The organism is Micromonospora sp. NPDC050397 (assembly GCF_044901685.1).
Taxonomy (GTDB): Bacteria; Actinomycetota; Actinomycetes; order Mycobacteriales; family Micromonosporaceae; genus Micromonospora_G.
Genome location: NZ_JBJDPS010000015.1, coordinates 57,240 through 114,443, shown reverse-complemented (window position 1 = coordinate 114,443; position 57,204 = coordinate 57,240). Strand labels below are relative to the sequence as shown.

52 protein-coding genes (2 of these 52 running past the window's edge) are annotated in these 57,204 nt (G+C 71.3%); 27 read left to right on the top strand and 25 right to left on the bottom strand.

Going from position 1 to position 57,204, the window contains the following annotated elements; translation table 11 throughout:
• Positions 1-3,204, top strand: the 3' portion of a protein-coding gene (locus ACI2K4_RS30875) for an amino acid adenylation domain-containing protein (RefSeq protein WP_404516421.1). It extends 900 nt beyond the left edge of the window; 3,204 of the gene's 4,104 nt are visible here — the last part of the coding sequence; its start codon lies beyond the left edge, outside the window; the stop codon is at positions 3,202-3,204.
• Positions 3,205-3,232: 28 nt separating this feature from the next.
• Here ACI2K4_RS30875 and ACI2K4_RS30870 read toward each other — a convergent pair whose 3' ends face one another.
• Positions 3,233-4,438 (bottom strand): glycosyltransferase, encoded by a 1,206-nt coding sequence (locus ACI2K4_RS30870; RefSeq protein WP_404516419.1) that lies wholly within the window; start codon positions 4,436-4,438, stop codon positions 3,233-3,235.
• A gap of 205 nt (positions 4,439-4,643) precedes the next feature.
• On the opposite strand from ACI2K4_RS30870, the gene ACI2K4_RS30865 reads away from it, so the two are divergent.
• On the top strand, positions 4,644-5,513 hold the full coding sequence (locus tag ACI2K4_RS30865; RefSeq protein WP_404516417.1) for a TauD/TfdA dioxygenase family protein: 870 nt from the start codon (positions 4,644-4,646) through the stop codon (positions 5,511-5,513).
• Between the two features lie 6 nt (positions 5,514-5,519).
• Positions 5,520-6,842 carry a glycosyltransferase gene (locus ACI2K4_RS30860; RefSeq protein WP_404516416.1) on the top strand — a complete coding sequence of 441 codons (1,323 nt, stop codon included), beginning with the start codon at positions 5,520-5,522 and terminating at the stop codon, positions 6,840-6,842.
• Between the two features lie 29 nt (positions 6,843-6,871).
• Here ACI2K4_RS30860 and ACI2K4_RS30855 read toward each other — a convergent pair whose 3' ends face one another.
• Positions 6,872-7,219 (bottom strand): hypothetical protein, encoded by a 348-nt coding sequence (locus ACI2K4_RS30855; protein ID WP_404516437.1) that lies wholly within the window; start codon positions 7,217-7,219, stop codon positions 6,872-6,874.
• A 194-nt stretch (positions 7,220-7,413) separates the two neighbouring features.
• Here ACI2K4_RS30855 and ACI2K4_RS30850 point away from each other — a divergent pair, with 194 nt between their 5' ends.
• Both ACI2K4_RS30850 and ACI2K4_RS30845 read left to right on the top strand, forming a co-directional pair.
• The gene (locus tag ACI2K4_RS30850; RefSeq protein WP_404516414.1) at positions 7,414-8,292 is read left to right on the top strand and encodes a metallophosphoesterase family protein; all 879 of its coding nucleotides are present in this window, start codon (positions 7,414-7,416) and stop codon (positions 8,290-8,292) included.
• Entirely contained in the window at positions 8,289-8,948 is a 660-nt protein-coding gene (locus tag ACI2K4_RS30845; protein ID WP_404516412.1) for a 4'-phosphopantetheinyl transferase, read from the top strand. The genes ACI2K4_RS30850 and ACI2K4_RS30845 overlap by 4 nt, the downstream gene beginning before the upstream one ends.
• Before the next feature lie 287 nt (positions 8,949-9,235).
• Here the strand turns inward: ACI2K4_RS30845 and ACI2K4_RS30840 are convergent, their stop codons facing one another.
• Together ACI2K4_RS30840 and ACI2K4_RS30835 are read right to left on the bottom strand one after the other, a co-directional pair.
• Positions 9,236-9,583: an Lsr2 family protein gene (locus ACI2K4_RS30840; protein WP_404516411.1), complete on the bottom strand. Its 348-nt coding sequence runs from the start codon at positions 9,581-9,583 to the stop codon at positions 9,236-9,238.
• A gap of 211 nt (positions 9,584-9,794) precedes the next feature.
• On the bottom strand, positions 9,795-11,720 hold the full coding sequence (locus ACI2K4_RS30835; protein ID WP_404516410.1) for a ricin-type beta-trefoil lectin domain protein: 1,926 nt from the start codon (positions 11,718-11,720) through the stop codon (positions 9,795-9,797).
• Between the two features lie 366 nt (positions 11,721-12,086).
• Here ACI2K4_RS30835 and ACI2K4_RS30830 point away from each other — a divergent pair, with 366 nt between their 5' ends.
• The 10 genes from ACI2K4_RS30830 to ACI2K4_RS30785 all read left to right on the top strand — a co-directional run bounded on the left by ACI2K4_RS30830 (position 12,087) and on the right by ACI2K4_RS30785 (position 22,613).
• On the top strand, positions 12,087-13,091 hold the full coding sequence (locus ACI2K4_RS30830; protein WP_404516409.1) for a LacI family DNA-binding transcriptional regulator: 1,005 nt from the start codon (positions 12,087-12,089) through the stop codon (positions 13,089-13,091).
• A gap of 234 nt (positions 13,092-13,325) precedes the next feature.
• Entirely contained in the window at positions 13,326-14,999 is a 1,674-nt protein-coding gene (locus ACI2K4_RS30825) for an ABC transporter substrate-binding protein (protein WP_404516408.1), read from the top strand.
• Between the two features lie 111 nt (positions 15,000-15,110).
• The gene (locus ACI2K4_RS30820) at positions 15,111-16,217 is read left to right on the top strand and encodes an ABC transporter ATP-binding protein (RefSeq protein WP_404516407.1); all 1,107 of its coding nucleotides are present in this window, start codon (positions 15,111-15,113) and stop codon (positions 16,215-16,217) included.
• Positions 16,214-17,194: an ABC transporter permease gene (locus tag ACI2K4_RS30815; RefSeq protein ID WP_404516406.1), complete on the top strand. Its 981-nt coding sequence runs from the start codon at positions 16,214-16,216 to the stop codon at positions 17,192-17,194. The genes ACI2K4_RS30820 and ACI2K4_RS30815 overlap by 4 nt, the downstream gene beginning before the upstream one ends.
• 3 nt (positions 17,195-17,197) lie before the next feature.
• Entirely contained in the window at positions 17,198-18,262 is a 1,065-nt protein-coding gene (locus ACI2K4_RS30810; RefSeq protein WP_404516405.1) for an ABC transporter permease, read from the top strand.
• Positions 18,259-19,278: an ABC transporter ATP-binding protein gene (locus ACI2K4_RS30805; RefSeq protein ID WP_404516404.1), complete on the top strand. Its 1,020-nt coding sequence runs from the start codon at positions 18,259-18,261 to the stop codon at positions 19,276-19,278. Before ACI2K4_RS30810 ends, ACI2K4_RS30805 begins: the two co-directional genes overlap by 4 nt.
• Positions 19,279-19,366: 88 nt before the next feature.
• Positions 19,367-20,794, top strand: a complete 1,428-nt coding sequence (locus ACI2K4_RS30800) for a GH1 family beta-glucosidase (protein WP_404516403.1) — start codon at positions 19,367-19,369, stop codon at positions 20,792-20,794.
• Positions 20,795-21,096: 302 nt separating this feature from the next.
• Positions 21,097-21,438, top strand: coding sequence for an ArsR/SmtB family transcription factor (locus ACI2K4_RS30795; RefSeq protein WP_404516402.1), 342 nt, complete (start codon positions 21,097-21,099; stop codon positions 21,436-21,438).
• A 3-nt stretch (positions 21,439-21,441) separates the two neighbouring features.
• A complete protein-coding gene (locus ACI2K4_RS30790; protein WP_404516400.1) occupies positions 21,442-21,948 on the top strand; it encodes an SRPBCC family protein in 507 nt (168 codons plus the stop codon).
• Entirely contained in the window at positions 21,948-22,613 is a 666-nt protein-coding gene (locus ACI2K4_RS30785) for a dihydrofolate reductase family protein (RefSeq protein ID WP_404516399.1), read from the top strand. Before ACI2K4_RS30790 ends, ACI2K4_RS30785 begins: the two co-directional genes overlap by 1 nt.
• A 26-nt stretch (positions 22,614-22,639) precedes the next feature.
• On the opposite strand, the gene ACI2K4_RS30780 is transcribed toward ACI2K4_RS30785, so the two are convergent.
• Together ACI2K4_RS30780 and ACI2K4_RS30775 are read right to left on the bottom strand one after the other, a co-directional pair.
• The gene (locus ACI2K4_RS30780; RefSeq protein ID WP_404516398.1) at positions 22,640-22,846 is read right to left on the bottom strand and encodes an MTH938/NDUFAF3 family protein; all 207 of its coding nucleotides are present in this window, start codon (positions 22,844-22,846) and stop codon (positions 22,640-22,642) included.
• Positions 22,819-22,953 carry a VOC family protein gene (locus tag ACI2K4_RS30775; RefSeq protein ID WP_404516396.1) on the bottom strand — a complete coding sequence of 45 codons (135 nt, stop codon included), beginning with the start codon at positions 22,951-22,953 and terminating at the stop codon, positions 22,819-22,821. The genes ACI2K4_RS30780 and ACI2K4_RS30775 overlap by 28 nt, the downstream gene beginning before the upstream one ends.
• A 165-nt stretch (positions 22,954-23,118) precedes the next feature.
• Here ACI2K4_RS30775 and ACI2K4_RS30770 point away from each other — a divergent pair, with 165 nt between their 5' ends.
• Positions 23,119-23,727, top strand: a complete 609-nt coding sequence (locus tag ACI2K4_RS30770) for a TIGR03086 family metal-binding protein (protein WP_404516394.1) — start codon at positions 23,119-23,121, stop codon at positions 23,725-23,727.
• 481 nt (positions 23,728-24,208) lie between these two features.
• Here ACI2K4_RS30770 and ACI2K4_RS30765 read toward each other — a convergent pair whose 3' ends face one another.
• The 5 genes from ACI2K4_RS30765 to ACI2K4_RS30745 all read right to left on the bottom strand — a co-directional run bounded on the left by ACI2K4_RS30765 (position 24,209) and on the right by ACI2K4_RS30745 (position 26,777).
• On the bottom strand, positions 24,209-24,439 hold the full coding sequence (locus tag ACI2K4_RS30765) for a hypothetical protein (RefSeq protein WP_404516392.1): 231 nt from the start codon (positions 24,437-24,439) through the stop codon (positions 24,209-24,211).
• Complete coding sequence (locus tag ACI2K4_RS30760; protein WP_404516391.1) at positions 24,436-24,645, bottom strand: hypothetical protein; 210 nt, start codon at positions 24,643-24,645, stop codon at positions 24,436-24,438. Before ACI2K4_RS30760 ends, ACI2K4_RS30765 begins: the two co-directional genes overlap by 4 nt.
• A complete protein-coding gene (locus ACI2K4_RS30755; protein ID WP_404516390.1) occupies positions 24,642-24,935 on the bottom strand; it encodes a hypothetical protein in 294 nt (97 codons plus the stop codon). The genes ACI2K4_RS30760 and ACI2K4_RS30755 overlap by 4 nt, the downstream gene beginning before the upstream one ends.
• A gap of 139 nt (positions 24,936-25,074) precedes the next feature.
• Positions 25,075-25,293 (bottom strand): hypothetical protein, encoded by a 219-nt coding sequence (locus ACI2K4_RS30750; protein WP_404516389.1) that lies wholly within the window; start codon positions 25,291-25,293, stop codon positions 25,075-25,077.
• Positions 25,294-25,550: 257 nt separating this feature from the next.
• Complete coding sequence (locus tag ACI2K4_RS30745; RefSeq protein WP_404516388.1) at positions 25,551-26,777, bottom strand: helix-turn-helix domain-containing protein; 1,227 nt, start codon at positions 26,775-26,777, stop codon at positions 25,551-25,553.
• 284 nt (positions 26,778-27,061) lie between these two features.
• Between ACI2K4_RS30745 and ACI2K4_RS30740 the strand changes: the two genes are divergently transcribed.
• Positions 27,062-27,253: a hypothetical protein gene (locus tag ACI2K4_RS30740; RefSeq protein WP_404516387.1), complete on the top strand. Its 192-nt coding sequence runs from the start codon at positions 27,062-27,064 to the stop codon at positions 27,251-27,253.
• A gap of 52 nt (positions 27,254-27,305) precedes the next feature.
• Here the strand turns inward: ACI2K4_RS30740 and ACI2K4_RS30735 are convergent, their stop codons facing one another.
• From ACI2K4_RS30735 to ACI2K4_RS30720, 4 genes are all read right to left on the bottom strand, one after another.
• Entirely contained in the window at positions 27,306-28,664 is a 1,359-nt protein-coding gene (locus ACI2K4_RS30735; protein ID WP_404516385.1) for an FAD-binding oxidoreductase, read from the bottom strand.
• Positions 28,661-29,875 carry a phosphoglycerate dehydrogenase gene (gene serA, locus ACI2K4_RS30730; protein ID WP_404516384.1) on the bottom strand — a complete coding sequence of 405 codons (1,215 nt, stop codon included), beginning with the start codon at positions 29,873-29,875 and terminating at the stop codon, positions 28,661-28,663. Before serA ends, ACI2K4_RS30735 begins: the two co-directional genes overlap by 4 nt.
• A gap of 181 nt (positions 29,876-30,056) precedes the next feature.
• Positions 30,057-30,500, bottom strand: coding sequence for a GNAT family N-acetyltransferase (locus tag ACI2K4_RS30725; RefSeq protein WP_404516382.1), 444 nt, complete (start codon positions 30,498-30,500; stop codon positions 30,057-30,059).
• 85 nt (positions 30,501-30,585) lie between these two features.
• A complete protein-coding gene (locus tag ACI2K4_RS30720) occupies positions 30,586-31,752 on the bottom strand; it encodes an acyltransferase (RefSeq protein ID WP_404516381.1) in 1,167 nt (388 codons plus the stop codon).
• Positions 31,753-31,978: 226 nt separating this feature from the next.
• Between ACI2K4_RS30720 and ACI2K4_RS30715 the strand changes: the two genes are divergently transcribed.
• From ACI2K4_RS30715 to ACI2K4_RS30705, 3 genes are all read left to right on the top strand, one after another.
• Entirely contained in the window at positions 31,979-33,865 is a 1,887-nt protein-coding gene (locus ACI2K4_RS30715) for an NAD-binding protein (protein WP_404516380.1), read from the top strand.
• A 128-nt stretch (positions 33,866-33,993) separates the two neighbouring features.
• Complete coding sequence (locus tag ACI2K4_RS30710; protein ID WP_404516379.1) at positions 33,994-35,061, top strand: glycosyltransferase family 2 protein; 1,068 nt, start codon at positions 33,994-33,996, stop codon at positions 35,059-35,061.
• Positions 35,062-35,064: 3 nt separating this feature from the next.
• The gene (locus ACI2K4_RS30705) at positions 35,065-36,990 is read left to right on the top strand and encodes a glycosyltransferase (RefSeq protein WP_404516378.1); all 1,926 of its coding nucleotides are present in this window, start codon (positions 35,065-35,067) and stop codon (positions 36,988-36,990) included.
• A 98-nt stretch (positions 36,991-37,088) separates the two neighbouring features.
• Here ACI2K4_RS30705 and lysA read toward each other — a convergent pair whose 3' ends face one another.
• The 5 genes from lysA to ACI2K4_RS30680 all read right to left on the bottom strand — a co-directional run bounded on the left by lysA (position 37,089) and on the right by ACI2K4_RS30680 (position 42,845).
• Complete coding sequence (gene lysA, locus ACI2K4_RS30700; RefSeq protein WP_404516377.1) at positions 37,089-38,471, bottom strand: diaminopimelate decarboxylase; 1,383 nt, start codon at positions 38,469-38,471, stop codon at positions 37,089-37,091.
• Positions 38,468-38,851 (bottom strand): Lrp/AsnC ligand binding domain-containing protein, encoded by a 384-nt coding sequence (locus ACI2K4_RS30695; RefSeq protein ID WP_404516376.1) that lies wholly within the window; start codon positions 38,849-38,851, stop codon positions 38,468-38,470. Before ACI2K4_RS30695 ends, lysA begins: the two co-directional genes overlap by 4 nt.
• A 313-nt stretch (positions 38,852-39,164) precedes the next feature.
• On the bottom strand, positions 39,165-41,594 hold the full coding sequence (locus ACI2K4_RS30690; protein WP_404516375.1) for a bifunctional SulP family inorganic anion transporter/carbonic anhydrase: 2,430 nt from the start codon (positions 41,592-41,594) through the stop codon (positions 39,165-39,167).
• Between the two features lie 331 nt (positions 41,595-41,925).
• On the bottom strand, positions 41,926-42,351 hold the full coding sequence (locus tag ACI2K4_RS30685) for a hypothetical protein (RefSeq protein ID WP_404516373.1): 426 nt from the start codon (positions 42,349-42,351) through the stop codon (positions 41,926-41,928).
• Positions 42,348-42,845 (bottom strand): hypothetical protein, encoded by a 498-nt coding sequence (locus tag ACI2K4_RS30680; protein ID WP_404516372.1) that lies wholly within the window; start codon positions 42,843-42,845, stop codon positions 42,348-42,350. Before ACI2K4_RS30680 ends, ACI2K4_RS30685 begins: the two co-directional genes overlap by 4 nt.
• Positions 42,846-43,224: 379 nt before the next feature.
• Between ACI2K4_RS30680 and ACI2K4_RS30675 the strand changes: the two genes are divergently transcribed.
• Positions 43,225-45,069, top strand: a complete 1,845-nt coding sequence (locus tag ACI2K4_RS30675; protein ID WP_404516371.1) for a PAS domain S-box protein — start codon at positions 43,225-43,227, stop codon at positions 45,067-45,069.
• 135 nt (positions 45,070-45,204) lie between these two features.
• Entirely contained in the window at positions 45,205-45,903 is a 699-nt protein-coding gene (locus ACI2K4_RS30670; RefSeq protein ID WP_404516370.1) for a TNT domain-containing protein, read from the top strand.
• A gap of 69 nt (positions 45,904-45,972) precedes the next feature.
• Here the strand turns inward: ACI2K4_RS30670 and gndA are convergent, their stop codons facing one another.
• Complete coding sequence (gene gndA, locus ACI2K4_RS30665; RefSeq protein WP_404516369.1) at positions 45,973-47,439, bottom strand: NADP-dependent phosphogluconate dehydrogenase; 1,467 nt, start codon at positions 47,437-47,439, stop codon at positions 45,973-45,975.
• A gap of 108 nt (positions 47,440-47,547) precedes the next feature.
• Positions 47,548-48,480, bottom strand: a complete 933-nt coding sequence (locus ACI2K4_RS30660; RefSeq protein WP_404516435.1) for a TerC family protein — start codon at positions 48,478-48,480, stop codon at positions 47,548-47,550.
• Between the two features lie 178 nt (positions 48,481-48,658).
• Between ACI2K4_RS30660 and ACI2K4_RS30655 the strand changes: the two genes are divergently transcribed.
• The gene (locus ACI2K4_RS30655; RefSeq protein WP_404516368.1) at positions 48,659-49,315 is read left to right on the top strand and encodes a response regulator transcription factor; all 657 of its coding nucleotides are present in this window, start codon (positions 48,659-48,661) and stop codon (positions 49,313-49,315) included.
• A 12-nt stretch (positions 49,316-49,327) separates the two neighbouring features.
• Positions 49,328-50,710, top strand: coding sequence for an ATP-binding protein (locus tag ACI2K4_RS30650; protein ID WP_404516366.1), 1,383 nt, complete (start codon positions 49,328-49,330; stop codon positions 50,708-50,710).
• A 30-nt stretch (positions 50,711-50,740) separates the two neighbouring features.
• On the opposite strand, the gene ACI2K4_RS30645 is transcribed toward ACI2K4_RS30650, so the two are convergent.
• The 3 genes from ACI2K4_RS30645 to ACI2K4_RS30635 all read right to left on the bottom strand — a co-directional run bounded on the left by ACI2K4_RS30645 (position 50,741) and on the right by ACI2K4_RS30635 (position 53,039).
• The gene (locus ACI2K4_RS30645) at positions 50,741-51,697 is read right to left on the bottom strand and encodes a TAXI family TRAP transporter solute-binding subunit (protein WP_404516433.1); all 957 of its coding nucleotides are present in this window, start codon (positions 51,695-51,697) and stop codon (positions 50,741-50,743) included.
• A gap of 158 nt (positions 51,698-51,855) precedes the next feature.
• On the bottom strand, positions 51,856-52,539 hold the full coding sequence (locus ACI2K4_RS30640) for a hypothetical protein (RefSeq protein WP_404516365.1): 684 nt from the start codon (positions 52,537-52,539) through the stop codon (positions 51,856-51,858).
• Positions 52,540-52,691: 152 nt separating this feature from the next.
• Entirely contained in the window at positions 52,692-53,039 is a 348-nt protein-coding gene (locus ACI2K4_RS30635; protein WP_404516364.1) for an Lsr2 family protein, read from the bottom strand.
• Positions 53,040-53,489: 450 nt separating this feature from the next.
• On the opposite strand from ACI2K4_RS30635, the gene ACI2K4_RS30630 reads away from it, so the two are divergent.
• The 3 genes in view from ACI2K4_RS30630 to ACI2K4_RS30620 are tightly spaced (each overlapping or abutting the next) and all read left to right on the top strand, a layout consistent with a single transcriptional unit that may run on beyond the window.
• Entirely contained in the window at positions 53,490-54,848 is a 1,359-nt protein-coding gene (locus ACI2K4_RS30630) for a diaminobutyrate--2-oxoglutarate transaminase family protein (protein ID WP_404516363.1), read from the top strand.
• Complete coding sequence (locus ACI2K4_RS30625; protein ID WP_404516362.1) at positions 54,845-56,437, top strand: pyridoxal phosphate-dependent decarboxylase family protein; 1,593 nt, start codon at positions 54,845-54,847, stop codon at positions 56,435-56,437. Before ACI2K4_RS30630 ends, ACI2K4_RS30625 begins: the two co-directional genes overlap by 4 nt.
• Positions 56,434-57,204 carry the 5' portion of a lysine N(6)-hydroxylase/L-ornithine N(5)-oxygenase family protein gene (locus ACI2K4_RS30620; RefSeq protein WP_404516361.1) on the top strand. Its footprint extends 624 nt past the window's final position, so 771 of the gene's 1,395 nt are visible here — the first part of the coding sequence; the start codon lies at positions 56,434-56,436; its stop codon lies off the right edge, out of view. The genes ACI2K4_RS30625 and ACI2K4_RS30620 overlap by 4 nt, the downstream gene beginning before the upstream one ends.

Genomic DNA, 57,204 nt, shown 5'->3' with positions numbered 1-57,204 from the left:
GCCAGACGGACGCCGAGTATGACCGCGAACATTCTCCCGATCCGATTGTCACTCCGTCCGGACACGCGATTCCGCACGCTGGTCGAACTGGCCGGCGCGGAGATCAGTCGGGTGCTGCGGCGACAACGCTTCCGGATGTCCGACCTCCGGTCCGAACTGCGGACGACCGACGACCGGGCAAAACTGTCGGGCCCGGTCGTCAACATCATGCCGTTCGACTACCGACCCGTTTTCCTCGATTATCCGACGAGGTCGACGAGTCTCGGCGTGGGCCCGGTCGACGATGTCACGATCGACGTCTACGGGACCCCGGAAACCGGTGTACGGATAAGCTTCATCGTCAATCCGGAACGCTATGACCCGGAAACCGCACTCGCCCACCAGGAGCGTTTCGTGCGTGTGCTCGATGCCGTGCACACCGCCCCCGACGTGCGCGTCGCCCAGATCGACATGCTCGACCGCACGACCCGCGACGGCATTATGGAAATCTCCCGGGGCGCCCGCCGGAGGGCACCCGCCAGCACCGTCGCGGAACTGTTCGAGGAGCAGGTGGCGCGCACCCCTCGGGCTCCCGCGCTGATATCCGGCGCGGACCGGTTGACGTACGCGGAACTGAATACGCGGGCCAACCGGCTGGCGGCCGAACTCCTCACCCGGGGAGCCGGACCGGAGCAATTCGTGGCGCTGGCCCTGCCGAGGTCGGTCGACCTCGTGGTGGCGTTGCTGGCCGTACTCAAGACCGGTGCCGGCTATCTGCCGATCGAACCCGCCGATCCGCCGGACCGGAACGCGCTCATGCTCGCCGACGCCCGACCCGCACTCACGCTGACCGACCGGGCCGGCGTCGACGCACTGCCACCGGCGGCGTCGCCAATGCTGGTGCTGGACGAGCCGGCGACGGCCCGGTCGATCGCCGCCCGCCCGGCGCACGGCCCCGACCACCGCCACCGTGAGGCCGCGCCCGGCTCCGACCACCCGGCGTACCTGCTCTACACCTCCGGCTCCACCGGGCGGCCCAAGGGCGTCCCGGTGCCGCACCGGGGCGTGGTCAACCACCTGCGGTGGATGTCGGACCGGTACGGGCTGAACGGCGACGACCGGGTGCTGGTCAAGACCCACGCCGGTTTCGACGTCTCGGTCTGGGAGTTCCTCTGGCCGCTGCTCGTCGGTGCGCGCGCGGTGCTCGCCCGCCCCGACGGGCACCGCGATCCCGGTTACCTGGTCGACCTGATCCGCGCCGAGCGGATCACCACCGTGGTCTTCGTACCGTCGATGCTGCACACCTTCCTGTGGGAGCCCGGCGTGGCCGAGTGCCGCAGCCTGCGCCGTACCCTCTGCATCGGTGAGGCACTGCCGGCGGAGCTGGCCCACCGGGCCGCCGAGGTGCTGCCCGGTGCGCTGGAGAACCTGTACGGACCGACCGAGGCGTCGGTGGCCGTCACCGCCTGGCGGGCCGGTTCCGGGGACGACCCGGCCGGGGTACCGATCGGTCGCCGACCGGCCTGGAACACCGGGGCGTACGTGCTCGACCACGTGCTGGCACCGGTCGGGCCGGGCGTGGTCGGCGAGCTCTACCTCTCCGGGGACCAGCTCGCCCGGGGTTACCTGCACCGGCCCGGACTGACCGCGACGCGGTTCGTCGCCGACCCGTACAGCGACCCGGGCGGCCGGATGTACCGCACCGGCGACCTGGTCCGGCGCCTGCCCGGCGGCGAGTTGCTCTTTGTCGGCCGGACCGACGACCAGATCAAGATCCGGGGCAACCGGGTCGAGCCGGGCGAGATCGAGTCGGCGTTGGCCGGACACCCGGAGGTGGGACGGGCGGTGGTGCTGGCCCGCCCGGACCAGCGGGGTGAGCGGCACCTGGTGGCGTACGTCGTCCCGGCCCGGCCGGCGGAGCCGCCGAAGTCGGCGGTGCTCCGCGCGCACCTCGCCACCCGGCTGCCCCGGCACATGGTGCCGGACGCCTTCCTGGTGCTCGACACCCTGCCGACCACCCCGAACGGCAAGCTCGACCGGCGGCGCCTGCCGGACGCCGAGGCCGGCGTCCCGGTGGTCGGGCGGGCGCCACGCACCCGGCACGAGGTGATCCTCTGTGGACTCTTCGCCGACCTGCTCGAACTGCCGCTGGTCGGGGTGGACGACAACTTCTTCGACCTGGGCGGCCACTCGTTGCGGGCGGCCCGGCTGGTGAGCCGGATCCGCACCGCGCTCGGGGTGGAACTGGACATCCGCGCGGTGTTCGAGACACCGACGGTGGCGGCGCTGGCCGAGCGGCTGAGCGACGCCGGTCGATCACCGGACGGCGTCGCGGCGGAGGATGCCGGGCACGGCGCGCTGGACGTCGTACTGCCGCTGCGCGTCGGCGGTGACCGGCCACCGCTGTTCTGCTTTCCCCCGGTCAACGGGCTGAGCTGGTGCTACTCCGGGCTGCTGCGGCACCTGGAGGCCGAGCAGCCGGTGTACGGCCTCCAGGCGCGCGGGCTGTCCGGTCCGGGACCGCTGGCCGGTTCGGTCGAGGAGATGGCCGCCGACTTCGCCGAGCAGATCGTCGAGCTGTGCCCGTCCGGGCCGTACCGGCTGCTCGGCTGGTCGCTCGGCGGCATCCTCGCGTACGCCACCGCCGCCCGCCTCCGCCGGCTCGGTCGACGGGTGGAACTGCTCGGCCTGCTGGACGCCTACCCCGCCGACCCGGAGCTGCACACCGAGGAGCACCGGCGGGTCCTGCTCAACGTGGTCCTGGCCGACTTCGGCTACGACCCGGGCCTGCTGGACGGCCAACCGCTCGACGACGAGCACGTGGTCGGCGTCATCCGCCGGGCGGGCGGGTCGCTGGCGGACTGGAGCGACGAGCGGGTCGCCGCCCTGCTCCGGGTCACCGCGAACAACCTCGCCTGCGCCCGGCGCTACCGACCGGACCGGTTCGACGGGGACCTGCTCTTCTTCACCGCCCGGCTCACCCAGGCCGAGCTGCGCCAGTCGGTCACGGATTGGCACCCGTACGTCGCCGGCCGGATCGACAACCGGGAGATCGACTGCCGGCACGAGCAGATGCTGCGTACCGGCCCGGTCGCCGACCTCGCTCCACTGCTCGCCGCCCGCCTCGGTGCACTCGACCGGTCGGCCCCCGGCGCCGAGGGTCCCGCCGGTGCCGAGGCCCGGGTGGTCCCGGCACCGGCCGACGTGGGCGGCGCGCTCCGCTAGCCCAGAATGGCCAGTTCGGTGCGCTCCGCTAGTGCCGGGTGGCCAGTTCGGCGAGGTCCGCGACCAACTGCTCGAAGCCGGGGCTGCCGAGGTGTCGTCGCTGCATGGCCCGCGACCGCCAGCGGAACCCCGGGTCCGCCAGGACCCGGGTGCACGCCTCGACCAGCGCCGACTCGGTCAGCTCGGCCACGTCCAACCGCACCCCCAGGCCGAGTTCGGCGATCCGGTCGGCGTTCGCCGGCTGGTCGGCGAAGACCGGCAGTGCCACCACCGGCACCCCGGCCGCCACCGCCTCGCGGGTCGCGCCGAAACCGGCGTGTGTCACGAAGAGGTCCACCGCGGTCAGCAACGTCCGCTGCGCCACGAACGGGGTCAGGTGGACGTTCGGCGGCGGCGGACCGACGACTTCGGCCAGCCCCGGCTGACCGCCCAGGCTCACCACCGCGTGGCACGGCAGCGCACCGAGCGCCGCCACCAGCGGCGGCAGCAGCTCGGCCATGCCGGGCAGGGTCAGCACCAGCGAGCCGAGGCTGGCCAGCACCACCGGCCGATCCGCCGGCAGCGCCGCGACGACCGGGTCGAGCGGTACGTCGTCGCGTGGCGCCGGCTCCCGGTAGTAGCGCCCGGTCGGCAGTCGCAACTCGGCCGGGTACCAGGCCCGGGGCAGCAGACCCGCGCGCAGGTACCGGTGCGGGTGCAGGGGTTGGCCGACCGGAGGCAGCCCGAGCGCCTCCCGCTGCGCGTCGAGGACGTCGCCCACCAGTGGCAGCTCGCGCATCGCGTACGGCGAGATGTCCAGGGTGACGTGCGGGATGCCGAGCGCCTCGGCGACCAGGTAGCCGCCGTACTCGGCCGGCTCGTGCACGATCACGTCGGGTTTCCAGTCGGCGGCTACCTCGAGCAGGTCCCGGGCGAAGCGCAGCGCGATCGGGCCGGCGTACGCCCGCGCGATCTGGTCCGCCGCGACCGGGTCGACGGCCCGCCGCCACGGCAGCATCAACCGCTGCGGCAGGCCGAACTCCTCGGCGAGCCGGGGGTCGTAGCGCAGCCGTTCCTGTCCCGCGACGTTCGGCAGCGGCAGCAGCGGCACGTCGTGCCGGGCCAGCTCGTCCGCCATCGAGGCGGCGGTGGCGACCGCGCTGGTGTGGCCCAGCGCCCGCGCCGCACGGGCCAGCGGCACCAGTGCGGGCACGAGGTGCGAGTAGATCGGCTGGCTGGTCAGCAGTATGCGCACGGGACGCGATGCTTCCCCGACACCCCGACCCCGTCAAGCTCGGTGTAAGGATGGGCCCCTTGTTAACGCTATGCGTTAACAAGGGGCCCATCCTTACACCCGAACGGTTGTCCATATTGGACTGATCTGGTCTCTGGCGGGTGGCGGGTGCCCGTGGAATGATTCACCGATCAGACGGTGAGGTGTTGTCAGGCCGGAGGCGGACATGTCGGTTTCAGCCGGGACCACGCTCGATGTCAGGCCGATCTCGGGCGCGCTCGGCGCGGAGATCCACGGCATCGACCTGACCAACCTGACCGACGAACTCTTCGCCGAGCTGCGCAGCCTGCTCCTACGCCACCTGGTCATCTTCGTGGTCGGGCAGACCGGGCTGACACCCGAGGCGCACGTGGACTTCGGGCGCCGGTTCGGCGAGGTGGAGCTGCATCCCTACCTGCCCCGGCTCGACGGCCACCCGGAGATCGTCGTGATCGACTCCGAGAACGGCGGCAAGGTCGACGTGTGGCACACCGACATGACCTTCCACCAGAGTCCGCCGCTCGCCTCGATCCTGCACCTGGTCAAGGCTCCGGGTGCGGGCGGCGACACGATGTGGACGAATCAGTACCTCGCCTACGAGCAGCTCTCCGCGCCGATGCGGCAACTCCTCGACGGCCTGACCGCGATCCACGTGATCCGGATCGGCAGCGAGTTCACCAGCCGGGCCGAACACCCGGTCGTCCGGGTGCATCCCGAGACCGGCCGCCGCTCGCTGTACGTCAACCGCCTCTTCACCTCGCACATCCCGCAGCTCAGCCGCAACGAGAGCGACGCGCTGCTGGAGTACCTGTTCGAGTTCTCCGAGGGGCCGCAGTTCACCTGCCGCTACCGCTGGCGGACCGGGGACGTGGCGGTCTGGGACAACCGGGTGACCCAGCACTACGCGGTGAACGACTACTTCGAGCCGCGCCGTGGCCAGCGGGTCACCATCCTGGGCGACCACCCCGAGGGCGAGCCGCCCCGGTGGGAGCACTACCGGGCCGCGCCGGGCCAGCGTTACTGGCCGGGCCGGGTGAACGCGGTCGAGAACTACTGATCGGCGTTGGCCCTCGTCCTGATGGTGGTGCACGGCACCGACGGTGACGTACTGCCGTTCGTGCGGGTGGCGGGCGCGCTGCGCGACCGGGGTCACCGGGTGACGGTGTTCAGCCACCAGTACTACGCCTCGGCCGTCCGGCGGGCCGGGTTGGACTTCGTGCCGGTCGACACCGTCGCCGAGTACGAGCACTACCTGCGCGACGCCGCCGGTCAGGTCGGGGCGACCGAGGCCCGGGACTTCCGGGACCACTTCGTCCGCAGCGGCCTGCTGACCCAACTCCGGTTCGAGTGCCGGGAGCTGCGTGACCGTTACCGCCCGGGCGAGACCGTGCTGGTCGGCTCGGCGATCTCCGGGCAGTCCGTGCTGATCGCCGCCGAGGCGCTCGACGCGCCCGTGGTCTGCCTGGCCCACGCGCCGTTCCAGCTCATGGCGCTGACCGGGGTGGCGCGCGCGTACCGGCTGGCGCTGGCCGACGAGATCAATTCCGTACGGGCCGAGTGGGCGTTGCCACCGGTGCGGGACTGGTCCGCCTGGATGGCGTCGGCCGACGCGTACGTCGGGCTCTGGCCGGACTGGTTCGACCGGGCGGGTCAACCGGCCCCGGCCGGGACCGAGCTGGCGGGTTTTGTGCTGGCCGACGAGGACGCGGAGCCCGACCTGCCGGAGCGGGCGAGGGCCCTGCTCGCCGGGGCGACCGCGCCGGTGCTGGTGACCGGTGGGACCGGGCGGCTGCTGCGACGGCGCTTCTACCACAGCGCGGTCGCGGCGATCGAGTCGTTGGGTCGCCCCGGACTGCTGGTGGTACGCCACCGTGACCTGGTACCCGACCCGCTGCCGCCGGACGTGCACTGGTTCGACCGGTTGCCGTTCCGGGCGGTGGTGCCCCGGGTGTCGGCGGTGGTGCACCACGGCGGGATCGGCACCCTCGGACGGGCCCTGGCCGGCGGCACCCCGCAGGTGATCCTGGCCGACGGGCTGGACCGTCCGGACAACGCGAGCCGGCTGGCCCGCCACGGGGTCGCGCGGTGGTTGCCACCGGAACGCTGGACCGCCACCGACATCGCCGACAGCCTCCGTCGGCCGTCCCCGACCCTCGCGGACCCGGCCGCCGGCCCGCCGCCGAGCAAACCACGCTCCCCGGAACCGGTCGACGGTTCGCCGACGGAGCGACAGCCAGCCCCAAAATCGGTCGACGGTTCGCCGACGGAGGGGCAGTCAACCCCGGAACCGGCCGACGGGGCGCCGCCGGAAGGACCGCGGCGGGCGGCGTGGCTGGTCGAGCGGGCGTACGCACGCCGGTCGTCGCCACGGGAGGCGTCCACCTGACCGACCCGCGCCAGCCCCTGCCCGCTGGGTCAGCGGCGCGCGGCCGGACCGGGAGCCGGCATCACGTACAGGTCGAGCAGCGGGGGGAGCGGGGCGATGCCGGGACCGCCCTCGCGTACCCATGCGGCGATGTCGTCCACCGCCCCGTCGTCGAGGACGAAGCCGAACCAGACCGGGCGGGCGCCGGCCGCCCGGCCCGCTCCGGAGGGGTGGACCACCAGCACGTTCGACCGTTCGCACGCGTCGAGACAGTCGTCGGTGATCCGTACCCGGTGCTCCGCGCCGATCGCGGCCCGGAGCCGGTCGACCTGGCCCTCGTGGTCGACGTCGGGGTGTTTGCGGGTCGAGCCGCAGCAGCAGCCCCGGCAGACGGTCAGGGCGCAGCCGGCCGGTGTCGACCAGCGGCGGCGGTTCGACCGTTCGGACGTCCCCTCGGATGGATGGCGCACCCGATCATCCTGACACCGCTGGGACCGGACGCCCACCCAGGTCCGCGTCGGCGTCCGGGGCCGGGCCGGTCCGAAGACCGACACGGCCGCCGAAAGAGGATCTTTGGCGAGACCGGTACGGGATGCGAGGCTGGTTCGGTGAACCGTGGAGCATCGTGGTGACCGGCCAACTACTCGCCGTCAGTGACCTGCACGTCGGCCACCCGGACAACCGGGCCATCGCGGCCGACCTGCGGCCGGGGTCCGACGACGACTGGCTGCTCGTGGCCGGGGACGTGGGTGAGATGTCGACCGACATCGAATCCACCCTGACCCTGTTGGCCAGCCGCTTTGCCAAGGTCATCTGGGCGCCCGGAAACCACGAGCTGTGGACACCGCCCAGCGATCCGCTCCAGCTCCGTGGCGAGGAGCGCTACCAGCACCTGGTACGGATGTGCCGCTCGATCGGCGTGCTCACCCCGGAGGACGAGTACCCGGTCTGGCATGGTGCCGGCGGCCCGGTCACCGTCGCCCCGCTCTTCCTGCTCTACGACTACTCGTTCCGGCTGCCGGGACTGAAGGACAAGGCGGCGTCACTCGCGTACGCGTACGAGACCGGTGTGGTCTGCACCGACGAGTTCCTGCTGCACCCCGACCCGTACCCGAGCCGGGAGGAGTGGTGCTGGGACCGGGTGGAGCGGACCGAGCGTCGGCTGGCCGCCTGCGACCCGGATCTCCCCACCGTCCTGGTCAACCATTACCCGCTGGTCCGTGAGCCGACCGACGTGCTGCGCTACCCCGAGTTCGCCCAGTGGTGCGGCACGGACCGGACGGCCGACTGGCACCTGCGGTTCCGGGCGGCGGTGGCGGTCTACGGCCACCTGCACATCCCCCGGACGACCTGGCACGACGGCGTACGGTTCGAGGAGGTCTCGCTCGGCTACCCCCGGGAGTGGCGGCAGCGCCCCACGCCCCCACGGGTGCCGCGCCCGGTCCTGGCCGAAGTGGGAGCGGCCCGGTGATCGAGCGGCTGCTGACATCGAGGGTGGTCGCGGTGGAGGCGTTCGACGACAACCTGCCGGCGCCGCTCTTCCCGGAGGAGGAGGCGCTGGTGGCCAACGCCGTCGGCAAGCGTCGGCGGGAGTTCGCCACCGCGCGTCGCTGTGCCCGGGAGGCACTGGCCGGGCTCGGTCTGCCCCCGGTGGCGGTGCCGTCCGGGCCGAAGCGGGAGCCGGTCTGGCCGATTCGGGTACGCGGGAGCATCACCCACTGCGACGGCTACCGGGCCGCGGCGGTGGCCTGGAGCGCCGACCTGCTGACCGTCGGGATCGACGCGGAACCGGACCAACCGTTGCCGGCCGGGGTGCTCGACGCCGTCGCGCTGCCCGAGGAGGTACGCGCGCTCGCCGAGCTGGCGGCGGCGGACGGCTCGGTCAACTGGGACCGGCTGCTCTTCTGCGCCAAGGAGGCGGTCTACAAGGCATGGTTCCCGCTCACCCGCCGCTGGTTGGACTTTCACGAGGCGAGGGTGGAGATCCAGCCGACCGCCGCGACCTTCACCGCCACGCTGTTGGTGCCGGGGCCACGGGTTGACGGTGGGCCACTGACCGGGTTCACCGGGCGCTGGCTCGCCGAACGGGGTCTACTGGTCACCGCGATCGGGTTGCCCGCGACCTGACTTCGCTCAATTCTCGTCAAAATCGGGCCAATGGCAGGTGAAAGTCCCACCTTGGCCTCTGCGAGTTACACCGCGTATGCGCGTTACGGTGTCTCCCGCCGGGCCGCGTTTCATCTGCGGCCGACCCGGCGGGGTGCTTCCGGGGTGCATATTGCATGGTGGACATCCGAGCCCGGCTCACCAGGAAGGGGTGGCCGGGCCCGACTCCGAAGGGCGACCGATATCCGGCGCAGGGGCCGGCCGGACACCTCGCCGGGCGCTATCGATTGGCCCCCTGAGCTGGCCGCTCAGTGGTTGTTGTAGGCCTCGACCACCGAAGCCGGAATCCGACCGCGCTCGGAAACGTCGTAGCCGTTCTTGGAGGCCCATTCCCGGATGGCCTTGTTCTGGTCCCGGTCGCTGCGGGTGGGAGCGGCGTTGCCGCTGCGACGGGCTGGCCGCCGGCTTTCCACGCCACCACGCCCGACGCGGGTGCCCGCGTTGATGTACGGGTCGAGCACCTTGCGGAGCTTGCCCGCGTTCTCTTCGGACAGATCAATGGTGTAGCTGACGCCGTCGAGCCCGAACTCGACAGTGCGGTCGGCTTCGCCGCCGTCGAGGTCGTCGGTCAGGACGGTGATTACCTTTTTAGCCATGGTTGATCACTCCACGTGAACAATGGGGTTCGTGGTGATGAGTTTGACTCATCAATCACTGATTTTGCAACGTTCGACCATTGTCCGCATGGCGTGGCGGCGCCCGCCGCCCGAAAACACGGCCCACCGGCATAAGCGCCGCCGCCGGCAGCCCTCCCGGTTAGGTGGGTGCCGACGGCGGCCGGTACGGTAGGGAACGCCGTTGCCCTTGTTAAGCCGGGGCGGTCCATTTCTGGTTTGCCGCGCCCGTGCAGGTCCAGATCTGCAGCGGCGTGCCGTCGGCGGTCGCGTTACCCGTCACATCCAGGCACTTGTTCGCCTGCGGATTCACCAGGTCACGGCTGGTCGTGTAGGTCCATGTCTGGGCTGCCGAACCGTTGCAGGTGTAGAGCTGGACGCGGGCCCCGTTCAGGGTGGACCCACCGCTGACGTCGAGGCATTTGCCGAGTGCGCGTACGGTGCCGTCGGTGGCCCGGGTCCACCGCTGGGCGGTTGTTCCGTTGCAGCCGTACAACTGCACCGGGGTGCCGTCGGCGGAGTTGGCCCCGGCGATGTCGACGCATTTTCCGGCCAGCCCGGTGATCTGCCCGGTGGGTCCGGTCGCCGGAGGTTGGGTCGGACCGGTGCCCTGGGTCCCGGCCCAGGTGAAAGTGGCCGAGGTCCGGGCCGGCAGGGCATAGGTGAAGGACTGGTTGCCCCAGTTCACCTTGACGTTCTGGGTGCCGCCGGTGGTGTTGTACGCGATCAGCGCCTTGGAGCCGTCCGGGTTCTTCCAGGCCACGTTCGGCACCGACCCGTTCGCCGACGAGTCGATCCGGTACGCCCCCGGCTTCACGAACTTGGTCAGGTGCCCCATCGTGTAGTACTCGACGGTGTAGTCGACCTGGCCGTGTCGACCGTCCCCGTTGTGCACGGTGACCAGGCCGGTGCAGGTGCCACAGCCGCCGTTGTGCGGGCCCATGTTCTGGTCGAGCGCCAGGCTCCACTTGATCCAGCTCTTGTCCCAGTTGCGGGTGTAGTTGACCAGGTTGACCATGTCCTCCGAGTGCTGGTCGGTGACCCAGGTGCCGCCGGAGTGCTCGGTCATGTACGCGTTCACGTTCGGGTACTGGTTGTGGACGGCGGTCTGCTTGCTGACGTCGCCGCCGTATCCGTGCCAGGCGATGCCGCCGAAGAGCGGGTCGTTGCGGATCGCCGGATCGTTGACCAGCGGAGCCGCCCAGACGTCGTACTCGTTCCAGTTCCAGTCGTGGACCAGGACCTTGGTGTTGTTGATTCCGGCGGCGCGGAATGCGGGATAGAGGTGGTTCTTGGTGAACTCCTGCAACCCCGAGGCGTTCCACTGCATCGACGGGTAGCTCGAGCAGCAGGTGGGCTCATTCTGTGCGGTCACGTAGTCGACGTTGACGCCCTGCGCCGCGTACCCCTGCACGTACCGGGCGAAGTACTGCGCGTAGGTGGGGTAGTGCTGCCATTGCAGCCAGCCCTGGAGGTAGTTGTTGTTGTCCTTCATCCACGGCGGCGCGGTCCACGGCGAGGCCATCACCTTCAACGCCGGGTTGAGGCTCTTGGCCTGTTTGGTCAGCGCGATGACACTGCTGTCGCGGGAGAGCGAGAAGTCGTTCAGGTCGCAACAGGTGTCGTCGTAGGTGTAGCTGAACCGGGCCAGGTCGGAGGCGCCCATGGGGTTGCGGGTGAAGCTCAGGCCGATCCCGTTCACCGGGTCGTAGAGTGCGCGCATCACGCTGTCCCGGGTGGCGGTGCTGAGCGCCCCGCTGCCGTGGATGAGCCAGGCGGCGGTGTCGGTGAACGACGCGCCGCCCCCCTCGAACTGCTGGTAGGTCGTGTTCTCGTTGACGGTGAGGGTCTGGTTGCCGGCTCCGCTGCTCGCGGCGAAGGCGATCGGGGTCTGCGGTTGCAGTCCACGGGTGACGTTGCGACCACGGGCGTCCGAGGTCGTGGTCAACCAGACGTTGACCTGCTCGCCGGCCGCGTGCGCGGCGGGTGCCGCGCGGAGCACTGCCAGGCTGGTCGCGGCCAGGCAGGCCGCCAGGAGTCCGGCCCACAATGCGCGTCGGCGGGCCGCTCCGGTCGGTAGGTGGGGGGCGACGAGCGGTGGAGTCGCTGTCGATGGCACAGATTCTTCCCTTCCGCGAGGAGTTTTCTGGCGGGAGGTTCGCGCCCCGCGCCCGGTCGACGGGGGCGGTCACCGCCCGGTCGGCGCCCGGCGGGCCGCGGCCGGGGCGGAGCTGCTGTGCTGGTCGGCCGGGGTGCGATGCCCGTGAGCGTCCGCGTTGTCCCCGTCGAGCGGGGGTGCCGCATCGACGGTTATGAAGAGGTAGCACGTCCTCGAAGCTAACTGCAAGGTTTGTTTAGAAATTCGAGTTGTTACGCGACCGTGATTGACGTGGCCCGCGTCACTCCGGTTGACTCGGCCCGGAACCGCTTCCGCAACCGGTTCCGAAAATCTCGTTAACAGTCCTGACACGAAAGGGTGCTTGACGTGCCGATCACCATCGCCGATGTCGCGGCCCGGGCCGGGGTCAGTAAGACCACCGTCTCGCGGGTGCTCAACGGCAAGGGTGAACTCGACGTGCAGACGGCGGCGCGGGTCCGCCGGGTGATCGACGAGTTGGGCTACGTGCCGAGCGCCCGGGCGGTCGGGTTGGCCCGGGGACGTACCCGGGTGGTCGGGATGCTGGTCCCGTCGCTCACCTGGCCCTGGATGGGGGAGGTTCTCCAGGGTGCGGTGGACGTGGTGGAGACCGAGGGTTACGGCCTGCTGTTGTTCACCTGCAACCGGGGTGAGGAGTCGATGCGGCAGTTCGCCTCGCAGGTGTCGGCAAAATCGTTCGACGGGCTACTGGTGATCGAGCCCGAGGGGACCCTCGACTACATCACCGACCTGCACGCGCGCGGCCTGCCGGTGGTGCTCATCGACGACCGGGGACACCAGCCGCTGTTTCCGTCGGTGGCCACCACGAACCGTAGCGGCGGGGCCGCCGCCGCCCGGCACCTGCTGGAACTCGGCCGGCGTCGACCCCTGGTCATCACCGGGATCGAACCCTTCGGCTGCACCCAGGAGCGACTGGCCGGGTTCGGCGACGTCTACGCCGAGGCGGGCTCGCCGCTGGATCCCCGGATGATCGTGGAGGGGGATTTCACCTTCGACCGCGGCCGAGCCGTGGTCAAGCAGATGATGGCCGACGGCGTCGAGTTCGACGCGGTCTTCGCCCACAACGATCTGTCGGCGGCCGGTGCCCTGCTGGCCATCCGGGAGGCGGGCCGGCGGGTGCCGGAGGACGTCGCCCTGGTCGGCTTCGACGACATCCCGTACGCCTCGCACACCGATCCGCCGCTGACCACGGTGCACCAGCCGATGCGTCAGATGGGCGAGGCCGCGGCCCGGATGCTGTTGGCGCACTTCGACGGCACCCCGCTGCCCGACGCACCACACGTGCTCCCCACCACGCTGATCGTCCGAGCCTCGACCATGGTTCCCGCCTGACCCCGACCGCGATCCCGACCGGTCCCACCCCGACCGGTCGGTTCGTCTCCGCCAACCACCCACACTGGCCGCCCCACCACCGACCAGAGCACCCGTAGCGTTGCCCAGCCGATGGTGAGAGCGCTTTCACCCGTACCGCCGAGAGAGCGCTCTACCGGATCGGACGGGTCCTGTCCCACCTGCTTCCGACAACCCCGAAGACCACCCTCACCACCACGAAACAGGGAGGAATACATGCACGTCAGACGGACTCTAGCGCTGGCCCTCGCCAGCGTGACGGCACTCGGTGCGCTCGCCGCCTGCGGCGACAGCCCGAACGCCAACCGGGACGGGAACAACGCCCCGTCCGTACTGAACATCGGCATGCCGAACGGTCCGCAGACCGAGAACCACAACCCGTTCCTCAGCTCCGCCTCCGCCGCGTCGCTCGGCTACCGGTGGCAGATCTACGAGCCCCTGATCATGGACAACCTGATCCGCCCCTCGGACGCCGGCAAGCCGTGGCTGGCCACCAAGGCGGAGTGGACCAACGGCTACAAGACCCTCGCGCTCACCATCCGCGACGGCGTCAAGTGGTCCGACGGCAAGCCGTTCAGCGCCGAGGACGTCGTCTTCACCTTCGACCTGATCAAGAAGACCGATGCGCTGAACGTGAACGCGCTCCCGCTGCTGGACATCACGAGCAGCGGCAGCACGGTCACGATCAACTTTGGCGCGGCCCAGTTCGTGAACCAGCACAAGATCCTCACCACCATCCCGATGGTGCCCAAGCACATCTGGTCCACCATCTCGGACCCGTCGACCGACATCAACAAGAACCCGGTCGGCACCGGCCCGTACACGCTCAAGTCGTTCACCCCGCAGACCACGACGCTGACCGTGCGGGACAGCTACTGGCAGGACCTGCCCAAGGTCAAGGAACTGCGCTACACGTCGTACAACGACAACAACGCGCAGACCACGGCCCTGGCCAACGGCGAGTCGGAGTGGAGCTTCGTCTTCATCCCCAACTACAAGACCGTCTACGTCGACAAGAACCCGCAGTTCAACAAGGTCTGGCCGGCGTCCGTACTCGGCATCCACGGCCTGTACATCAACACCACCAAGAAGCCGTTCGACAACCCGGCGCTGCGCCGGGCGATGAACATGGTGATCAACCGGAACGACATCTTCGTCCAGGCCGAGGCCGCCTACTTCCACCCCGAAGTGACCTCGGTGACCGGCATCCCGCTGCCGGCCGGTGAGTCGTTCATCGCGCCCGAGTACAAGGGCCAGATGCACAAGGTCGACGTGGAGGGCGCCAAGGCGCTGCTCGCCCAGTCGGGCTTCAAGCTCGAGGGCAACGTGCTCAAGGACCCGACCGGCAAGCCGGTCACGCTCAACCTGAGCGACCCGGCCGGCTGGTCCGACTACATCACCAGCCTGGAGATCGTGAAGGACAACCTGTCCCAGATCGGTATCGCCGCCACGGTGGAGAAGGCCAACCAGGATGCCTGGTTCACCTCGGTCGAGGAGGGCAACTTCGAGGCCAGCTTCCGCTGGACCAACGGTGGCGCCACCCCGTACGACATCTACCAGACCATCATGGACGGTCGGCTGCTCAAGCCGATCGGCACCGCGTCGCCGCAGGGCAACTTCGGTCGGTTCAACAACCCCGAGGCGACCGCCGCGCTCGAGGCGTACGCCAACGCCCCCGACGACGCCGCCCGTACCACCGCCATGAACACGCTCCAGAAGATCTTCGTCGAGCAGATGCCGATGATCCCCGTCGGCGCGGACAACGCCGGTGGCGCGTACGTCACGAAGAACTGGGTGGGCTGGCCGGACGACCAGAACCCGTACGCCCCGGCCCAGCCGACCCAGCCGAACGCGGTCGACGTCGTGCTCCACCTCAAGCCCGCTTCCTGATCCGATCGCGTCGCCTCCCGGGTGTGCCGCACCGGCCACCCGGGGGGCGACGCCGCCGCGCGGGACGGCATCGACGCGCGGGGATCAGCTCTCTTCGACAGGAGCTCCGGCATGACCTTGAGCGAGACCTCCGCCCCTGCCCTGACCGAGGTGGTGCTGGAGGCGGACGGCCTGACCAAACATTTCCCGGTCCGACGGCGGGCCCGGGACCTTCTCTCCCGCGAGCGGCGGGTGGTGCACGCGGTCGACGACGTGAGCCTGGTGCTGCGCCGGGGCCGGGTCACCGCGCTCGTCGGCGAGTCCGGCTCGGGCAAGTCCACGGTGGCGCGCCTGCTGGCCCAGCTCTACCAACGCACCTCCGGCGACATCCGGCTGCACGGCGAGTCGGTCACCGTACGCGGTGGCCGGCGGTTCCGGGCGTACGCCCGCCGGGTGCAGCTCACCTTCCAGGACCCGTTCGCCTCGCTGAACCCGGTCCATACCGTCCGTTACCACCTCACCCGGTCGCTGCGCATCCACGGCCACGGCGGCAACTCCCCGGCCGAACTGGAACAGGCCCTGCACGGCCTGCTCGGCCGGGTGTCGCTCACCCCGCCGGAGCGCTACATCGACAAGTTCCCGCACGAACTCTCCGGCGGCCAGCGTCAGCGGGTGGCGATCGCCCGCGCGCTCGGCGCCGACCCCGAGGTGCTGCTCGCCGACGAACCGGTCTCGATGCTCGACGTGTCGATCCGGCTCGGCGTGCTGAACCTGCTGCGCGACCTCAAGGAGCGGCTGAACCTGGCCATCCTCTACATCACCCACGACATCGCCTCGGCCCGCTACTTCGCCGACGACACCCTGGTCATGTACGCCGGACGGATGGTCGAGGGCGGGGACAGCGAGACCGTCACCCAGCGCCCGGCACACCCGTACACCCGGCTGTTGATCGCCTCGGCGCCGGACCCGGACCGGATCCAGGGCTCGCCCACCGAGGCCGCCGAGGCCACCCCGGACGATCGGGGCGGCGGCGAGCCGCCCAGCCTGATCGACCCACCGGCCGGCTGCCGGTTCCACCCGCGCTGCCCGAGCGCGATGCCGCGCTGCGCCACCGCGCTGCCGCCCCGGCTGGCGGTGCTGGGGGAGCCGGGCCACTGGGCGTCCTGCTGGCTCTACGACCCGGAGAACACCGAGACACCGGGCTCGGCCGCCCGCGAGGTACGGACGGTGGCGCCGTGAAGTTCCTGCTGCAACGGATCGCGTTCTACCTGTTCACCGCGTGGGCCGCGATCACCATCAACTTCTTCATCCCCCGGATGATCCCGGGCGACCCGGTGCAGTCGTTGATCTCCCGTTACCAGGGCCAGATCAGCACCCAGGCCATGCAGTCGCTCTACGTCCTGTTCGGCCTCGACAAGGACAAGAGCGTCTGGCAGGAGTACGTCGAGTACTGGGGCCAGCTCTTCCGCGGCGACCTGGGCCTGTCGTTCACGTTCTTCCCGGCGCCGGTCTCCCAGGTGCTCTCCGACAGCCTGCCCTGGACCCTGGCCCTGGTCGGCATCACCACCGTGATCAGCTTCTTCGTCGGCACCGCGCTCGGGGTGGTGGCCGGCTGGCGGCGCGGCTCCTGGATCGACGGGCTGCTCCCCGCGACCACGTTCCTCTCCTCCATCCCGTACTTCTGGCTCGGCCTCATCTCGATCGCCCTGCTGGCCGGACCGGGCAGCTTCTTCCCCTCCTCCGGCGGTTACGAACCGGGCCTGGTGCCGGCGTTCGACCACTACTTCATCGGCAGCGCGGTCCAGCACAGCATCCTGCCGGCGTTCACCATCCTGATCTCGTCGGTCTCCGGCTGGATCCTGAGCATGCGCAACATGATGGTCACCGTCGCGGCCGAGGACTACATCACCGTGGCGCACGCGAAGGGCCTCTCCGAGCGGCGGGTCGCGGTCAGCTACGCCGCCCGCAACGCGCTGCTGCCCAACGTCTCCGGGTTCGCGCTGTCGCTCGGGTTCATCGTCGGCGGCACCCTGCTGGTGGAGATCGTCTTCTCCTATCCCGGCCTCGGGTTCCAGCTCTTCCAGGCGGTCGGGTCCAAGGACTACCCGCTGATGCAGGGCATCTTCCTCGTCATCACGCTCTCGGTGCTGCTGGCGAACCTGCTGGCGGACCTGGCGTACCTGGCCCTGGACCCCCGCACCCGCAAGGAGGGCTGAGCGGTGACCATTCCCACCAGCAGCATCGACGCCGTCACCCCCGCCGGGCCGGTGACCGAGGCCGCGCCGCCGGCCGCCGCGCGTCGCCGCCGGTTCCGGTTCGTGGCCAACCCCAAGGCGGCGACCGGGCTGGTCATCCTGGGCTTCTTCCTGCTGATCGCGGTGATCGGTCCGTGGATCGCCCCGTACGACCCGTCGGCGCGCGGCGCCGACCTGGTCGCGCCGCCGTCGGGCGAGCACTGGTTCGGCACCACCCACCTCGGCCAGGACATCTTCAGTCAGGTGCTGGTCGGCACCCGGGGCGTCATCTTCGTCGGTTTCCTGGCCGGAGCGGTCGCGACCGTACTGTCGGTCCTGATCGGGGTCACCGCCGGATATCTCGGCGGGGCCGCCGACGAGGGGCTCTCCGCGCTGTCGAACGTCTTCCTGGTGATCCCGGCGCTGCCGCTGGTCATCATCCTCGCCTCGACCATCGAGTCGGCCGGCGACCTGGTCGTCGCCCTGGTCATCGGGTTCACCTCGTGGGCCTGGGGAGCGCGGGTGCTGCGCGCGCAGACCCTGTCGCTGCGCCGGCGGGACTACGTGGAGGCGGCCCGGGCCAGCGGCGAGAGCACCTGGCGGATCGTCCTGTTCGAGATCCTGCCGAACCTGACCGCGATCATCGCCTCGAACTTCGTCGGCACCGTGATCTTCGCCGTGATGTCCGAGATCACCCTGGCCTTCATCGGCATCTCGACCATCTCCGAGTGGAACTGGGGCACCATCCTGTTCTGGGCGCAGAGCCAGCAGGCCCTGGCCCAGGGCGCGTGGTGGTGGTTCGTCCCGGCCGGACTCGCGATCGCCATCCTCGGCACCGCGCTGTCGCTGGTCAACTTCGGGATCGACGAGTTTGTCAGCCCGCGCCTGCGCAGCAGCGGCAAGGCGAAGACGCGTACCGCCGACGGCCGGGTGGTCCGGATGCGGGTCGGCTTCACGCCGGTGCTCGCCGCACCGTCGTCGACCCCACCGCCGGTGCCCGAGGGTGCCGCCGTGCTCAGCAACGCCGAGGGAAAGGCGGCCGGGCGATGACCCGACCCGTGCTGGAGATCAGGAACCTGAACGTCGACTACGGCCTCGGCGACCAGGCCGTACGCGCGGTCCGGGAGGTCAACCTCACCCTGCACCGGGGCGAGGTGCTCGGCCTCGCGGGGGAGAGCGGCAGTGGCAAGTCCACCCTGGCGTACGGGGTCACCCGGCTGCTGCCACCCCCGGGCGTGATCAGCGGCGGCTCGGTGCTCTACCACCCGCCGAGCGGCGAGCCGATCGACATCATGACGCTCAGCCCGGCGCAACTGCGCGCCTTCCGCTGGGCCGAGACCTCGATCGTGTTCCAGGGGGCGATGAACTCGCTCAACCCGGTGCACAAGGTCTCCACCCAGCTCATGGACGTGATCCAGGCGCACGAGCCGACGATGAGCCCGGCCGCCCGGCTGGCCCGCGCCCGCGAGCTGCTCAAGCTCGTCGGCATCGCGGCCGACCGGCTGGACAGCTACCCGCACCAGCTCTCCGGCGGCATGCGCCAGCGGGTCATGATCGGCATGGCGCTCGCCCTGGAACCGCAGATCGTCATCATGGACGAGCCCACCACGGCGTTGGACGTGGTGATGCAGCGGCAGATCCTCGGCCAGCTCGTGGAGCTGCGCGAACGGCTCGGCTTCTCGGTCCTGTTCATCACCCACGACCTGTCGCTGCTGGTCGAGTTCTCCGACCGGATCGCGATCATGTACGGCGGACGGATCGTCGAGGAGGCACCGGCCGCCGCGCTGTACCGCGACTCGCTGCACCCGTACAGCGGGGGGTTGTTGAACTCCTTCCCGGCGCTGCGCGGCCCCCGGCGTGAGCTGAGCGGTATCCCCGGCTCGCCGCCGGACCTGCGCGGCATGCCCAGCGGCTGTTCGTTCCACCCGCGTTGCCCCAAGGCGTTCGAGCCCTGTGCCACCGAGATCCCGCCGCTCGGCGTACCGAAGGAGGGCACGGCGGTGGACCGGAGCGTGGCCTGCTGGCTGCACCCGGTCCGCGAGTCCGTCACCATCCGCCAGCGATGACCGGCCACCGGGCGGGCGCGCGCGGCCCACCACGACCCCACCCGTCCCAGCAGCCCGACCCCAGTTCCCACACCCGATCAGGAGAGACATGGACACGACCGCCCCGACACTCGATCCTGCCCGCGTGGCCAGCGGTCAACCCGATCCGATCGACACCCTGCCCGCCGACTTCCGTTGGGGCGTCGCGACCTCGTCGTACCAGATCGAGGGTGCCGTCGCCGAGGACGGACGCACCCCATCGATCTGGGACACCTTCTGCCGGGTGCCCGGCGCGGTGCACAACGGTGAGCACGGGGACGTCGCCTGCGACCACTACCACCGGATGCCCTCCGACGTCGGGCTCATGCGCGACCTCGACGTGGACACGTACCGTTTCTCGGTGGCGTGGCCCCGGGTGCAGCCCGGTGGCCGTGGTCCGGCCAACCCCGCCGGTCTCGCCTTCTACGACCGGTTGGTGGACGAACTGCTCGCCCAGGGCATCGACCCCTGGGTCACGCTCTACCACTGGGACCTGCCGCAGGAGCTGGAGGACGCGGGCGGCTGGCCGGCCCGGGACACCGCCTACCGGTTCGCCGACTACTCCATGCTCGTCTTCGACCAGCTCAGCGACCGGGTACGCACCTGGACCACGCTGAACGAGCCGTGGTGCTCGGCGATGCTCGGCTACGCGTACGGGCGGCACGCCCCGGGCCGGCGTGACTTCGAGGCGGGCATGCACGCCGTGCACCACCTGCTGCTCGGGCACGGGCTGGCCACCCAACGGATGCGGGCCGCCGCGAGCGGGCCGGTGGACCTCGGCATCACGTTGAACATGAGCACCTCCGTCGCGGCCAGCGAGAGCGAGCCGGACCTGAACGCCGCGCGCCGGGCGGACGGGCTCGGGGTGCGGATCTACCTCGACCCGCTGGTGCACGGTCAGTACCCGCGCGACGTGGTCGCGGACCTCGCCGCGCGGGGGATCGAGCTGCCGGTGCGCGACGGCGACCTGGAGATCATCTCGACGCCGATCGACGTGCTCGGGGTCAACTACTACTTCAGCACCCAGCACTCCGGCGTGGACGAGCAGGGCCGCACCGAGGACGCCGAGGGGCTGCCGGTCGACCGGGAGGTGCCGTTCGGCCGCCCGCGTACGGCGATGGACTGGGAGATCGTGCCCGAGGGCTTCACCGAGCTGCTGGTACGACTCAGCCGGGACTACCCGGGCCTGCCCATGGTGATCACCGAGAACGGCTCGGCCTTCGACGACAAGCCGGACGAGAACGGCTTTGTCGCCGACGACGACCGGATCGACTACTTCGCCTCGCACATCGGCGCGGTCGCCCTGGCCCGTCAGCAGGGCGCTGACATCCGTGGCTACTTCGCCTGGTCACTGCTGGACAACTTCGAGTGGGCGTACGGCTACGACAAGCGGTTCGGCATCATCCGGGTCGACTACGACACCCAGGTGCGTACGCCCAAACGCAGCGCCCTCTGGTACCGCGACACCATCCGCCGCACCCGCACCACCGACAAGTAACCCGCCCCGCCCACACCGCCCCGCCGCCCGTCCCACCCCGCCCGTCCTTGTTGATAATGATGTTGTCGCGGTGGTCCGGGTGTTCCCGGTGCGACAACCTCAGGATCGACGGGCGGGGACGCTCGCGCGGCGGGGGCGGTGTGGTGGGTGGGGGCTAGGGCCCGGGCCCTCGGTCCGGCATCGCGCGCGCTGGTTCAACAGCCGGACCGCCCCTGCTCGCCTGTCCGTGACCGTCATCCGAGACAACTCGCGCGACTTTCGGTCGGCTTGACGCATGCCCTTATGGGCATATGATGGTTGCCATGGCACGAGCAGCGACGACGTCCGACACGTTCAACGCGATTGCCGAGCCGCAGCGCCGGGACATCCTGGCGCTGCTGCGCGAGGGTGAGTGGCCGGTGACCGACCTGGCCGAGCGGCTGGGAATGAGTCAGCCGCGGGCGTCCAAGCACCTGCGGGTGCTCCGGGAGGTGGGGCTGGTGCGGGTTCGCGAGGCGGGCAAGCAGCGCCTCTACGGCCTGGACGCCCGGGGGCTGCGGCCGATCCACGAGTGGGTCGGCGGGTTCGAGCGGTTCTGGAACGAGAGTTTCGACCGGCTGGACACCTACGTGCAGGAGCTCAAGCAGACACAGCAGGAGGAGTGACCGATGGCAGAGGCAAGGCAGAAAGCGCGGGCGGAGCGGGCGACGGCCGACCGGGAGATCGTGATCTCCCGGGTCGTCGACGCCCCTCGGGAGTTGGTGTTCGAGGCGTTCACCGAGGTCCGGCACCTCTCCCGGTGGTGGGGGCCGGAGGGGTTCACCACCACCACGCGGTCCTTCGAGTTCCGCGAGGGCGGGGAGTGGGACTTCGTGCTGCACGGGCCGGACGGGACCGACTATCCCGAGTGGATCACCTGGACCGGGATCGTCCCACCCGAGCGGATCACGCTGCTGCACGGTGAGGCCCGCGACGACCCGAACGCCTTCGAGTCGGTCCTGACCTTCGCGCCGGACGGCGCGGCGACCCGGATCGTGATGCGCACCGTCTTCCCCACCAAGGAGCTGCGGGACGAGGCGGTCGAGAAGTACCACGCGATCGAGGGCGGCCAGCAGACCCTGGGCAACCTGGCGGCCTACGTCGCCGACCTCGCGGGAAAGGGGACGGAGGACTGATGGCCGGGAAGGTGTTCTTCAGCGTGTCGATGTCGCTGGACGGCTTCAGCGCGTCCGAGTCGATGGAGGGCATTCTCGCCACGCCCGAGCAGCGGGAGCGGGACCCGAGGCTGGGGCGTTGGATGGCACAGTGGATGGAGTTGCAGGCGTGGATCTTCCCGCTGCGGTTCTTCCGGGAGAACCTGAAGCTGGGCCAGGGCGGCGAGGAGGGCCGCGACAACGACATCGCCCGGGAGACGTTCGAGCGCACCGGCGCGAGCGTCATGGGCAAGCGCATGTTCGACCTCGGCGAGCCGACCTGGCCGGCGGAGGCGCCCTTCCACACCTCGGTCTTCGTCGTGACGCACACCGAGCGTGAGCCGTGGCAGCGACCCGGCGGCACCACGTTCCACTTCGTCAACGACGGCATCGAGCGCGCCCTCGACCAGGCCCGTGAGGCCGCCGGGGACCGGGACGTCCGCATTGCCGGCGGCAGCGCGACGATCCTGGAGTACCTCAACGCCGGCCTGGTCGACGAGTTCTCGATCGCGCTCGCACCCGTGCTGTTCGGCGCCGGCACCCGCCTGTTCGACGGTGTGGACGCGTCCAGGGTCGCGCTGGCGCCGGTCCGGTCGGAGGCGTCGTCGCGGGTGACGCACCTGACCTACGCCGTACGTCCACGGTAGCCGCGCCAATACCACGCCCCGGAGGCTCAGCAGGTCGAGTGCGGCAACGCCCCGACCCGAGTCGAGGCGGCCAGTTCGTTGTGGACGCGTACCGCCTCACGGGTCTCCAGAACATGTACGGCCATACCCCGGCTCTCCAACAGATCCAGCGTCTCGACCATTACCGAGAGTTGCCGTTGCATGCCAATGCCGAGCACCACGGCGGTTACCCCGTTGTCGACCAGTTCGGCCATCGCCGATCGGGCTTGTTCACCGTGCCGCCGAGGAGCGCCTCGTAGAACCCGGCGAGGGCGAGCACGTCCGGGCAGTCCAGCACCACACACTGTAGTTTGCCGATCATGACTCTCCTCCGGCGATCGCGGTGATTGTCGTACGTCTGTGTTTGGCTGTCGGTTCGGGTCCTGCCGGACCAACCTCCGTGCCGGCCCGACTCTGGAGCAGGCCCGATTTACGAGCAAGCCGATTTTCGAGCCGACCCGACCTACTGACGGAGAGAGTGGATTCGATGAGCGAGGATCTGACGACCGTTGCGCCCGAGCCGCTGGCACTGCTGTCGCGCGCGTTGGACCAGGCGGGCGAGGTCCTCGCGCGGGTGCGCGAGGAGCAGCATGATCTGCCGACGCCGTGCCGATCCTGGACGGTGGCGCGGCTCGGCGACCATCTCGTGTACGACCTGAGCCAGTTCGCCCTGACCGCCACCGGTGGCACACCGGACTGGTCCGCGCCGGTGCCACCGGTGGTCGGGGATCGGGCCGCCATCTTCCGCAAGGGCGCGGCCGACCTGCTCGAACTCTGGCGCGCCGCCGGTGACCTGACCGGGACGATCACGCTGCCCGGGCTGGGTGAGGTGCCGGCCCGATTCCCGGTCGACCAGCAGACCGCCGAGTTCGCCATGCACGCCTGGGACCTCGCCACCGCCACCGGCCAGTCGACCGACCTCGACCCGCAGGTCGGGCAGTCGTCCCTGGACTGGGTGCGGCGTACGTTGCAGCCACACTTCCGGGCCAAGGAGGTCGACGGTGGCGCGTTCGGACCCGAGGTCCCGATCGCCGACGACGCCCCGCTCTACGACCGTCTCGCCGCGTTCGCCGGCCGGAGTCCGGGTGACGCGTAACCGTACGGTCAGGTGTTGAATTCGTCGGCAACCCGGTCCAGCGGAACATCCTTAATCAGGACACCTGGGACCTCCGGGCCCGTCGTGCAGGGTGTCGCCGTATGGGAGATCGAACTGAGCCACAGGCGGAACGAACCTCGGGCACCCGACTCCGAGCAGTGCTCTACGTACCCGACGACGCGGATCGGAAGCGTTGGCTGCAACGAGGAACCGACTGGTGCGAGCTGCGCGGGTACGACTTGGCCTCGTTGGTGCTCGACGCCAGCGGATCGCGCTGGGCAGGCGTCTTTTCCGCCCTGAGGACGGGCAACGCGGACGTGGCGATCGTCGGCGAGCGGCGCCAGATCCCACCCGCCGTACCACGTATCGAGGTCATCTCAGAGGAACGCATCCGGCTCGCCGCGGCCGGGAGGAATCGGCGGCGTCCGCAGCTTGTTCGCCGGTAAGATCCGAGTGCCCGTTCGACGGGCACTCGGATCAGTCAGAGCAGGTGTACTCGCTCGGTACTGCCGTCGCGTCCGAGCAGGGTCAGGCTCCCGCCGCCGCGCTCGACCAGCTCCAGGACCAGGTTGTAGACGACGAGCGCCCGGTTGATCGTGTCCGTCTTCGTGTCCCGGGTCCGCGTACAGGCCAAAGTCATCGCGTCAACGGCGCGCGGTGTCAGGTTGGTCGTGACCTTTGTCAGCGACCGGACGAACTCCGGCTCGGTCACGGCGCTGCGGTCGCCCACGGCAACAGCAGCAGCCCCGGCGACACGGGCTCGCTGTGCTGGGCCCGGTACGTCAGCGCCCACGCCATCTGCCGGCACCCGTCCGGCCGGCATTGGAGACACCGGCGCCCGTCGGCGTGCCCCTCGATCGTGCGCACGGCGGCGGCCGCGAGCGCCGTCGGCGAGGTGGCCTCGTCGTTGCGGCTCACGGCTGGCCGTCCCGCTTGGCCACCGCGCGCTCGACGGCGCGGAGGGCGATGTACTCGGCGATGCACGACTCGTGGTCCGGCCGGTCGGGGCACGTCTCCTTGTGGCCGGACACCCACATCTCACGCTCGTTACCGCGCAGCCGGGTCTCGATCCGGTCGACATCGCCGAGGCGGATGGTCTTGGAGTTGGGGCTGGGCTCCCGGTCGTAGCCCTCGTACCACTCGCCGGGCTGGAGTTCCACGCCCAGACCGCGCAGCACCACGCCGCGCAGCACCACGTCCCTCGCCATCACCACTCACCCGGCTTGATCAGGCCCTGGACGCTGGCTAGCTCGGGACAACCGGTCGCCGTGCACTGCGGGCACGTCCCCCCGCCCTGATGCTGCGCCTTGATTCGTAGCGCCCGCTGCACGGTTTCCAGGGCGGCGCTCACGCCGGCCACCGCCCCCGGTTACCCCGGACCGGGCGGGCGCTGTGCCGTCGGCCGGTGCCGATCGTGGCCCGGCCGACCACGGCGGAGACCAGGTCCCGGCGGGTCGGGTTGGCGGGTGGCTCCGGCTTCGGCGCGGGTGCCGGCTCGGCGGACGGGACCGGGTCAAAGCCGTCCGGGCCGTCGGCGAACCACTTTCGGCGGGTGCTGTTCATCATCACCTCCGGGACGGAAAAGAGGCCGGTGGCGCGGCGACCGTCCCAGAGTGCCGCGCCCCGGGCACCAGCCCGCCTCGGGGGACGCGGGCCGGTGCGAGACGGCGCGACGACCCCCACACCCTCGGCGCAGGGCCGTCGCGCCTGCCTCTGATCGTGCTGGCAACGTCACTTTGGGTACAGGAACGCCCCGTAGTAGCTCGGGAGTGATCACCCGACAACTACTACGGGGCGTATCAGTTGACGTGCTGCGACCAGGGTCAAACGGCGGCACCCACCAGGGCGGCCAGCTTCGCCATGCGCTTACTCAGCGCTCGGGTCTGGCGTCGGGAGATCGACGTGACGATGTCCGTCGCGTACTTCTGGTGTCGCAGCCAGGTCGGGGCTCGGCCTCCCAGGTCCGCTAAGACATCCTCCGCTTCCCCGTACTGACGGAGCTGGGTGTGCGCCCATGCCACGTCGAGCCGATGCCGCTGCCAACAGCTTGCCCGCATTCCGGTCGGATCCGGCGGCATCGCGGCTGTCAGCTCCAGCACCCGCATCGGCTCCTGAGCAATGGCGGCCGACTCCACGCGCAGCGCGGCGACTTTACCCCGGCTGAAGCCGTAGACCATTGGGCCGTTCGCGCCGTCGCCAACCCGGGTCGCGGCGAGGTCAGCGGCGTCGAGCAACTCCTGGGCGGTGTCGTCGCGCCCGTCTCGCATCGCTGCCGCTGCGGCCTCAACCAGCAGCCATCCCCATGCCGCGACGTCATTGGTGTCGGCGCGACGAATCTTCTCCGGCTCCAAGTCGTCGGCCCGGTCGATGGCCAGGGCCTGCGCCTCGGCGATACGCGCCTGCCGGAGCAGTAGCCAGCACATCGGGCCGACCGCCCGCGCCCGGGTGAGGTGGTCGCGCGACTGGTCGGCGGCCTGCTGGCCGGCGATCGTCGCCATGTAGGCCAAGTCGTGGGCGCGCAGTTGGACGAGCAGTCGGGCGGCGACCTGGTAGGTGTGAGATACGAGCCCATACGCCTTGGTCTGGTCATCTCCGTCGGACAGGTCGACCAGCGCACGGGTCTCAGCGAGCAGGCTGGGCAGCACGGCCAGGGTGGACCCGAAGTCGTTGCCGCCGTACAGAGCTTCGGCTGCCCGGACGGACTCTGCGGCCTGCCGAAGGCTTGGCGGGACGACTTCGACCTGTTTGGCCAGTAGTCGCCCGTCGGCACCGTGGACCGGTGTCAACGCCTTCCTCAGGTCGAGCAGGGCGGCCTGCCGGTAACCGGGATCCTTGCGCGCAGCCGCCTCGCTGGCGTCCCCTAAGAGGCGACTGGTGGTAGTGCCGAGGGCTCGGGCAATGCGGTTGACGGTCGCGAGCCGCGGGGGCGGGCCGTTCCGCTCGATCTTTTTGATGGTACCCGGGGCGAGTCCGCTCCGCTCCGCGAGCTGTTCTTGAGTCAGGCCCTGGGCGCGCCGCACGCGCCCGATGTTGTCACCGACAGTAGGCATGGGGGGTTCCCTCATTCCCAGGTGAAGGCTGGGGCGGCAGCACGCCAGACCTTCACTCCGGCGGGCCGCCACTTCGGACGATACCTCGAAAGAACGATCGAGGAGTGCGGGCGAGACGCGACCGGCCCGGACCACAATGGTCCGGGCCGGCATCAGCTTCCGGTTCATCTGAACTGAAAGCCAGCCTTAGCTCCAACTGGAACGAAGGCTGGGCGGGCTGGTCTCTTCCGGTCACGTGACCGGAAGAGACCAGCCTCCTGCTCTCGGGAACAGGAGGTGAGCCAGTGACGGCACCGACCAGCAGCCACCCGCGCTCCGTCGAGGACGTGATGCCCGAGGCGCGGGCGTCGGTGCTCAAGCTCGGCGGCCTGCCGTCGCGGCACCGGGTGAAGTCGACCCTGCGCGTTGGCGGGCCGAAGGCGGACGCCGTACTGACCCGGCTGCGGGCGGACGCCGATCCGCCGGTGCACCCGTAGCCGAACGGACCCCTGGCCGGTGCTCGGCCGGTTCGCTGGGTGGGGAGCCGGGTCAGTTCGGCAGCAGTACGCCGGGGTTCAGCACGCCGGCCGGGTCCAGGGCGGACTTGATCCGGCGCAGGGTGTCGATCTCCTCCGGCGAGCGGGACAGCGACAGCCACTCCGCCTTCGCCCGGCCCACGCCGTGCTCCGAACTGATGCTGCCGCGCCGCTGGGCGACCTGCCGCAGCACCGCGTCCGTCACCTGCTCGGCCGCCTCGCCCGCGCCCAACACGTTGACGTGCAGGTTCCCTTCGCCCAGGTGGCCGAAGAGGATCGTCCGGGCACCCGGCGCGACCGCCTCGACCGTCTCCGGCAGGACCGCCACCAGCCCGGCCAGCTCGCGCAGCGGCACGCAGATGTCGAGCTTGGTCGGCACGCCGGCCGTGTTGATCGCCTCGGTGTGGGTCTCCCGGTACGCCCACAGCCGCGCCCGGCCGGCCGCGTCGGAGGCGACCGTGGCGTCCTCGACCGCGTCGCAGTCGCCGAGCATCTCCAGCAGTTCGTCGGTCGGGTCCGCGTGTGCCGCGCACTCCAACAGCACGTACGCGGCGTACCCGGTGTCGAAGGGTGCGGGCAGCCGCCCGTAGGAGCGGACCAGGTCCATTCCCTCGGGGTAGCAGATCTCGGCCGCGGCGAGCGTGGCCAGGCGAGCACGGGCGGCGCTGAGCAGGGTGAGCGCGGCGTCGGTGCCGTCGACCGCCACCAGTGCCACCGCTCGGGCCGGCAGCAGCGGGACCAGGCGCAGGCGTACCCGGGTGATGATCGCCAGGGTGCCCTCGCTGCCGGCGAGCAACTGGGTCAGGTCGTACCCGGTGTTGTCCTTGGCGAGTCCGGCGAGCCTCGTGATCACCGTGCCGTCGGGCAGCACCGCCTCCAGACCGGTGAGCTGGTCGCGCATGCTGCCGTAACGCAGCACCCGGATGCCACCGGCGTTGGTCGCCACCATGCCGCCGATGGTCGCCGACGAGCGGGCGGCCAGGTCGACGCCGACGTCCAGCCCGGCCGGACGGGCGTGTGCCTGGAGCTTCTCCAGGGTCACCCCGGCGCCGACGGTGACCTGGGCCTCGATCTCGTCGACCGGCTCCAGGTCGGTCAGCCGGGAGAGGCTGACCAGCACCTCACCGCCGGCCGGCACGCCGCCGCCTACCAGGCCGGTGTTACCGCCCTGGACCACCATCGGTACGCCGGCCGTGGCGCACGCCCGCACCACGGCGGCCACCTCGGCGGTGTCCGCCGGCCGGACCACGCACCGTGCCGTCCCGCTGAACCGCCGGGTCCAGTCGGTCTCGTACGCGTCCCGCAGGTCCGGGTCGACCAGCAGGTGCGCCGCGCCGACGATGGCCCGCAACTCCTCCTCGAGGTCGCTCACGACAGCTCCCGCAGCCGGATCGTCTGGCTCATCGCGCGCAGTTGCAGCACCACGTCCTCGCTGTAGCCGGCGCCGAGGTCGGTGAGCAGGTAGCCGTACTCGCCCCGGGTGGCCAGCAGTTGGCCCTCGATGTTCACCGCGTGCTCGGCCAGGATGCTGTTCACCTGGGCCAGTACGCCCGGCATGTTGTGGTGCGTGTGCGCGATCCGGTGCGTCTGGGCCGCCTTGGGGAGCTGGATCGCCGGCAGGTTCACGCTCAGCGTGGTGTTGCCCTCGGTGACGAACTGGGCCAGCTTGTTCGCCACGAAGCCGCCGATGTCGGCCTGCGCCTCCTCGGTCGAGCCGCCGATGTGCGGGGTGAGGATGACGTTCGGCAGGCCCCGCAGCTCGGACTGGAACTCGTCGCCCCGCCCCTTGGGCTCGTGCGGGAACACGTCGATCCCGGCACCGGCGAGGTGGCCGCTGACCAGGTGGTCGCGCAGGGCCGCGTAGTCGATGACAAAGCCCCGGGAGAGGTTCAGGAAGAGGCTGCGCGGACGCATCCGGGCGAACTGCTCCGCCCCGAAGAAGCCGCTGTTGCCGGGGCGGCCGTCGACGTGCAGCGTGACGGTCTCGGCGACCTCCAGCAGCTCGTTGAGGCTGTCGCAGCGCTTCGCGTTGCCGAGGGCGAGCTTGTCGGCGGTGTCGTAGAAGTAGACCTGCATGCCGAGGTTCTCGGCGAGTACGGAGAGCTGGGCGCCGATGTTGCCGTACCCGACGATGCCGAGGGTGCGGCCCCGCACCTCGTGGCTGCCGTTGGCGGCCTTGTCCCAGACGCCCGCGTGCATGCCGGCGTTCTTCTCCGGCAGTCGCCGGGCCAGCATGATGATCTCGGCCAGCGCCAGTTCGACGACGCTACGGGTGTTCGAGAAGGGGGCGTTGAACGCCGCGATGCCGGTCGCCGAGGCGGTGGCCAGGTCGATCTGGTCGGTGCCGATGCAGAAGGCGCCGATCCCGACGAGCTGCGGCGCGGCGGCCAGCACCCGTGCGGTGACCCGGGTCTTCGAGCGGACGCCGAGCAGGTGCACGCCCTCGATCCGGGCGATCAGTTCGTCCTCGTCGAGCGCGTTGCGCAGTGACTCGACGAGGAAACCCTCGGACTCCAGCCGGGTGACCGCGTCGGGGTGGATGTTCTCCAGCAGCAGGACGCGTGTCTTCGCCTGGTCGATCATGATCTTTGTTCCGTCCGTTGCGGTCCGTTGCTTGATCAGCGGTGAGCGCGCCATAGAGCCCGACCGGAGGCCAAGGTTAGTCCAGCGTCGGATTGATCTTTCGGGTCGTCCGCTGCGTCCCGCCCCTTGGGTCACCGGAGTCCGGTTCGGCGGACCGTCGTCGATGCCGGAACCCGTGGCGTCAGTCCAGGTAGCGGCGGTAGCCGGCGGCGAGCTGGCGGAACCCGCACGACTCGTAGAAGGCGTGCGACTCGTCCCGGGTCAGCCGCGACAGCAGTTGGATCTTGTAGCAGCCGGCCGTACGGGCCCGCTCGACCGTCGCCGCGAGCAGCTCCCGGCCCACCCCGCGCCGACGTACGGACGAGCCGACCACGACGTTCTCGACCAGCATGAACGGTCGGCCGCCCCGGGTCAGGTTCGGCAGGACGGTGCAGTCGAGCGTGCCGGCGGGCACCTCGTCCACCGTGGCGAGCAGCACCGTACGTCCGGACTGTGCCGCGATCTCCCGCCAGACCGCCCCGGCCCGGTCCACCGGGAGCGGGGTGTCGCCCGGGTGCAGCTCCCGGTAGAGCGCCAGCAGGGCCGGCAGGTCCGTCTCGGTCGCCGTCCGGATGGTGATCGCCACCCGCCCACACTCTCACGGGCCTGGACCCGGAGGCGATCGAGATCGGTCGCCGTCGTGGCGTACGGGGCGTCGACCGGCGGGCTGACTACGACGTGGTCGACCGGGTCCCCGGTCGCCTGCCCTGGCGGGGCGTGGCGGGCGTGGCCGGCCGCCGCGCCGGGGCGGTCCGGGGAAGCAGGGCGGTCGGGCGACGGGCGGCGAGATCCTCGATCCAGCCGAGCAGCACGATCGCGACGCCGGTGAGCAGGAGCACCCCGGCCAGTCGGACGGGGGCCTGCGCTCCCGGGGCGATCCAGTCGGTGGAGAGGAGCACGGTCGCGACGAGCATCCCGGCCGGTACGTGCCACAGGTAGATGGTGACGGCGCGGGCGTTGACGATCTGGACGGCGCGGTCGAGTGGTCGCAGGCGGCCGAGCCAGTCCAACCGGGGCTGGAAGCGGAGCACCGTGGCGACCACGGCCATGGTCCAGAGCACGTTGCCACCCGGAATGTGGTAGAGGTCGAACTCGCCGTTCCGGACGGCGGCGACCAGGACCCAGGCGATGCCGGCCAGGGCGAACCCGGCCACGCAGTAGGCGTACCGCCGAGCCGGGATCTGTCGTAGGAGTCCGTCGCGGTGGGCGAAGCCGAGCAGCCAGCAGGGCAGGTAGCTGGCGATGAAGTAACCGCTCAAAGTGTCTCCGGCCAGTTGGAAGCCGAGCGCCAGGCTGGTCGCGGCGGCGAGGCTGGGGTACGGCCACCGTCGGAACAGGACCAGGAGTACGGGGGAGAGCAGCATCAGCCAGAGGTACGTGACGATGTACCAGAGGGTGATGTTGAACGCCCAGGACCAGGCCGGTCCGCCGACCGGGGGCACCTGTGCCGGCAGTGCCCACCACAGCAGGGAACCCCAGCCCAGCGCTCCCGGCGGTGCGGTGCGCCAGCCCTGTTGGAGCAGGAACAGGACGGCCAGCGCGCCGAACGCCCACAGCGGAGGGAGGAGGCGGCGTAGTCGGCGGACCACCGCCCCGGCGCCGTCCCGGTCGACGGATCTGGCCATCAGGGAGCCGGCGAGGCCGAACATGAGACCCATCGCGGGGAAGAAGACGGAGAGCCAGATCCAGCCGAGGGCGTGGTAGGCGACCACGCGGACGAGCGCGATCGCCCGCCAGAGGTCGAGGTAACGGTCCCGGTCGGGGGTGGGTGGTTCGCGCGCGACCCGTGGCGTCGGTCCGGTGACCCCTTGGGCAGCGCCTCGGAATTTTCCGAACATAGTCGGATAACTTACTCACCATGCGAACAGGTACGGTGGAAGTTGCTATTCATCGTGGTCGACGGGCTACTCGTTACCGGCTGAACGGGGAGCCGGATCGACACAGGTGAACAATCCTCGTCCCGTCCGTGAGCGCGGAACGACCCGGCGATGACGCTCTGGTCCGGCCGGCGTTCCCGGATCGCCACATCGGACTCCAAGCGCGCCGGCTGCCTATCATCGAGCCGTGTCCGGTGACCCGCCACCCGCCGTCGAGGTGCCCGGGACCGGTGCGCCCGGCGGCTCCACCGCTGACGCCCCGGGCGGGTCCGAGCGGAACGGGCACGGCCACGCGGGCCATTTTGTCGTCTGGGGAGACAACCCGTTGGCCCGTCGGCTGGTCGCCGAACTGATGGACACCTACCACGCCCCCGTCACGGTGATCGTCGGATCGATGTCCGCCGGCCAGGCGCCCGACATCGCCGCTCTGCGCCCGGAGAACGACGATCCCGCGCTGCGGCCGGTGGTGGTGGTCGCGCCCCGGCTGAGCCAGGAGGTGCTCCGGCACGCCGGGGTGGACCGGGCCGCCGCGTTGGCGCTGGTCGGGCGCGACGACATCGACAACGTGGACGCGGCGATGATGGCCCGGGAGGTCAGCCCGACCGTACGGATCGTGGTGCGGATCTTCAACCCGGTGCTCGGCGAGGGCGTGGCCGCGATGTTGGGCGACTGCGACGTACTCTCCGGATCGGAGATCGCGGCCCCGGCCTTTGTCGCGGCGGCGCTCGGCGACGACACGCCCCGGTACGTCCGGCTCTCCGAAGACGAGTTGCTGATGGCGGTCAACCGGGAGCGGGTGGCCGACCCCGACGACATCGTCTGTGGCCTCGCGACCACGGGCGGGCCGGGTAAGCCCGTCACCCTCCCGGAGCGGGACGACGTGGCGGATCTTGTCCTCGCCCGGGTCACCGGACCCCGTCCCCGGCCGGTCCGGCGTCGTCGCCGACGTCCACTGCGTACCACCCGGCTGCTGCTCGACCGCAAGCTGCGACTTGCCCTCGGATCGGTCGCGGGTCTGTTGCTCACCGGCTCGCTCACCCTGACCGCGCTGCGTGACCTGAGCTTCTGGCAGGCCGTCTACCTGACCGCCGTGACCACCCTCGGTGGCGCCGACGCCGACCTGGAGGGCTCCGCCGCCGAGCAGGCCGTGCAACTGGTCCTGGTGCTCTCCGGGGTGGCCCTGATCCCGGCCGTCACGGTGCTGCTGGTCGGCCTGGTGGTGAACGTACGACTGGCGCTGGCCGCCGGTGAGCTCACCGAGCCGATCTCGAACCACGTGGTCGTGGTCGGCCTGGGCAACATCGGCACCCGGGTGGTCGAGGAACTGCACGCCCTGGGCATCGGGGTGGTCGCGATCGACCGGGCCGCCGACGCGCGGGGGGTGCAGGTCGCGCGCGACCTCGACATCCCGGTACTGGTCCGGAACGCCAACAGCGCGGAGACGCTCCGGGCCGCCTCGGTACAGACCTGTCGGGCGCTGGTGGTGCTCTGCCGTGACGACGTGACCAACCTGGAGACCGCCCTGCTGGCGCGCTCCGTACGCCGGGCGGCTCAGGAGGCGGCGGGTGAGGTCGTCAGCCCGCTGCGGGTGGTGCTCCGGCTCTTCGACGAGGAGTTCGCCGGGCGGATCAGGCGCCTTTTCGGCATCAACATCTCCCGCAGCGTCTCCTACCTGGCCGCGCCCGCCTTCGCCGCCGCGCTGCTCGGCCGTGGGGTGATCGACACCGTGTCGGTCGGGCGGCGGGTCCTGCTGGTCGCGGAGATCCCGGTCGGAGCCGGTTCGTCGATCGAGGGCGAGTTCTGCCCCGACGTCAGCCGACCCCACGAGGTGCGGATCATCGCCGTCCGTACCGGTCGGATCGGGCAGACCCTCTGGTCGGTGCCGGACCGGCGACCGCTGGTCCGGACCGACCGGCTGCTGGTCGTCGCCACCCGCGCCGGGCTGGCGGCGCTGCTCGCCCGTGCCGCGGCGGCACCCGATCCGCCGCCGCTGGTCGAGCCGAAGCCGCTGCCGTTGCTCGCCGTCCGGGAGGCCCGGCGACCGAACCAGGTGAGCCGGCCCGACCGGCCCTGACCTGGGACGCCCCGGGCGCGGCGGGCACAGCCGTCGTCACATGGTCACCCCGCGTTAACGTGCTGGCCGCTACCCGGCCTTTCGACTGCCGGAGGCTGTCCCAGCCCCAACAGCCGGAGGTGGAGAGCGTGGCCCTGCTCAGCTTGATCGTTCCGGTCTACCGGGTCGAGGAGTATCTCGCCGAGTGCCTCGACTCGCTGCTCGCGCAGTCGTTCGCCGACTTCGAGGTGATCGCCGTCGACGACGCGTCGCCGGATGGCTCCGCCGAGATCCTCGCGACGTACGCCGCGCGGGACAGCCGGATCAAGATCGTAACGCTGCCGCAGAACGTCGGGCTCGGGGCCGCCCGCAACGCCGGCATCCGCCACGCCACCGGTCGTTACGTCTGGTGCGTCGACAGCGACGACTGGTTGCCGCCGGGCACCCTGGAGGCGGTCGCCGACCGGATCGAACTGACCACGCCGGACCTGCTCGTCACCGGGTACGCGCGGGTCTACTGGGACGGCCGGGTCGAGGACCACCCGGTGAGCGCCGTCCACCAGGGGCGCGAGGTGCCGGAGAGCTTCACCTTCGCGGAGCAGCCGGGGCTGCTCAACCACCTCTGGATCGCCTGCAACAAGGTGATCCGGCGGGAGTTCCTGGTCGGGACCGGACTCACCTTCGGGCCCGGCTGGTACGAGGACGTCGCCTTCATCCTGCCGCTGATGCTGGCGTCGCGCCGGATCAGCCTGCTCGACCGGGACTGCTACGCGTACCGGCAGCGGCAGCAGGGCGCGATCACCCGTACGGTCAGCGAGCGTCACCTCGAGGTCTTCGACCAGTGGGACCGGGTCTTCGCGTTCATGGACGCCCGTCCCGGCGAGTTCGCCAGCCTCCGACCGGTGATCTTCCAGCGGATGATCTGGCACTGCCTCCAGGTGCTCGGCCACTCCAGCCGGGTGCCCGGGGAGATGCGCCGCGCCTTCTTCGCCCGGATCACCGCGCAGTACCGCCGGCACCTGCCGCCCGGTGGCGCACCGGTGGCCCCCGGCAACGACGGGGTCAAGCAGCGCCTGGTCGCCGCAGGCGCGTACCAGCTCTTCGAGCTGCTCATGGCGGCCTGGCAGGTTCGGCAGCGGATGACCGGACGCCGGGCTCGGGCGAGCGCGCCCGAGCCGCGTAGAGTGGTGCGACGGTCACCGATCAAAACAGGATGAGGCATGCCGAAAGCCACAACTGAATGGTCCGGCGCTCACTCGGGCGGTACGTGGCGACTGCTCGACGGCCCGCAGCCGGGACTCAGCGAACGGGTGGGCCGCCTGGTCGGCCTGCGGGTGCTGAGAGTCCCGGGCTCGCGTGGCGCGCTGGTCGTCGCCGGCACGACCGACCGGTTGCACGATCTCGTGCAGCAACCCAGGGCGCTGACCCCGACCAGCCGAGCCAGGATCGTGGTGGTCTACTGGCGCCGACCGCGCAAGGCCTGGTCCGGCCGGGTCGGCCCGATCGACTACCTGGTCCGGCAGCGGGTGTCCCTGCCCCGCCTCGGGCGCGGTACGGCAACCGTCCGGCTGCGGCTGACCGAGCCGGTCCAACTCCGTGAGATCCTCCGCGCGGGCCTGCACGCCCTCGCGCCGACGTTGCCGCTGCCCGCCCCGGTCAGCGCGAACCTGACCAGCCAGGGCGGCGCGCCGGCCTACCTGCCGACCCAGCTCGGTGCCGCCGTCGTCGCCGACGCGCTGCCGCTGAGCACCGACATCCGCGCGCACGACGTCGTACTGCGGCACCCGTCGGTCAGCGAGACCGCCGGCCCGGCCGACGAGCGGCCGTACGCGGTCGCGGTGCCGACCGGACGACACGACGTCCAGAGCCCCGACGGGCGCTCCGTGGTGCTGGTCGACGCCCGCCGGATCAACCCGAGGGGGCGCCGGGGAGGTTCCTACCAGCCCGGGGCCGCCACCGTGCGGCTCGAACTGGAACCGGCCGGTCGGCCCCGCCGGACGCCACGGGACCCGGCCGACCGCCGTGCCCTCGGCGGCGCCGGCCTCGACGCCACCACCCTGGCCACACTGCACCAGGTCGGCGTGGTGGACTGCCCACCGATCACCGACGAGCGGCCGCTCGACACGGCCGCCCTGCTGGTCCAGATCGCCATGACCGGCGCGGTGCTGCGGGTGCCGGCGCTGTCGCCCCGGGTGGCCGAGCTGATCGCGCCGGAACTGCGCGCCCTGCTCGCCACCATCCCGCCGGTCGACGACGCGCTCGCCCTGGAGGCGCACAGCGTACGGCAGCGGCGGGCCGCGATGCGCGGTCACGCCGCCGGCTTCGCGCTGCCCCGGGTGACCACGGACGCCCTGCCGGAGCTGACCCGGCCGCCGTCGGTCAGTGCCATCCTGGCCACCCGACGGCCGGAGATGCTGGCCAACGCGGTACGGGCGATGGTCGACCAGACCTACCCCGAGCTGGAGATCATCCTCTGCCTGCACGGCATCGACCTTCCCGCCGAGCTGGCCACGATCCTGGCCGAGTCCGGCCGACCGTACGAGATCGTGCGGGTGCCCGGCTCGACCGGGTTCGGCGCCGCCCTCGGCGAGGCGACCCGCCGGGCCCGGGGCAGCCTGGTGACCAAGTTCGACGACGACGACAGCTACGGCACCGAACACGTCTGGGACCTGGTGCTCGCCCGGCACTACTCCGGCGCGACCCTGGTCGGCAAGGGCACCGAGTTCGTCTACATCGAGAATCTCGGGATCACCGTCCGGCGTCCCTCGGGTGTGCCCGAGTCGAACGGTGAGATGGTCGCCGGTGGCACCATGCTGCTCGCCAAGGGTGACCTGGAGGCGGTCGGCGGATGGCGCCCGGTGCCGCGCTCGGTCGACTACGGCGTGCTCGAGCGGCTGCGGCGCGACGGGGCCGTGATCTACCGGACCCACCCGCTCGGCTACGTCTACCACCGTCGGGAGTCCGGCCACACCTGGGATCCCGGACAGCAGTACTTCCTGGACACCGCGTTCGCCCGGTGGGACGGCATCCCCGCCGAGGCGTTCGCCGATCCGGTCGCCGCCGTCGCGGTGACCGGAGCGGAGCCGGCGCGGGTCGGCCCGACCCCGGTGGCGGTAGCGTCCACGGTGGATGCCGAACCGCGCTGACCAGGTCTCCGGCACGACGTGAACGGCGCGAAGCCGGGGGCGTCTCGCTCCACCACGATCCACGAGACACCCCCGGCCGTGCCGGTACCGGACGGAGATCAGTCGGTGCCGCCGCCGTCCGTACCTGAGGCGGGGTCGAGGTCGCGGGCGAGGACGTCGTCGACCGTCTCGCCCCGGACCAACAACCGGGCCAGCCCGGCGTTGACCGCGACCAGCGGCGGTCGGGGCACCAGGTTGTAGTTCGAGGCCAGGCTGAGCTGGTACGCCCCGGAGCAGGGGACCGCCAGCAGGTCACCGGCGCGCAGGTCGCCCGGCAGGGGCGCGTCCCGGACCAGCACGTCACCGGACTCGTCGTGCCGCCCCACCACCGTCGTACGCTGCTCCTGGGCCCGGCTGAGCCGGCCGAGCAGGACGGCGGTGTAGCGGGCGCCGTAGAGCGCAGGGCGGGGGTTGTCGCTCAGGCCGCCGTCGACCGCGACGAGTTGGTGGCCGTCCGGGTCGCGGCGTACGGCCAGCACCCGGTAGAGCGCCACGCCGGCACGGGCCACGATCGCCCGCCCCGGTGCCACCCCGAGCCGGGGCACCGGCAGGTGGTGCTCGTCGCAGGCGACCCGGAGCACCTTGCGGGCCCTGGAGGCGAACGCCTCCAGGGCGAACTGCCCGTCGCCATCGGTGCCCGGTACGGCGTGCCCGCCACCGATGTTGATCTCGGTCAGTTCGGTTCCGTGCCGGGACGCCAGCCCCGCCATCGTCGCCACCAGGTGACCGATCGCCCGTTCGTAGCCGCCGAACCGGGAGGTCTGCGAGCCGAGGAAGAAGTCCAGCCCGACCAGTTCCAGCATGGGCTGGTCGCTGATCCTTCGGACCATCTCGTCCAGTCCGGTGCCGGCGGCGGGTACGCCGAACCGGTCGGCGACCGGTGCCGCAGGGAGCATCGACATGGTGTCGACCCGGCCGGCGTCCCAGTCGGGCAGCACCCGCAGCAGGACCCGTTGCCGGCGGCGCAGCAGCGCGGCCAGGCGCGGGATCTCGGAACTCGACTCGATGACGACGGTGCCGACGCCGTAGTCCAGCGCGGCGGCGAGATCCGTGGGGCTCTTCGCGTCGCCCTGCAACACGATCCGGTCGGCGGGGAAGCCGACGGCGGCGGCGGTGGCGAGTTGTCCGGCCGAGTGGACGCCGAGGGACAGCCCCTCCTCGGCGATCCACCGCAGCACGCCCCGGCAGGTGAGCGCCTTGGCGGCGTAGACCACGTTGCCGGGGCCGAACGCCGTCGCGTACTCCCGGCAGCGGTGGCGTACGTCCGCCTCGTCCAGCACGTACGCCGGGGTGCCGAACTGTTCGGCCAGTTCGCCGAGGTGCACCTCGCCGACCGAGATCTCGCCGTGGTCGTCCCGGTGTGCCGTCGACGGCCACACCGCTCCGCGCAGTTGGGCCGGCAGCGAGGTACGCAGCGAGGGGATGAGTTCCGCGAGGGTCATAGCGTGTCACATTCGGGTTCGGCGGTGTCCCGCTCGAGGAGGTCGAGCGGGCGGAGCAGCAGGTGGGTGACGGTCTCCGAGGCGCCGCCGCGCGACCGCAGGTCGGCGACGGCGGTGTTCAGCTCGGCCAGGCTGTCGCAGGAGAGGCGGACCAGCAGGTCGATGTCGGCGGCGACCCACCACGCGGCCACCACCCGGCGGTCCGCCCGCAGGTGCCGGGCGAACCGGGCGCCGTCGGTGCCGGCCGCCAGCCGGACGCGGACCAGCGCCTCGATCCGCCCGGACCCGCCGGTCAGCAGGTCGTCCGGGCGGCGCCGGGTGCCGGCGCCGACGGCGGTGGTACGCCGGGACGTCGGTCGGGGCGGGGTGGGACGGTGCATGTCCCGATCGTGGCGCCGCGACCGGTCCCCGGGCACCGATCTTCACGCGTTCGCCACGGCCGGGTGGGCGTTCCCGACGACTTCTTGACGGAGCCGTGGCGACGCCGTCAGGGTCCGGGCCCCGGGCGTATCGATCGTGTCAGGGGGTCGGTCGGCGGCGTCCCGGGGATGGTTTTCTCGACCAGGTGCCTCGCGGGCGGTTCGCCCGTGCGGCGTACCCGTCGAGTCTTCCTCCGCCCACCCGCTCCCGGTGGCCTCGTCGGGTACGCCGCCCCGGGCGCCGTGGTAGGTCCGTTCAGCGTGGTAGGTCCGTTCAGCCGGGTAGTGGACGCCGGGCACCGTTGCCGGCGTCCACCAGGTACATCCGGGCCTCGTGCAGGTCGAAGTAGAGGCCGACCAGGCGGAGCCGGTCGGCGTCGAGCCGCCGCCGGACGCTCGGGTAGGTCCGTAGGTTGGCGAGTTGTTCGGCGACGTTCGCCAACGCCTGCTGCTCCAGCGCGTCGGCTTCGCGTTCCTCGCCCCGCCGTTCCCCAGCCTGCCGTTCCCCAGCCTCCTGCTGGTCCTCGGCCTGCCGTTCCTCGGCTTTTCGGGCATCGGGTTCCGGGGCCCGGTCGTCGCGCCCCGCCGGTCGCGCGTGACGCAGCCAGGAGCCGAGGTGCGACCCCTGGGTGACGCCGCCGTGCAGCACCGCGCGCATCGCCCCGCAGTCGGAGTGCCCGCAGACGGTGATCGTCGAGATGTCCAGCACGTCCATCGCGTACTCGATGGCGGCGCCGACACTGTGGTCACCGGGGCTGCCGTGCCGGGGCACGATGTTGCCGATGTTGCGCAGGCAGAACAGGTCGCCGGGGCCGCTCGCGGTGACCAGGTTCGGCACCATCCGGGAGTCGGCGCAGGTGATGAAGAGTTCGCCGGGGCGCTGGCCGTCCCGGGCCAGCTCGGTCAGGTAGGGCCGGACCAGCGGCGCGAAGCGACGCTGGAACTCGCGTACGCCCACCAGCATGTTGCCGCCGATCTCGGGCCCGTCACCGGTCCCCGTGGCGATCGGCTCGGCGGTGTCGGGGCGGGGCGGGGCGGTGGTCGGGGCAGTGGCGTCGGAGCGTTCCGGTCCGACCCGGCCGGGTGCCGCCGTACCGCCCTGGACCGGCAGCACCGGGTGGGTCCCGTTCGGCGCCGTGGCACCGGCCTGCCAGTGTGACCACGGGGCCAGCCAGCGGGGCAGCCGGTCGGGCAGGGTCTTGCGGTTGCCGAGCCGGTCGCGTACCGCCCGGTCGAACCAGCCGTCCAGCACCTCCTCCACCCGTACCTGGCCGCCGTGGCGGAGGTATCCGGCCCGCCACTGTTCGATCACGGCGAAGGCGGCGTGGTCGAGGAAGTCCAGGCGCAGTTCCAGGTGGACCCGGGCGCCCGGCGGCAGCCGCCGCAGTTCCTGGTTGAGCCGGCCGGCGCCGAGGAAGAGCAGGGTGCCGGTGATCTGCACCAGGATGTCGTCGGGCCCGCGCCGGTCCACGTCGATGCGCCAGTGGGTGAGCCGGTACAACGCCGCCACCAGGGTCACCGCCACCCCGAGCAGTACGCCGGTGACCAGGTCGAGGAAGACCACGCCGAGTACGGTGACCGCGTACGCCGGGAGTTCCCGGTGTCGTCTCAGATCGCGTAGGTGCGCCACGCTGATCAGGCGCAGCCCGACGATCACCAGCACCCCGGCCAGCGCGGACATCGGGATCAGTTCCAGCATCCCGGTCAGCAGCAGCACGAAGACGGCGATCCAGAGGCCGTGCAGGATCGCCGAGGCCCGGGTGCGCGCACCCGCCGCCACGTTCGCCGAGCTGCGAACGATGACCCCGGTGACCGGCAGTCCACCGAGCGCGCCGGAGGCGGTGTTCGCCACCCCCTGGGCGATCAGCTCGCGGTCCAGCCGGGCTCGTGGCCCGTCGTGCAGCTTGTCCACCGCGACGGCGGAGAGCAGCGACTCCACGCTGGCGACCACGGCGAGCAACAGCACCCCGGAGACCACGGCGCTCAGTGGCGCGTCCGGCCAGCGCGGCACGCCCAGGTGACTGAGCGGGTCCTCCGGCAGGGCGACCCGGGGCAGGTCGAGGCCCAGGCCGGTGGCGAGCGCGGTGGCGACCACGATGGCGATCAGTGGCGCCGGCAGGTAGGAGAGCCGGATCAGCCGGGGCCAGACGAGCAGTACGACGACGGTGACGACACCGACCAGCACGGCGGCGTCGTGGTAGCCGACCAGTTGGGCCGGCAGCTCGCTGAGATTTTCCCAGGCCGAACTCTGCGGGGCGCCGCCGAGGACGACGTGTAGCTGGCTGAGCGCGATCACGATGCCGATGCCGGCGAGCATGCCGTGCACCACCGCCGGGGAGAGCATCAGTGCGGTCCGGCCCAGCCGGCTGAGCCCGAGCACGATCTGGACCAGACCGGCGAGGGTGACCATCGCGGCGGTGGTGACCCAGCCGTGGCGCATCACCAGGTCCGTCACGATCACCGACAGGCCGGCCGCCGGTCCGCTCACCTGGAGCGGTGCCCCGCCGAGCGCGCCGACCACGATTCCACCGACGACGGCGGCGATGATGCCCGCGAGCAGGGGTGCCCCGGAGGCGGCGGCGATGCCGAGGGAGAGCGGGATCGCGACGAGGAAGACGACAAACGAGGCCGGGAGGTCGTGGCGCAGGAGGGTACGTCGGAGGTCGGCCGCCCGTTCCGGATTGGGCGGATGCGGGACGGTCATCGAAGCGGTGCTTTGAGGCTGTCCGGTATCCACCATATTATCCTCCGGGTCGTGACAGGGCTCGGACGAAATGATGACAACAATGAGAACTAATGCCGCGTAAGCGGGCTGATGCCGCTCATCGGGCACATTACCGTCTGAACTTGATCGATAACAGCCTGTTGTTTGGTTGGCCACAGTGGGGGTAGAACCTGCTGAGCAGGGGAAACCGCCCATAAGTGGATCGTCTAATGTGGACCCAAGGGGTGTGGGTGGCTGGCTACCCGGCGTCGGCGCCGTCGAGGCGTCGGCCACCGTGGACGGTGGACGCCGGGTCGGGTGTGGGTGTGGCTCAGCCGTCGCAGGTCGACGGTGACCGCTGCTCGTCCGGGCACAGCGACCGGTTGGCCCGGATCTGGGCCCGTACCGTCGCCATGGTGGCGTCCGGCGCCATGATGGCGGTGCGCCACCGGTGAAGCAGCGTGGTCAGGTCGCGATGGGTCACCCGCAGTTCGCTGATCTCCCGTTCGGCCGCCAGTGCCCGGCCCCGGGCCCGCGCGGTCTCCAGTTCGAGCTCCGACACCCGACCGCGCAGCGGACCGACGATCGTGAGCGCGGTGGAGGTCAGCAGCTCGGCGGGGTCCGCCTCGAACCGGCGTCGTCGCACCGCGACGGCGACGGTCGCGAACACCCCGGCCGTGCCCCCCAGTACTCCGACCACCGACAGCAGGATCTGCACCCAGGCCGGTCCGCTCGACGGCGCGTCGGTGGCGGTCATGACGTTCCCGCCCACCGCGCGAGTTCGGCCGCGCGGGCCAACCGGCGCAGGTCCGCGATGATCTGGCAGCACCTCCAGGCGGAGCCGACGGAGACGGCGCCGATGAAGATGCCGGCGGTGTACGCCCCGCTGCCGCTGACCGCGAACAGCGCGATGGAGTACATCGCGGTGTTCGCGCCGAGCAGGAGTACCGCCCCGAGTTCGAGGCCCAGGCCGGTGGAGATCTGTCCCGGCCAGGCGACGCCGAGCAGTCCGAGCAGGCCGGCGAGGATCAGGCCCAGCTCCCAGCTCCACTCGATTGTCGAGGGCATGGCGGCGACGAGGGACCGGGGGAGTGCGTCGAGTACGACCATCATGACGCCGCAGACCAGCCCGCCCAGGAGGAAGGTCAGCTCGAACGGGTGCCGGCCGGAGCTGACTCTGGTCGGGGGCGGCGGCGGAGGGATCGCATCGGTTGCTCGTTGACTGGTTGACCGGGAGTTGTCCTGTTTCACGGTGATGCCCTTGCGGAGTGAGCGGTCTGGCGGTGCCGCCGTCCGGCTTGATCCGGTCCGGCTGCGGCTGCTGCCTAGGGGGCTGAGGCCCGCTGTCCGGCAAATACTACTATCCGTGTTTGTGTGATTACTTAAGGAGAAGTGACAGATCATCGACACCTGTCCTGCGCGGGTAACCGCTGCTCGTCGCGGCAATCCTCCACACCGGACACACCGCCTCGGTATCGGTTTCGGCGCGTTCCGCCCATCGACCCGTTCCGGTGCGGCATAGTCGTTACCGCAGGGAGACGGATGCGTACGCGGAAGCCTGCCGCCGGGACGGTGCACACCTGGCACCGAGGGTCGACGGCTGCCCGTGGCGCGGGTGGGAGGATTCCGGTTGCCGGAGCGCCGACTGAGCGGCTTTGTCCTACTGACCTCCCTCCTCGGAATCGGTGTCCTCGCCTTGCCCTCGGCGTCGGCGATCCTCTGGGGGGCGATCGGCGTCGCCAGCGTGACGGCGATCGCCTACGGCATCCACCGGCACCGGCCGTCGCGTTCGGCGCCGTGGCTGCTGTTCGGGGCGGGTCTGGCCGTGCAGGCGACCGGCGATGTGATCTACGCGATCGGCTCCACGGCGACCAGTGCGACCCTGGGCATGATCGCCGACTGGCTGTACGCGGCCGTCTTCCCGCTGCTCGCCGCCGGCCTGGTGCAACTCACCCGAGGTAGCGCGCTGCTGCGGGACCGCTCCGGCCTGACCGACCTGCTCGCGGTGGTGCTCGCCGTCGGGCTTGTCGGCTGGACCCAACTGGTGGCACCGGCGCTGTCCGGCTCGGGGCTCTCCACCGTTCAGCAGTGCCTGCTGGCCTGCCACATCCTCGGCGACCTGCTGGCCATGGTGGTGATGGTGCGGCTCGCCGTGGCCGCGCCGGGCAACCCGGCCGTCCTGCTGCTGGCCGTCGGTGCGAGCGGACTGCTCTGCGCGGACATCGCGTTCGCCGTCCTCCAACTCGGTCCGGGCTGGCAGCCGGGCGGGCCGGCGGAGTTGGGCTACCTGGTCTACTACCTCGCCTGGGGCGCGGCCGCGATGCACCCGTCGATGACCCGGCTGACCACGCGGCTGGAGCCGCCGCCGGACGAGACCGCGACGACCCGGGTGGGCCTGGTGGCGCTGACCAGCCTCGCGGCGCCGCTCGTCCTGCTCGTCGAGGCGCTGGCCGGCGTGGTGCTGCACGGCGTGATGATCGCCGTGGTGGCCGGGTTCACCACGGTCCTGGTCGTGGTCCGGGTCGTCGACGCCCGCAACAAGCACGGGCACGCGGTCCGGCGGGAGCGGCACCTGCGCGAGACCTCCACCAACCTGGTCGCCGCGACCGGTAGCGCGCAGGTCGGCGACGCGCTGCGAGTGATGGTCACCGAGATGATGCCGGCCGGTACGCCGCACCGGATGGTGTTCGCCCTCTACCGCCCCAACCGGCGGCCGGGCGACCTCGACTTTGTCTGGTCCCCACGGGTCGAGCTGGACCAGCCGCTGCCGACCCACGCGTTCCGGCGCAGCCTGCTGATCGAGACCCGGCTGCTGCCGGCCGTGCTGGCCGAGCCGCTGGGCGGTCTGCCGGCCACCATCGTCGCCTCCCTGACCCCGAACGCCGAGCCGCTGATCGGTCGGGGTGCGGCTGCCCTGCTGGTGGCCGCCGACCGGGACACCCTGGTCGCCTCCCGGGACGTCATCGAGGTGGCCGCCGGTCAGGCCACGCTGGCGCTGCACCGGCTCGAGGTGACCGGCGCGGCACACCGGCGCGACCGCGACCGCTATCTGGACCAGGTGGCCGCGAGCACCAGCGACGGGGTCCTCATCGTCGGCGACGACGATCGGATCAGCTACGCCAACCCGCAGGTCTGGCACATCCTCGGCATCGAGTCGCAGGTCTTCGTCACCTGGCGTGACCTGGTCCACCCGGACGACCACCAGCAGATCGACCGGACCCTGCGGGGCGTACGCGGCCCGGAGGAGCCGTCCGGAGTGGACGTGCAGTGGACGCTCCGGCGCGCCGACGGCACTCGGGTGCTGGTCGAGGTGACCTGTCGACCGTTGCCCACCGATCCGGGACCGCCGGGTGTCGCGATCACGCTGCGCGACGTCACCGACGAGCGGCGGCGCGAGTGGGACGTACTGCGCCGCCGGCTGGAGAAGACCGCGCCCGGACTGAACCGCCGCAGCCTGCGCCGCCGTTTCCGCTGACCGCTGACCGCTGACCGCTGACCGCTGACCGCTGACCGCTGACCGCTCGAGCGGCGGAGCGGCGGGCGTGGGCGAATTGACGGAAATCCGATAGATCCTGGACGACTCTGGGTGACCGTCTAAAGACTGTCCGCGATGTTGACCTGGTTTGGGGGGTATATGAAGGTCCGTACGTTTGCCTCCGCAGCCCTGGTCGGGGTGCTCCTGGTCACCGCGCCGCCGCTGGCGGCCCACGCGGCGCCGGCGCCGGCGCCAGCCACCGCGCCGTGCCAGCCGGGTACGCCCGACCAGGCCCCGCCCACGACCCGGTTCCACGATCCGGCCCGACCGGAACTCGGCCCCGAACCGCTCCCGACGGAGCACCCGATCGGCCCGCTGCTCCCGGCGTACCAGCGGTTCGGTGACCTCAGCCAGTCGGAGTTCGCGGCAAGGTACCGCGGTGGCAACTCATGGATCTATCCGCCCGCCGACGGCTTCCTGGTCCTGTTCGACCAGCCGATCAGGTTCGCGCTGACGCTGCGGCCGGGCACCCGGGTCGACCGGTTCGGTTACCCCGGCGGGGCCTACCTCGCCCCGGCCGGCACCCTCTTCCTCCAGCGGGCGCTGCCACCGCAGAACCTCAACACACCGACCGGGACGACCCGGGCCAACTACCACCTCTACTGCGTGCTGAAGGCGTTCCGGGTGGACTCCGGGCCGATCGCCCCCTGGTTCGAGCAACTCGGCCTCGGGCTTCAGTACAAGCTCGAGCAGCGCCACCTGCCCGACGCCGGGGCGGCACCCAGCGTCAACTGGCTGCTCCAGCAGGGCTACCTGGTCGAGGAACGACCCTAGGCACGAGGGCGCCCGGACCCCGTACACCGCCGGCGACGTCGCACCCGTCGCCGGCGGTGTCACGGCCGATCAGGCCGGGGATTCGGTACGGTCGCCCGCCCACTGCACGTGGAAGCTGCCCTCGACGTCGACGCGCTGGTACGTGTGCGCGCCGAAGTTGTCCCGCAGCCCCTGGATCAGGGCGGCGGGGAGCCGGCCGCGACGCAGCCCGTCGAAGTACGACAGCGACGAGGCGAACGCCGGCACCGGGATCCCGGCCTCGGTGGCGAAGTGCACCACCCGGCGCCAGCTCCCGATGCTCTCCGAGACGATCTTCGCGAAGTACGGCGCCACCAGCAGGCTCGGCAACTGCGGGTCGGCGTCGTACGCCTCCCGGATCCGGTCCAGGAACCGGGCCCGGATGATGCAGCCGCCCCGCCAGATGGTGGCCATCGCGCCCCGGTCGATGTCCCAGCCGAACTCCTCGCTGCCGGCCTGGATGTGGTCGAAGCCCTGCGCGTACGCGACCACCTTCGAGGCGTACAGCGCCTTGCGCACGTCGTCCACGAACGCGTCCCGGTCGGTCACGGTCGCCTGGCCACCGGCGTCGCCGAACAGCTCACGGGCGGCGGCCCGCTGGTCGGCGTGCCCGGACAGCGACCGGGCGAAGGTGGCCTCGGCGATGCCGGTGATCGGCACACCCAGGTCCAGTGCGCTCTGCACGGTCCAGCGCCCGGTGCCCTTCTGCTCGGCCTGGTCCAGCACCACGTCCACGAACGGCTTGCCGGTCCGGGCGTCGGTGTGGCCGAGCACGTCGGCGGTGATCTCGATCAGGAACGACTCCAGGTCGCCCTCGTTCCAGGTGCGGAAGATGTCGGCCAGCTCGCCCGGCGACGCGGAGAGCCCCTCCCGGAGCAGGTCGTACGCCTCCGCGATGAGCTGCATGTCGGCGTACTCGATGCCGTTGTGGACCATCTTCACGAAGTGTCCGGCGCCGTCCGGGCCGACGTGCGTGCAGCACGGGGCACCGTCCACCTGCGCGGCGATCGACTCGAAGATCGGCCCGAGCTTCGCGTACGCCTCGACCGAACCGCCCGGCATGATGCTCGGGCCGAGCAGTGCGCCCTCCTCGCCACCGGAGACACCGGTGCCGACGAAGTGCAGCCCGTGCGCGCGCAACGACTCCTCGCGCCGCCGGGTGTCGGCGAAGTGGGCGTTGCCGCAGTCGATGATGATGTCGTCGGTGTCGAGCAGCGGGATCAGTTCCTCGATCACGGCGTCGGTGGGGCCACCGGCCTTGACCATGATGATCACCGCGCGCGGGCGGGCGAGCGATGCCACGAAGTCCGACATCGATTCGCTCGGTACGAACTCGCCCTCGTCGCCGTGCTCGGCGATCAGGCTCCGGGTACGGTCGGCGGACCGGTTGTGCACCGCCACCGGGTAACCGTGGCGGGCGAGGTTACGGGCCAGGTTCCGGCCCATCACGCCCAGACCGGTGACGCCGATCTGCGCGCTGCCCACCGCCGGTTGCCCGGTCGCTGCCTGTTCGGCCATGCTTCTCTCCCTCGATCCGTCTGCGTTGACCATGCTGCCAGCGTTCTTCCGCCCCAGCCGCCGGCCCAGGTATGTGATCTTCCTCTATGGTGTCCGTCGCCACCCGACTCATCGGTGCCCGTCCCGGTCACCGGAACGGGACGGCCCACCGGTGGGTAGGCTCGACCGCAGACTCCACACGATCGATCCGGCGATGGTCACCACGATCACCCCGAGGGTAAGCGGGATCGGCAGTTTGCCGACATCGGTCTCGGCCAGGATGAGTTTCACCCCGGCGAAGGCCAGCAGCACGGCGAGGCCGTAGTGCAGCCGGCTGAACCGGCGGAGCAGGCCGGCGAGCAGGAAATAGAGGCTCCGGAGTCCGAGGATCGCGAACGCGTTGGCCGACCAGAGCACAAACGTGTCGGTGGTGATGGCCAGGATGGCGGCGATCGAGTCGACCGCGAAGATGAGGTCGCTCGCCTCGATCGAGACCAGTACGACGAAGAGCAGGGTGACCCGGCGCCTGCCATTTGTCCGGGCCACGAACCGACCGTCGTGATAACGGGCGTCGGTGGGCAGGATTCGCCGGATCAGGCGTACCACCGGGTTTCGCTCGGGTTGCACCTTCCGGTTGTGCCGGAACGCCATCTGGTAACCCGTGTAGATCAGGAACGCGCCGAATATGTACGCGGTCCAGAAGAACGTACGCAGCAGTTCCGCCCCGGCGAAGATGAACGCCAGACGAAAGCCGAGCGCGCCGATCACGCCCCAGAAGAGCACCTTGTGCTGGTAGGCCGCGGGTACGGCGAAGTAGGTGAAAATGAGCGCGAAGACAAAAACGTTGTCGATGGAGAGCGTCTTCTCGATGAGGTAGCTGGCGTAGTAGGCGGTGCCGGCCGACGATCCCTGCCACCACCAGAGCAGTACGCCGAAGACGAGGCCGGCGGTGATCCAGATCCCGCTCCAGATCCCGGCCTCGCGCAGCCCGACAACGTGGTTGTCCCGGTGCAGCAGCAGGTCGACGGCGAGCATGGCGGCGATGACGAGAGCCAGCGCCATCCAGGCCCAGCCGGGAACGGCGGCGGTCACCCCGGCCGCCGCGTTGTCGTCACCGGTGCCGCATACCCCACCAAGCGGGGTTTATCGCCCGTGAACGGAGCTGGTAGTCGTCCGGGCGGGGCTGGACGTACGCCGTCCGGGCGGCACAATAGCGGGCAGTCGGCGTGGGGGAGGGCGAGTGCGCATCCTGTTGGTCGAGGACGACAGTCGGGTCGCGGCCGCGATGGCGTCGGCGCTGACCCGCCGTGGGTTCGACATCGAACAGGCGTCCACCGCCGCCGCGGCACTCGCCGCCGCCCCGTGTGACCTGGTCCTGCTCGACCTCACCCTGCCCGACGGCGACGGCGTCGAGGTGTGCCGGACGCTGCGGCAGCGCACCCCCCAACTCGGCATCATCGCGGTCACCGCGCGTGGCGAGGAGCGTGACCGGGTGCTCGGGCTGCGGGTGGGCGCGGACGACTACGTGGTGAAGCCGTTCTCCATGGCGGAGCTGCACGCCCGGATCGAGGCGGTGCTGCGCCGGGGGACCTACAGCGCGGCGCCGCGTACGGTGATCGAGGCGGGTCGGATCAGGATCGACGTGACCGCCCGGTCGGCCGAGGTCGACGGGGCGCCGGTCGCGCTGACCCGCAAGGAGTTCGACATCCTGATGTCGCTGGCCCGCCAACCCGGGCTGGTGGTGCCCCGGGACCGGATCCTGCTCGACGTCTGGCAGACCACCTGGACCGGCCGGCACACGGTCGAGGTGCACGTCGGGTCGCTGCGGGCCAAACTCGGCGACCCCGGCCTGGTGGAGACCGTCCGGGGCGTGGGCTACCGGCTCCGGACCGGGTGAGCGGGAGCCGCCGTGCGCCGCCGTCTCGTTCTCAGCTACCTGCTGCTGATGGTCCTGGTGCTGATCGCCCTGGAGATCCCGCTCGCCTTCACCCTGGCCACCGCCGAGACCGACCGGGTACGCGCCGACCGGCTCGCCGACGCGACCCGCTTCTCCTCGCTCTCCGGACCGGCCCTGCGGGGCGGGGCGACCGGTGGCGTGAGCGCCGAACTGGACCGCTACGCGGAGCTGTACGGGATCGACGCGGCCCTCGTCGACCGGGACCGTACGGTTGTCCTGCGGACCCCGAGCTACCGTCCCGACCCGGCGCTGGTGGAGTCCGCCACCCGGGCTTCGCTGGCCGGGCAGCAGTCCGCCGACCCGGGACTGGTCTGGCCCTGGGACAGCGATCCGTTGGTCGTCTCGGTGCCGGTGAGCGAGAGCGGCGAGGTGCTCGGTTCGGTGATCATCTCGTCGCCGACCGGCCGGATTGGGCGCAGCACGCTCTCCTGGTGGCTGGCGCTCGCGGTGATCGGCGCGCTCGCCGTACTCGCCTGTGTGCTGACCGCGTTCCGGCTGGCCGGTTGGGTGCTGCGGCCGGTCACCGTGCTCGACGCGGTGACCCACGAGATCGCCGAGGGTGACCGGGCGGCCCGGGCCCCGCACCGGGTCGGTCCCCCCGAGCTGCGCCGGCTCGCGGCCAGCTTCAACGACATGGCCGACGCGCTCTCCGACGCGATGGAACGGCAACGGGCCTTCGTCGCCCACGCCAGCCACCAACTGCGCAACCCGCTCACCGCGCTGCGGCTGCGGGTGGAGGAGTTGGGACCGAGCGTCGTCGACGAGGAGGGCCGGACCGAGCACCGGCTGGCCCTGGAGGAGAGCGACCGGCTCGCCCAGGTGCTCGACGGCCTGCTGACCCTGGCCCGCGCGGAGCGGGGGGCGGACAAGATGGTGGTGGTCGACGCCGCCGAGGTGGCGGTCTCCCGGGTCCGGGCCTGGGAGCCGCTGGCCCGCCGCCGGTCCATCCAGCTCACCGTGAACACACCCCCGACCCCGGCGTACGCGACCGCCGCGCCGACCGCCCTGGACCAGTCCCTGGACGCCCTGATCGACAACGCGGTCAAGTTCACCGACGAGGGCGGGAAGATCGAGGTGTCGGTCTACAAGCTCGACGGCGGGGTGGCGATCCACGTCCGGGACAACGGCCGGGGGATGACCTCCGCCCAGCTCAAGCACGCCACCGAACGGTTCTGGCGGGCGGCGGACGCGCAGAACATCTCCGGCGCGGGGCTCGGTCTGACCATCGTGGCGGTGCTGGTGGACGTCTCCGGTGGGCGGCTGACCATGCGGCAGGCGATCCCCCGGGGCCTGGACGCGGCGCTCTGGTTCCGTACGCCGGACGAGTCCCCGTAACCGCCGTCCGGCCCGAGGCGAAGTCCGGCGTCAGGGTTTGCTGGCGCGGTAGTACTCGGCGGCGCCCGGGTGCAACGGCAGCGGGGAGGTGGCGATCGCCGACTGGATGCTCATCCGTCCCGCCGCCGGGTGCGCCCGCCCCAGCTCGATCCGGCGCTCCATCAACAGCCTGGTCAGCTCGTAGACCAGGGTCTTGGGCAGGTGGGCCGAGACGACCAGGTAGTTGGGGTCGGCGACGGTGGTGGCCGGGGTCAGCCCGTACACCGAGCTGGGGATGTCCCGGCTGACGTACACCTGGCTGTAGCTCTGCCGCATCGGCTCGGTCCACTCGCCGAGGTCGACGATCCGCGACGGGGTACGCCGGACCAGTTCCGCCACCGCCTGCACCGGCAGCCCGCCGGAGAAGACAAAGCCGTCGATCTCGCCGTTCTCCAGCGCGGCGACCGAGGCGTCCAGTCCGAGTCGCCGGGTGTCCACCGAGCCGGGACCGAGCCCGGCGACGTCGAGCAGCCGGCTCGCGGTGATCTCCGTGCCGGAGCCGGGCGCGCCCACCGACACCCGTCGACCGCGCAGGTCCGCGAGGCGGTGGATCGGCCCGTCGGCGCGGACCACCAGGTGCAGCAGGTCGTCGTAGATCCGGGCCACCCCGACCACGGCGGGCGAGTCACCGGGACTGCTCGGCAGCGTGTCCGCCTGGGTGAAACCCAGCTCGGCGCTGCCGCGCGAGATCAGTTCGACGTTCTCGGCCGACGCCGCGGTCACCACCACGCTGGCCCGTACGCCCGGGATCTCCCGGTTGATGATCGTCACCAGCGACTGGCCGAACGCGTAGTAGACGGCGGTGGGACTGCCGGTGGCGATCCGGATCCGTACCTGCTCGGCCGGCGCGTCGACGCACGCGCTCACCAGCACCGTCAGGAGGGCGGCGCAGAGCGCGAAGGTGGCCCGCCGGGCCGAGTGTGGTGACCCGTCCGGGGGCGGCGGGATGAGGGCCAAGGGTCGTGATCTCCGGCGGAAGTAGGGGGCGCCGCGGCAAGTCTGGCCCACCCACTTCGTCCGTGCATACCGACCGAACGGTCGACCCGCCGGGCGTGCCCGTCTCCGGTGCTCGCCGCCGCCGGACCGCCGCCCGGCGGGCCGTGCCCCTACCCCGCGAGGTCGAGCTGATCTCCCGAGCGCACCGCCGCGAGCAGGCGTTGGGTGTCCGGTCCGACCTCCACGCTGACCAGGTAGCAGCCGGACCGGCGCCGCAGGGTGGCTCGGGCGTCGAGCAGTTGGGCGCCCCGGATGAGCATGGCGGCGAGGTCGGGGTCGGCCACCCGTACGCCGAGGATGTTCTTGTGCAGGTGCCGCCCGGCGGCGGTGAGCACCGACCGCCACAGTGCCTCGGCCAGCCGGGGACGCCACAGGTGCCGGGCGCTCGACCCGCCGGTCACGGCCGGGTCCAGCATCGCCGTGCGGCCCTGGGACCACGCGGCCGACATCAGCGTGGAGTAGCCGGGGCGCTGGCCGGTCGGGACGTAGAGCCGGTGCAGTTGGTAGCGGCGGCGGAGCCCGGCGACGGTCGTCTCGCGGGTCACCGCGACGCCGAGCCGGCCCAGCAGGTAGGCCATCTGCTGGGCCGCCGCCTGCTGGCCGAACTCGGCCACCAGTACGCCGTGCGCGCCGTAGGTGTCGCGCGGGCGGTTCCCCGGGGTCGTGCCCAGCGGGGTGCACCGGACCAGCGCGGCGACCTCCAGCGCTTCGACCAGGACCGGCCAACCCAGCCACGGGAGGTTGCCGTTCTCGCCGGTCGGCCGTGTGGTTCTGAGCTGCGTTATCTCCGCCATCGATCTGCTCCCGGCTGGTTTGGCACGGTTTCCACCAGCGTGGATCGGCCGGGTCGGCACGGGAAGAGCGGGCACGGAGTCTTGAGGGAATCTTGCGGGTGTCCCGGGTCGGACCGGCCGGACCGGTCGGGGCCGATCGGTCCGGGGCAGGCTTACTGCCCCCGGTAGGCCCGCACCACGGAGGCCGGTATACGACCCCGCTCGGAAACGTCGTAACCGTTCTTGGTCGCCCATTCCCGGATAGCCCGGTTCTGGTCGCGGTCGGTCCGACTCGCACCTCTCGCGCCGCCGCGCTGGCCGGATCCGCGGGTCTCGCCGGAAGCGCGACCCATGCGGGTGCCTGCGGCGATGAAGCCGTCCAATGCCTTGCGCAACTTGCCGGCGTTCTTCTCGGACAGGTCGATGGTGTAGTTGACGCCGTCGAGACCGAACTCGACGGTGCGGTCGGCCTTGCCGCCGTCCAGGTCGTCGGTTAGCAGGGTGATCACCTGTTTTGCCATGGTGTTGCCTCCATTAACGAATTCATCGTTGTGTGCAATGTGTTCCACAGAGTTTGTCCCATCGCCGGGGATTTTGCAACGTAATCGCTATTCGCCGGTGCGCCGGTACAGTTTTGCGAGGCCGGCATTGCCGGCACTGGGCCGCCCGGGAACCCACTGGAATCGTCTTGTGCGGCGTGTCAGGATCATGGGATGAGCCACGAACGGTCGGCCGAGGTGCCGGCGTCGCGTACCGGTCGCCGCACGCCGCACCGGGGGACGCTGGCGTCGGCGTCGGGGCGTTGAGTGCGCGGTGGCGGGCGCCTGCCGACCGTCCGGCGGGGTTCTCGGCGACTTTTTGGACATAAGCCCGAAGATGCCCGTCCGGCATGCTCGCGTGCGTCCACATGTGGTAGTTAGGTGAGGCTAACCTTTGGAGGCTTCGTGGTCGTCTCGCAACTCCCGTCGTCCGTGCCTACCGGACGAGCCATCGCCGATCTGCTCGAACGCCAACAGGAGCGTGAGTCGGGCGCCCGTACCTACGCGCGCTCGCTGCCGATTCTGCCGGTCCGCGCACACGGCATGGTGGTGGAGGGGGCGGACGGCCGACGTTACCTCGACTGCCTCTCCGGCGCCGGCACGCTCGCACTCGGACACAACCATCCGGTTGTCGTCGACGAGATCCGACGGGTGCTCGACTCCGGTGCGCCGCTGCACGTGCTGGACCTGGGCACGGTCGAGAAGGACGAGTTCACCACCACGCTGCTGGCGACGATGCCCGGCGGTCCGGAGGGCTGGCGGCTGCACTTCTGCGGGCCGGCCGGGACCGACGCGGTCGAGGCGGCGCTGAAACTCACCCAGACCGCGACGGGCCGCAGCGGCGTACTCGCGTTCACCGGGGGATACCACGGGATGACCGCCGGAGCGCTCGCGGTCAGCGCCAACGTCGCGATCAAGACACCGCTGCCGCCGGCCGCGTTCGAGGTCACCCGACTGCCCTTCCCGTACGACTACCGGTGCCCGTTCGGCGTGGGCGGCGGTATGGCGGCCGACATCGCCGCCCGGTACGTCGAGACGATGCTCACCGACTCGCACTCCGGTGTGGTGCCGCCGGCCGCGATGATCCTGGAACCGGTGCAGGGGGAGGGCGGCACCGTGCCGGCCCCCGACGGCTGGCTGCGCGAGATGCGTCGGCTCACCGGCGCGCACGGCATTCCGCTGATCGTGGACGAGGTGCAGACCGGGGTCGGCCGCACCGGCGCGTTCTGGGCCGTCGAGCACGCCGGTGTGGTGCCGGACGTCCTGGTCATGTCGAAGGCGATCGGCGGCAGCCTGCCACTGGCCGTGATCGCCTACCGCGAGGAACTGGACACCTGGCGGCCGGGCGCGCACACCGGCACGTTCCGCGGCAACCAGCTGGCCATGGTCGCCGGCACCGCCACCATCCGGCACGTCCGCGAGGCGGGCCTGGTCGAGCGGGCCGCCGTGCTCGGCGATCGGATGCTGCACGAACTCCGGCTGCTCCAGGGGCAGCAGTCCGCCATCGGCGACGTACGCGGCCGGGGACTGATGATCGGCCTGGAGATCGTCGAGCCGGACGGGGAGGCGAACGGCATCGGCGCCCGCCCCGCCGCCCCCGAACTCGCCCGGCTGATCCGGGGCGAGTGCCTGGACCGTGGCCTGATCGTCGAGTTGGGCGGCCGGGACGACGCCGTGGTACGACTGCTCCCCCCGCTGGTCATCACCGACCCCCAGGTCGACGCGGTGCTGACCCGACTCGCCGACGCGGTCCGGGCCGCCCAGCGGGCCTACCCCGGACCGCGCGCGTGAAGCCCACCGACAGCACGGCCGACAGCGCGCTCGCCGGTGGGGCCGACGGGCCCGAAGCGCTGGGCCCACTCATCGACGTGGCGCTGGAGGCGCTGCGCCTCGGCGCTCACCGGCGGGGCGGCCCACTTCCCGCCGGCACGCCCGACGAACTGGCCCGCGCGGTCGTCGCGGCGGCCGGGGCGGAACTGCTGCCCGAACGGGGCATCGGGGCGTCGGCCGCGCTCGCCACCCTCGGCACCGGGCTCACCGCCGGCACCGCCGACCCGGCCGACCCGTACTGCGCCGGGCACCTGCACTGCCCGCCGCTGGCCGTGGCGGTGGCCGCCGAGGTGGTCGCCGCCGCGTTGAACCCGTCGCTCGACTCCTGGGACCAGGGGCCGTCGGCGACCGAACTGGAGCCACTGGTCGTGGCGACCCTCGCCCGGCTGGTCGGCTACCGGCCCGACGCCTCGGCCGGGGTGGTCACCTCCGGTGGCACCGAGTCCAATCTGATGGGACTGCTGCTGGCCCGGGACGCGGCGGTGCTGGCCGCCACCGGAGCCCAGGCCGCCACCGTGGGACTCGGCGCCGTCGGCTCACGACTGCGCTTCTTCTGCGCCGAGGTCGCCCACTTCTCGGTCCGGCGCAACGCCGCCCTGCTCGGGCTCGGCGAGGAGGCGGTGATCCCGGTCCCGGTCGACCACGCGTACCGGATGGATCCGGCCGCGCTCGCCGACCGGCTGGCGGCGACCGTACGGGCCGGTGGTCTGCCGGCGGCGGTGGTGGCGACCGCGGGCAGCACCGACTTCGGCAGCATCGACCCGCTGCCGGAGATCGCCGAGATCGCCGCCCGGCACCGCGCCTGGCTGCACGTCGACGCCGCGTACGGCGGTGGCGCGCTCTTCTCCGACCGGCTCTCCGGTCTGCTCGACGGGCTGGACCGGGCCGACTCGGTCGCGCTCGACCTGCACAAACTCGGCTGGCAACCGGTCGCGGCCGGGGTCTTCCTGACCGCCGACGCGGCCACCCTCGCCCCGCTGTCCCAGCGGGTGGCCTACCTCAACCCCTCCGACGACGAGGCGGCCGGCTATCCGAGCCTGCTCGGGCACTCGCTGCGCACCACCAGACGGGTGGACGCGTTCAAACTGGCGGTCACCTTCCGGGCCCTCGGCCGAACCGGGATGGGCCGGCTGGTCGACGCCGTGCACCACCTGGCCCTGCACGCGGCGGCCCGGGTGCGGGCCGACCCCCACCTCGAACTCGCCGCCGACCCGGTGCTGAGCACCGTGGTCTTCCGCTACCGGGCCGGTGCCCGTAGCGGTACGGTCAACGCCGCGCTGCGCCGACGACTGCTCACCGAGGGGGCGGCGGTGGTCGGCCGGACCGAGGTCGGCGACACGGTCTGGCTCAAGCTCACCCTGCTCAATCCACACGCGACCACCGCCGACGTGGACGCGCTGCTCGACCTGGTGGTCCGGGCTGGCACCGCCGAAGAGCGGTCGGAGCCGGTCGGCACCGCCGGACAGCGGTCGGAGCCGGTCGCCGCAGAGAACCGGTCGGCCGTCCTGTCGCAACGCACCGGCGACATCGCCGAGGAGGTCAACCGATGAACGACGAGACCGAGTACGACCTGGTCGGTGTGGGACTCGGGCCGTTCAACCTCGGGCTCGCCGCGCTCGCCGAACCGCTCGCCGGACTCCGTACGCTGTTCCTGGACGCCCGCCCCGGCTTCGCCTGGCACCCTGGTCTGCTGTTGGAGGGTGCCCAGTTGCAGGTGCCGTTCCTCGCCGACCTGGTCTCCCTGGTCGACCCCACCAGCCGCTGGTCCTTCCTGTCCTACCTGCGCGAGCAGGACCGGCTCTTCCCGTTCTACTTCGCCGAGCGCTTCCACGTGCCGCGCCGCGAGTACGACCACTACTGCCGGTGGGTGGCCGAATCGCTCCCCTCCTGCCGGTTCGGCGCCCGGGTGGACGGGCTGCGCTGGTCGCCCCGGGCCGGCCGGTTCCTGCTCGACACCACCGACCCGACGACCGGTGTCACCGGCCGGGTCGCCGCCCGGCACGTGGTGCTCGGGGTCGGCACCCAGCCCGTCGTTCCCGAGCCACTGGCCCACCTGGTCGGCGACCACGTCTTCCACGCCGGTGACTATCTCGACCGACTCCCGGCGCTGCGTGGCGCACGGGACGTGACCGTGGTCGGCTCCGGGCAGTCCGGCGCCGAGGTCTTCCTGGACCTGCTCCGCCGCGCACCGGAACACCACTGGCGGGTACGTTGGCTCACCCGCTCTCCGGCGTTCGCCCCGATGGAGTACTCCAAGCTCGGGCTGGAACACTTCACCCCGGACTACACCGCGTACTTCCGTGACCTGCCCGAGTCC

What these genes read in the sequence shown, in the direction of transcription:
- ACI2K4_RS30865 (WP_404516417.1), top strand. Translation starts at nt 4,644, where the DNA reads ATGTCGGTTTCAGCCGGGACCACGCTCGATGTCAGGCCGATCTCGGGC.
- ACI2K4_RS30850 (WP_404516414.1), top strand. Translation starts at nt 7,414, where the DNA reads ATGCGAGGCTGGTTCGGTGAACCGTGGAGCATCGTGGTGACCGGCCAA.
- ACI2K4_RS30840 (WP_404516411.1), bottom strand. Translation starts at nt 9,583, where the DNA reads ATGGCTAAAAAGGTAATCACCGTCCTGACCGACGACCTCGACGGCGGC.
- ACI2K4_RS30825 (WP_404516408.1), top strand. Translation starts at nt 13,326, where the DNA reads ATGCACGTCAGACGGACTCTAGCGCTGGCCCTCGCCAGCGTGACGGCA.
- ACI2K4_RS30820 (WP_404516407.1), top strand. Translation starts at nt 15,111, where the DNA reads ATGACCTTGAGCGAGACCTCCGCCCCTGCCCTGACCGAGGTGGTGCTG.
- ACI2K4_RS30805 (WP_404516404.1), top strand. Translation starts at nt 18,259, where the DNA reads ATGACCCGACCCGTGCTGGAGATCAGGAACCTGAACGTCGACTACGGC.
- ACI2K4_RS30800 (WP_404516403.1), top strand. Translation starts at nt 19,367, where the DNA reads ATGGACACGACCGCCCCGACACTCGATCCTGCCCGCGTGGCCAGCGGT.
- ACI2K4_RS30795 (WP_404516402.1), top strand. Translation starts at nt 21,097, where the DNA reads ATGGCACGAGCAGCGACGACGTCCGACACGTTCAACGCGATTGCCGAG.
- ACI2K4_RS30790 (WP_404516400.1), top strand. Translation starts at nt 21,442, where the DNA reads ATGGCAGAGGCAAGGCAGAAAGCGCGGGCGGAGCGGGCGACGGCCGAC.
- ACI2K4_RS30785 (WP_404516399.1), top strand. Translation starts at nt 21,948, where the DNA reads ATGGCCGGGAAGGTGTTCTTCAGCGTGTCGATGTCGCTGGACGGCTTC.
- ACI2K4_RS30780 (WP_404516398.1), bottom strand. Translation starts at nt 22,846, where the DNA reads ATGGCCGAACTGGTCGACAACGGGGTAACCGCCGTGGTGCTCGGCATT.
- ACI2K4_RS30775 (WP_404516396.1), bottom strand. Translation starts at nt 22,953, where the DNA reads ATGATCGGCAAACTACAGTGTGTGGTGCTGGACTGCCCGGACGTGCTC.
- ACI2K4_RS30770 (WP_404516394.1), top strand. Translation starts at nt 23,119, where the DNA reads ATGAGCGAGGATCTGACGACCGTTGCGCCCGAGCCGCTGGCACTGCTG.
- ACI2K4_RS30755 (WP_404516390.1), bottom strand. Translation starts at nt 24,935, where the DNA reads ATGGCGAGGGACGTGGTGCTGCGCGGCGTGGTGCTGCGCGGTCTGGGC.
- ACI2K4_RS30750 (WP_404516389.1), bottom strand. Translation starts at nt 25,293, where the DNA reads ATGATGAACAGCACCCGCCGAAAGTGGTTCGCCGACGGCCCGGACGGC.
- ACI2K4_RS30745 (WP_404516388.1), bottom strand. Translation starts at nt 26,777, where the DNA reads ATGCCTACTGTCGGTGACAACATCGGGCGCGTGCGGCGCGCCCAGGGC.
- serA (WP_404516384.1), bottom strand. Translation starts at nt 29,875, where the DNA reads ATGATCGACCAGGCGAAGACACGCGTCCTGCTGCTGGAGAACATCCAC.
- ACI2K4_RS30720 (WP_404516381.1), bottom strand. Translation starts at nt 31,752, where the DNA reads ATGTTCGGAAAATTCCGAGGCGCTGCCCAAGGGGTCACCGGACCGACG.
- ACI2K4_RS30705 (WP_404516378.1), top strand. Translation starts at nt 35,065, where the DNA reads ATGCCGAAAGCCACAACTGAATGGTCCGGCGCTCACTCGGGCGGTACG.
- lysA (WP_404516377.1), bottom strand. Translation starts at nt 38,471, where the DNA reads ATGACCCTCGCGGAACTCATCCCCTCGCTGCGTACCTCGCTGCCGGCC.
- ACI2K4_RS30695 (WP_404516376.1), bottom strand. Translation starts at nt 38,851, where the DNA reads ATGCACCGTCCCACCCCGCCCCGACCGACGTCCCGGCGTACCACCGCC.
- ACI2K4_RS30690 (WP_404516375.1), bottom strand. Translation starts at nt 41,594, where the DNA reads ATGACCGTCCCGCATCCGCCCAATCCGGAACGGGCGGCCGACCTCCGA.
- ACI2K4_RS30685 (WP_404516373.1), bottom strand. Translation starts at nt 42,351, where the DNA reads ATGACCGCCACCGACGCGCCGTCGAGCGGACCGGCCTGGGTGCAGATC.
- ACI2K4_RS30670 (WP_404516370.1), top strand. Translation starts at nt 45,205, where the DNA reads ATGTTGACCTGGTTTGGGGGGTATATGAAGGTCCGTACGTTTGCCTCC.
- gndA (WP_404516369.1), bottom strand. Translation starts at nt 47,439, where the DNA reads ATGGCCGAACAGGCAGCGACCGGGCAACCGGCGGTGGGCAGCGCGCAG.
- ACI2K4_RS30660 (WP_404516435.1), bottom strand. Translation starts at nt 48,480, where the DNA reads ATGGCGCTGGCTCTCGTCATCGCCGCCATGCTCGCCGTCGACCTGCTG.
- ACI2K4_RS30640 (WP_404516365.1), bottom strand. Translation starts at nt 52,539, where the DNA reads ATGGCGGAGATAACGCAGCTCAGAACCACACGGCCGACCGGCGAGAAC.
- ACI2K4_RS30635 (WP_404516364.1), bottom strand. Translation starts at nt 53,039, where the DNA reads ATGGCAAAACAGGTGATCACCCTGCTAACCGACGACCTGGACGGCGGC.